This window comes from Kribbella endophytica, from assembly GCF_054781295.1.
In genome coordinates, this window is the sequence record NZ_BAAGUR010000003.1 from 226,177 (window position 1) to 282,191 (window position 56,015).

The 56,015-nt window shown below is 69.4% G+C and carries 52 protein-coding genes and 2 tRNA genes (2 of these 54 only partly in view); 19 read left to right on the top strand and 35 right to left on the bottom strand.

The features are described from left to right. Positions 1 to 635, bottom strand: partial view of a class I SAM-dependent methyltransferase gene (locus ACYVIO_RS27345; protein WP_460653774.1) — the 5' portion only. 115 nt of this gene lie to the left of the window's left edge; the window shows 635 of its 750 coding nt (coding positions 1–635); its start codon is at positions 633 to 635; its stop codon lies off the left edge, out of view. A gap of 56 nt (positions 636 to 691) precedes the next feature. After that, positions 692 to 1,393 (bottom strand): helix-turn-helix transcriptional regulator, encoded by a 702-nt coding sequence (locus ACYVIO_RS27350; RefSeq protein ID WP_460653775.1) that lies wholly within the window; start codon positions 1,391 to 1,393, stop codon positions 692 to 694. A 49-nt stretch (positions 1,394 to 1,442) separates the two neighbouring features. Here ACYVIO_RS27350 and ACYVIO_RS27355 point away from each other — a divergent pair, with 49 nt between their 5' ends. Continuing rightward, positions 1,443 to 2,144 carry an alpha/beta fold hydrolase gene (locus ACYVIO_RS27355; RefSeq protein ID WP_460653776.1) on the top strand — a complete coding sequence of 234 codons (702 nt, stop codon included), beginning with the start codon at positions 1,443 to 1,445 and terminating at the stop codon, positions 2,142 to 2,144. Between the two features lie 161 nt (positions 2,145 to 2,305). Here ACYVIO_RS27355 and ACYVIO_RS27360 read toward each other — a convergent pair. Continuing rightward, positions 2,306 to 2,382: transfer RNA gene (locus ACYVIO_RS27360), tRNA-Met, on the bottom strand. Positions 2,383 to 2,529: 147 nt separating this feature from the next. Then, positions 2,530 to 2,606, bottom strand: a tRNA-Met gene (locus tag ACYVIO_RS27365). Positions 2,607 to 2,886: 280 nt separating this feature from the next. Between ACYVIO_RS27365 and ACYVIO_RS27370 the strand changes: the two genes are divergently transcribed. Beyond that, on the top strand, positions 2,887 to 3,951 hold the full coding sequence (locus tag ACYVIO_RS27370) for a hypothetical protein (protein ID WP_460653777.1): 1,065 nt from the start codon (positions 2,887 to 2,889) through the stop codon (positions 3,949 to 3,951). A 3-nt stretch (positions 3,952 to 3,954) separates the two neighbouring features. Here ACYVIO_RS27370 and ACYVIO_RS27375 read toward each other — a convergent pair whose 3' ends face one another. From ACYVIO_RS27375 to ACYVIO_RS27400, 6 genes are all read right to left on the bottom strand, one after another. Further along, the gene (locus tag ACYVIO_RS27375) at positions 3,955 to 4,404 is read right to left on the bottom strand and encodes a hypothetical protein (RefSeq protein WP_460653778.1); all 450 of its coding nucleotides are present in this window, start codon (positions 4,402 to 4,404) and stop codon (positions 3,955 to 3,957) included. A 108-nt stretch (positions 4,405 to 4,512) separates the two neighbouring features. Beyond that, positions 4,513 to 7,497: a UPF0182 family membrane protein gene (locus tag ACYVIO_RS27380; RefSeq protein WP_460653779.1), complete on the bottom strand. Its 2,985-nt coding sequence runs from the start codon at positions 7,495 to 7,497 to the stop codon at positions 4,513 to 4,515. A 2-nt stretch (positions 7,498 to 7,499) separates the two neighbouring features. Next, positions 7,500 to 8,066 (bottom strand): PPA1309 family protein, encoded by a 567-nt coding sequence (locus ACYVIO_RS27385; protein ID WP_460653780.1) that lies wholly within the window; start codon positions 8,064 to 8,066, stop codon positions 7,500 to 7,502. Beyond that, positions 8,054 to 9,091 carry a YlbL family protein gene (locus ACYVIO_RS27390; protein WP_460653781.1) on the bottom strand — a complete coding sequence of 346 codons (1,038 nt, stop codon included), beginning with the start codon at positions 9,089 to 9,091 and terminating at the stop codon, positions 8,054 to 8,056. Before ACYVIO_RS27390 ends, ACYVIO_RS27385 begins: the two co-directional genes overlap by 13 nt. Beyond that, positions 9,088 to 9,327 carry a hypothetical protein gene (locus ACYVIO_RS27395; RefSeq protein WP_460653782.1) on the bottom strand — a complete coding sequence of 80 codons (240 nt, stop codon included), beginning with the start codon at positions 9,325 to 9,327 and terminating at the stop codon, positions 9,088 to 9,090. Before ACYVIO_RS27395 ends, ACYVIO_RS27390 begins: the two co-directional genes overlap by 4 nt. A gap of 37 nt (positions 9,328 to 9,364) precedes the next feature. Continuing rightward, a complete protein-coding gene (locus tag ACYVIO_RS27400; RefSeq protein WP_460653783.1) occupies positions 9,365 to 9,790 on the bottom strand; it encodes a molybdenum cofactor biosynthesis protein MoaE in 426 nt (141 codons plus the stop codon). Between the two features lie 150 nt (positions 9,791 to 9,940). Between ACYVIO_RS27400 and ACYVIO_RS27405 the strand changes: the two genes are divergently transcribed. Together ACYVIO_RS27405 and ACYVIO_RS27410 are read left to right on the top strand one after the other, a co-directional pair. Then, on the top strand, positions 9,941 to 11,242 hold the full coding sequence (locus ACYVIO_RS27405) for a zinc-dependent metalloprotease (protein ID WP_460653784.1): 1,302 nt from the start codon (positions 9,941 to 9,943) through the stop codon (positions 11,240 to 11,242). Next, a complete protein-coding gene (locus tag ACYVIO_RS27410; protein WP_460653785.1) occupies positions 11,239 to 11,766 on the top strand; it encodes an NUDIX hydrolase in 528 nt (175 codons plus the stop codon). The genes ACYVIO_RS27405 and ACYVIO_RS27410 overlap by 4 nt, the downstream gene beginning before the upstream one ends. A 211-nt stretch (positions 11,767 to 11,977) precedes the next feature. Here the strand turns inward: ACYVIO_RS27410 and ACYVIO_RS27415 are convergent, their stop codons facing one another. The 5 genes from ACYVIO_RS27415 to ACYVIO_RS27435 all read right to left on the bottom strand — a co-directional run bounded on the left by ACYVIO_RS27415 (position 11,978) and on the right by ACYVIO_RS27435 (position 18,626). Beyond that, the gene (locus tag ACYVIO_RS27415) at positions 11,978 to 12,580 is read right to left on the bottom strand and encodes a DUF2064 domain-containing protein (RefSeq protein WP_460653786.1); all 603 of its coding nucleotides are present in this window, start codon (positions 12,578 to 12,580) and stop codon (positions 11,978 to 11,980) included. A 9-nt stretch (positions 12,581 to 12,589) separates the two neighbouring features. Continuing rightward, the gene (locus ACYVIO_RS27420; protein WP_460653787.1) at positions 12,590 to 14,248 is read right to left on the bottom strand and encodes a helix-turn-helix domain-containing protein; all 1,659 of its coding nucleotides are present in this window, start codon (positions 14,246 to 14,248) and stop codon (positions 12,590 to 12,592) included. 13 nt (positions 14,249 to 14,261) lie between these two features. Continuing rightward, positions 14,262 to 15,566 (bottom strand): MFS transporter, encoded by a 1,305-nt coding sequence (locus ACYVIO_RS27425; RefSeq protein ID WP_460653788.1) that lies wholly within the window; start codon positions 15,564 to 15,566, stop codon positions 14,262 to 14,264. Positions 15,567 to 15,575: 9 nt separating this feature from the next. Continuing rightward, positions 15,576 to 16,313, bottom strand: a complete 738-nt coding sequence (locus ACYVIO_RS27430; protein WP_460653789.1) for an SDR family NAD(P)-dependent oxidoreductase — start codon at positions 16,311 to 16,313, stop codon at positions 15,576 to 15,578. 75 nt (positions 16,314 to 16,388) lie between these two features. Continuing rightward, entirely contained in the window at positions 16,389 to 18,626 is a 2,238-nt protein-coding gene (locus ACYVIO_RS27435; RefSeq protein WP_460653790.1) for a rhamnogalacturonan lyase, read from the bottom strand. Positions 18,627 to 18,794: 168 nt separating this feature from the next. On the opposite strand from ACYVIO_RS27435, the gene ACYVIO_RS27440 reads away from it, so the two are divergent. Continuing rightward, positions 18,795 to 21,056: an FdhF/YdeP family oxidoreductase gene (locus ACYVIO_RS27440; protein WP_460653791.1), complete on the top strand. Its 2,262-nt coding sequence runs from the start codon at positions 18,795 to 18,797 to the stop codon at positions 21,054 to 21,056. 10 nt (positions 21,057 to 21,066) lie between these two features. Here the strand turns inward: ACYVIO_RS27440 and ACYVIO_RS27445 are convergent, their stop codons facing one another. Next, complete coding sequence (locus tag ACYVIO_RS27445) at positions 21,067 to 22,335, bottom strand: MFS transporter (RefSeq protein ID WP_460653792.1); 1,269 nt, start codon at positions 22,333 to 22,335, stop codon at positions 21,067 to 21,069. A gap of 25 nt (positions 22,336 to 22,360) precedes the next feature. On the opposite strand from ACYVIO_RS27445, the gene ACYVIO_RS27450 reads away from it, so the two are divergent. Next, positions 22,361 to 22,942, top strand: coding sequence for a CGNR zinc finger domain-containing protein (locus ACYVIO_RS27450; RefSeq protein ID WP_460653793.1), 582 nt, complete (start codon positions 22,361 to 22,363; stop codon positions 22,940 to 22,942). Positions 22,943 to 23,053: 111 nt separating this feature from the next. Here the strand turns inward: ACYVIO_RS27450 and ACYVIO_RS27455 are convergent, their stop codons facing one another. Together ACYVIO_RS27455 and ACYVIO_RS27460 are read right to left on the bottom strand one after the other, a co-directional pair. Beyond that, entirely contained in the window at positions 23,054 to 25,273 is a 2,220-nt protein-coding gene (locus ACYVIO_RS27455; RefSeq protein ID WP_460653794.1) for an MMPL family transporter, read from the bottom strand. 213 nt (positions 25,274 to 25,486) lie between these two features. Continuing rightward, positions 25,487 to 26,023, bottom strand: a complete 537-nt coding sequence (locus ACYVIO_RS27460; RefSeq protein WP_460653795.1) for a M48 family metallopeptidase — start codon at positions 26,021 to 26,023, stop codon at positions 25,487 to 25,489. Positions 26,024 to 26,536: 513 nt separating this feature from the next. On the opposite strand from ACYVIO_RS27460, the gene ACYVIO_RS27465 reads away from it, so the two are divergent. Beyond that, entirely contained in the window at positions 26,537 to 26,695 is a 159-nt protein-coding gene (locus tag ACYVIO_RS27465) for a DUF5679 domain-containing protein (protein ID WP_012922897.1), read from the top strand. 132 nt (positions 26,696 to 26,827) lie between these two features. Continuing rightward, positions 26,828 to 28,141, top strand: coding sequence for an ABC1 kinase family protein (locus ACYVIO_RS27470; protein ID WP_460653796.1), 1,314 nt, complete (start codon positions 26,828 to 26,830; stop codon positions 28,139 to 28,141). A 3-nt stretch (positions 28,142 to 28,144) separates the two neighbouring features. Here the strand turns inward: ACYVIO_RS27470 and ACYVIO_RS27475 are convergent, their stop codons facing one another. From ACYVIO_RS27475 to ACYVIO_RS27485, 3 genes are read right to left on the bottom strand one after another with little or no spacing between them, the layout of a single operon-like run. Beyond that, positions 28,145 to 28,315, bottom strand: a complete 171-nt coding sequence (locus ACYVIO_RS27475) for a hypothetical protein (protein WP_460653797.1) — start codon at positions 28,313 to 28,315, stop codon at positions 28,145 to 28,147. Positions 28,316 to 28,367: 52 nt separating this feature from the next. Continuing rightward, positions 28,368 to 29,384 (bottom strand): alcohol dehydrogenase catalytic domain-containing protein, encoded by a 1,017-nt coding sequence (locus ACYVIO_RS27480; protein ID WP_460653798.1) that lies wholly within the window; start codon positions 29,382 to 29,384, stop codon positions 28,368 to 28,370. 12 nt (positions 29,385 to 29,396) lie between these two features. Continuing rightward, positions 29,397 to 30,140 carry an SDR family oxidoreductase gene (locus ACYVIO_RS27485; RefSeq protein WP_460653799.1) on the bottom strand — a complete coding sequence of 248 codons (744 nt, stop codon included), beginning with the start codon at positions 30,138 to 30,140 and terminating at the stop codon, positions 29,397 to 29,399. A 115-nt stretch (positions 30,141 to 30,255) separates the two neighbouring features. Between ACYVIO_RS27485 and ACYVIO_RS27490 the strand changes: the two genes are divergently transcribed. Next, complete coding sequence (locus tag ACYVIO_RS27490; protein ID WP_460653800.1) at positions 30,256 to 31,188, top strand: LysR family transcriptional regulator; 933 nt, start codon at positions 30,256 to 30,258, stop codon at positions 31,186 to 31,188. 279 nt (positions 31,189 to 31,467) lie between these two features. Here the strand turns inward: ACYVIO_RS27490 and ACYVIO_RS27495 are convergent, their stop codons facing one another. From ACYVIO_RS27495 to ACYVIO_RS27510, 4 genes are all read right to left on the bottom strand, one after another. Further along, positions 31,468 to 31,686 (bottom strand): hypothetical protein, encoded by a 219-nt coding sequence (locus tag ACYVIO_RS27495; RefSeq protein ID WP_460653801.1) that lies wholly within the window; start codon positions 31,684 to 31,686, stop codon positions 31,468 to 31,470. A gap of 28 nt (positions 31,687 to 31,714) precedes the next feature. Next, complete coding sequence (locus ACYVIO_RS27500) at positions 31,715 to 32,002, bottom strand: WhiB family transcriptional regulator (protein WP_184797050.1); 288 nt, start codon at positions 32,000 to 32,002, stop codon at positions 31,715 to 31,717. 152 nt (positions 32,003 to 32,154) lie between these two features. Then, a complete protein-coding gene (locus tag ACYVIO_RS27505) occupies positions 32,155 to 32,352 on the bottom strand; it encodes a hypothetical protein (RefSeq protein WP_460653802.1) in 198 nt (65 codons plus the stop codon). Positions 32,353 to 32,685: 333 nt separating this feature from the next. Then, complete coding sequence (locus ACYVIO_RS27510) at positions 32,686 to 34,809, bottom strand: ATP-dependent DNA helicase UvrD2 (protein ID WP_460653803.1); 2,124 nt, start codon at positions 34,807 to 34,809, stop codon at positions 32,686 to 32,688. A gap of 102 nt (positions 34,810 to 34,911) precedes the next feature. Here ACYVIO_RS27510 and ACYVIO_RS27515 point away from each other — a divergent pair, with 102 nt between their 5' ends. Next, positions 34,912 to 35,151: a mycoredoxin gene (locus tag ACYVIO_RS27515; RefSeq protein ID WP_460653804.1), complete on the top strand. Its 240-nt coding sequence runs from the start codon at positions 34,912 to 34,914 to the stop codon at positions 35,149 to 35,151. Position 35,152: 1 nt separating this feature from the next. Here the strand turns inward: ACYVIO_RS27515 and nudC are convergent, their stop codons facing one another. Continuing rightward, entirely contained in the window at positions 35,153 to 36,076 is a 924-nt protein-coding gene (gene nudC / locus ACYVIO_RS27520; protein WP_460653805.1) for an NAD(+) diphosphatase, read from the bottom strand. 43 nt (positions 36,077 to 36,119) lie between these two features. Between nudC and deoD the strand changes: the two genes are divergently transcribed. Next, positions 36,120 to 36,833, top strand: a complete 714-nt coding sequence (deoD, locus tag ACYVIO_RS27525; RefSeq protein WP_184797060.1) for a purine-nucleoside phosphorylase — start codon at positions 36,120 to 36,122, stop codon at positions 36,831 to 36,833. Positions 36,834 to 36,853: 20 nt separating this feature from the next. Further along, on the top strand, positions 36,854 to 37,363 hold the full coding sequence (locus tag ACYVIO_RS27530; protein ID WP_460653806.1) for a hypothetical protein: 510 nt from the start codon (positions 36,854 to 36,856) through the stop codon (positions 37,361 to 37,363). 38 nt (positions 37,364 to 37,401) lie between these two features. On the opposite strand, the gene ACYVIO_RS27535 is transcribed toward ACYVIO_RS27530, so the two are convergent. After that, the gene (locus ACYVIO_RS27535; protein ID WP_460653807.1) at positions 37,402 to 38,085 is read right to left on the bottom strand and encodes a GOLPH3/VPS74 family protein; all 684 of its coding nucleotides are present in this window, start codon (positions 38,083 to 38,085) and stop codon (positions 37,402 to 37,404) included. A gap of 293 nt (positions 38,086 to 38,378) precedes the next feature. On the opposite strand from ACYVIO_RS27535, the gene ACYVIO_RS27540 reads away from it, so the two are divergent. Next, positions 38,379 to 38,840: a Uma2 family endonuclease gene (locus ACYVIO_RS27540; protein WP_460653808.1), complete on the top strand. Its 462-nt coding sequence runs from the start codon at positions 38,379 to 38,381 to the stop codon at positions 38,838 to 38,840. Here the strand turns inward: ACYVIO_RS27540 and ACYVIO_RS27545 are convergent. The 3 genes from ACYVIO_RS27545 to ACYVIO_RS27555 all read right to left on the bottom strand — a co-directional run bounded on the left by ACYVIO_RS27545 (position 38,837) and on the right by ACYVIO_RS27555 (position 46,020). Then, positions 38,837 to 42,079: a UvrD-helicase domain-containing protein gene (locus tag ACYVIO_RS27545; protein WP_460653809.1), complete on the bottom strand. Its 3,243-nt coding sequence runs from the start codon at positions 42,077 to 42,079 to the stop codon at positions 38,837 to 38,839. The two genes, ACYVIO_RS27540 and ACYVIO_RS27545, sit on opposite strands and share 4 nt — an antisense overlap. Further along, entirely contained in the window at positions 42,079 to 45,270 is a 3,192-nt protein-coding gene (locus tag ACYVIO_RS27550; RefSeq protein ID WP_460653810.1) for an ATP-dependent helicase, read from the bottom strand. Before ACYVIO_RS27550 ends, ACYVIO_RS27545 begins: the two co-directional genes overlap by 1 nt. Before the next feature lie 114 nt (positions 45,271 to 45,384). After that, positions 45,385 to 46,020 carry a TetR/AcrR family transcriptional regulator gene (locus ACYVIO_RS27555; protein ID WP_460653811.1) on the bottom strand — a complete coding sequence of 212 codons (636 nt, stop codon included), beginning with the start codon at positions 46,018 to 46,020 and terminating at the stop codon, positions 45,385 to 45,387. Positions 46,021 to 46,076: 56 nt separating this feature from the next. Between ACYVIO_RS27555 and ACYVIO_RS27560 the strand changes: the two genes are divergently transcribed. Continuing rightward, a complete protein-coding gene (locus ACYVIO_RS27560; protein ID WP_460653812.1) occupies positions 46,077 to 46,601 on the top strand; it encodes an ester cyclase in 525 nt (174 codons plus the stop codon). Here ACYVIO_RS27560 and ACYVIO_RS27565 read toward each other — a convergent pair. From ACYVIO_RS27565 to ACYVIO_RS27575, 3 genes are all read right to left on the bottom strand, one after another. Continuing rightward, complete coding sequence (locus tag ACYVIO_RS27565) at positions 46,598 to 46,894, bottom strand: MGMT family protein (RefSeq protein ID WP_460653813.1); 297 nt, start codon at positions 46,892 to 46,894, stop codon at positions 46,598 to 46,600. The two genes, ACYVIO_RS27560 and ACYVIO_RS27565, sit on opposite strands and share 4 nt — an antisense overlap. A gap of 33 nt (positions 46,895 to 46,927) precedes the next feature. Further along, on the bottom strand, positions 46,928 to 47,767 hold the full coding sequence (locus tag ACYVIO_RS27570; RefSeq protein WP_460653814.1) for a TIGR03560 family F420-dependent LLM class oxidoreductase: 840 nt from the start codon (positions 47,765 to 47,767) through the stop codon (positions 46,928 to 46,930). A gap of 69 nt (positions 47,768 to 47,836) precedes the next feature. Next, complete coding sequence (locus ACYVIO_RS27575; protein ID WP_184797091.1) at positions 47,837 to 48,103, bottom strand: DUF2277 domain-containing protein; 267 nt, start codon at positions 48,101 to 48,103, stop codon at positions 47,837 to 47,839. Between the two features lie 57 nt (positions 48,104 to 48,160). Between ACYVIO_RS27575 and ACYVIO_RS27580 the strand changes: the two genes are divergently transcribed. Genes ACYVIO_RS27580 through ACYVIO_RS27600 form a run of 5 tightly spaced genes read left to right on the top strand, consistent with a single transcriptional unit; the run spans position 48,161 to position 52,206 of the window. Then, complete coding sequence (locus ACYVIO_RS27580) at positions 48,161 to 48,856, top strand: hypothetical protein (protein ID WP_460653815.1); 696 nt, start codon at positions 48,161 to 48,163, stop codon at positions 48,854 to 48,856. Positions 48,857 to 48,882: 26 nt separating this feature from the next. Beyond that, on the top strand, positions 48,883 to 49,770 hold the full coding sequence (locus ACYVIO_RS27585; RefSeq protein WP_460653816.1) for a GNAT family N-acetyltransferase: 888 nt from the start codon (positions 48,883 to 48,885) through the stop codon (positions 49,768 to 49,770). Between the two features lie 25 nt (positions 49,771 to 49,795). Continuing rightward, positions 49,796 to 50,731 carry a GNAT family N-acetyltransferase gene (locus ACYVIO_RS27590; RefSeq protein WP_460653817.1) on the top strand — a complete coding sequence of 312 codons (936 nt, stop codon included), beginning with the start codon at positions 49,796 to 49,798 and terminating at the stop codon, positions 50,729 to 50,731. Positions 50,732 to 50,762: 31 nt separating this feature from the next. Next, on the top strand, positions 50,763 to 51,401 hold the full coding sequence (locus ACYVIO_RS27595; RefSeq protein WP_460653818.1) for a TetR/AcrR family transcriptional regulator: 639 nt from the start codon (positions 50,763 to 50,765) through the stop codon (positions 51,399 to 51,401). 4 nt (positions 51,402 to 51,405) lie between these two features. Next, entirely contained in the window at positions 51,406 to 52,206 is an 801-nt protein-coding gene (locus ACYVIO_RS27600; RefSeq protein ID WP_460653819.1) for a maleylpyruvate isomerase family mycothiol-dependent enzyme, read from the top strand. 51 nt (positions 52,207 to 52,257) lie between these two features. On the opposite strand, the gene moeZ is transcribed toward ACYVIO_RS27600, so the two are convergent. Continuing rightward, entirely contained in the window at positions 52,258 to 53,448 is a 1,191-nt protein-coding gene (gene moeZ, locus ACYVIO_RS27605) for an adenylyltransferase/sulfurtransferase MoeZ (protein ID WP_460653820.1), read from the bottom strand. A 161-nt stretch (positions 53,449 to 53,609) separates the two neighbouring features. After that, a protein-coding gene (locus ACYVIO_RS27610; RefSeq protein ID WP_460653821.1) for a Calx-beta domain-containing protein crosses the window boundary here: on the bottom strand, positions 53,610 to 56,015 show its 3' portion. It continues 267 nt past the right edge of the window; only the last 2,406 of its 2,673 coding nucleotides appear in the window; the start codon falls outside the window, past its right edge — the gene reads right to left on this strand; the stop codon is at positions 53,610 to 53,612.

Consider the following 56,015-nt stretch of genomic DNA (forward strand, 5'->3'; position numbering starts at 1 on the left):
GAGGCCTGGGTTTGCCAGTGGATGATCCAGTCGCGGTCCGCGGATTCGACGGCGCCGTCTGGGGTGTGGCGCTCGTAGCGGACTGTTGTGGTGCGGGTTCGGAGGGACTGGTCGTAGGTCTCCGACAAGGGTGTGTAGACGAGGGTGGCGCCTTGGTCGTCTGTTGCTTTGCGCTGGACGCCCAGGTCGGATGACGGCGTGGGCTCGGGGATCCAGAGTGGGATCAGCGCTTGGCCGTCGGGAGTCAGGTGGTTGCGGATGGCTTGGAGGGCTCGGGCGGCGGTCTCGTCGTCGGCGAGGAGGGTGAAGGTGGGGCCGGCGAGGTAGATCGAGCGGTAGCGGCGTGGGAGGGACAGGTCTTCCATGCGCTGGTGGTGGAGGGTGACGTCGAGGCCGAGAGTGGCTGCGTTGGCGCGGCAGCGGTCGAGCATGTCGGCGGACGAGTCGACGCCTTCGACATCGAGTCCGGTCTGGCGCAACGAGAGCATCGGTTCGCCGTCTCCGCAGCCGAGCTCGAGGGCCGGTTCGCCTGCTGTGGTGACGAAGGCGGCGTACGGCGCTGGATCGAAACTTGACGACTTCAGTCGGGTGTAGGCGTCGACAACGATTCCTGTGTAGAACTCTGCGGCATCCATTTGGTCCGGAGCCTAGGGCGGATCGGGAGCCGTCGGCCAGCCGATTTCCGCTCGGGTCAGAGTGCGGTGCGGACGGAGGCTGCTGTGGTGGGTGGAGTTCCGAGATCTTCGACGGGTAGGTCGGCGGCGGGCTGGGCGGTGAGGGTTGCGCGTTCGATGCGGTCGAAGCGGAACCAGCGGATGGCTTCGCGTTGCCTGCAGTACGCGACCAGGAACCAGTAGCCGTCCCGGAAGGCGAGCAGTTGGGGATCCACTCGGCGCCTGGTCAGTTCAGCGTTGCGGTCCAGGTAGTGCAGGGAGAGGACTTTGCGCTGCTGGAGGGCTTGTTCGATGGCCTTGCGATGGCGTGGTGCGGCCGGCTCGGCTGTGGTGTGGTTGATCCAGATGCGCTCGGTCAGGGCGTCCGTCTGCTGCCGGGCGTGGGGGTCCATTACTCCGAGCACCTTCGCCAAGGCGGCGCGGGCTTGTTGGTCGAAGGGCTGGCCGCGGTGCGCGGCGATTGCTGCCGTGAGCGCGGAGGCCTCTGCTGCAGTGAAGTTGACCGGCGGGAGGGTGGCAGCCGGGTCGACGACGTACCCGCCGATCCGGCCGGTGCGGGCCCAGATCGGGAAGCCGGCCTGTTGCAGGGCGGAGATGTCGCGCTTGACGGTGCGCACGCTGATCTCGAACGCGGTCGCGAGCTGTTCGGCGGTCCGGCCTCGTGGGCCGGCGCGGCGGAGGTCCTCGCGGATCGCGTAGAGCCGGTCGGTGCGATTCATGGGTAAACGGTGCCATAAGGGTGACATCTGGTGGTTGGAGAATCGAAGCATGAGACAGGCGCAAGAACCCCTTCTGTTGTTGAGCGGCGCGGGACTTCCCAGCTGGATCTGGGACGACGTACGCAAGGAGCTTGCCGCGGCGCACCCGACCGTGGTTGCCGAGCGACCGCAGCATGACGGCGCTTCGCTCAGGGAGTACGCCGCTGCGGCGCTGGCCTCGGCTCCGTGGGAACAGTTTGCTGTCGTTGCGCACTCCAGCGGTGGTGCCGTGGCGGCCGAGTTGGTTGCTATTGCACCTGAGCGTGTGACTGCGGTGCTGGCGGTGTCGGCGGTCGTTCCGAAGCTGGGGCGGAGCTTCTTGACCTCGATGCCGTTTCCGCAGCGGGTCGTGCTGAATGTGGCGATGCAACTTGCCGGCACTCGACCGCCGGACGCTGCTATCCGGCGGGGCGTGGCTGGAGGGCTTGATCGGGAGACAGCTGACCGGATCGTGGCGGACTTCAGGCCTGAGTCGGTGCGGCTGTATCGCGACAAGCCGACAGGTGGCTTCCCCGAGCACCGGGGCTACCTCACCACCACTCAGGATGCCGAGCTGTCGGCCGGGCTCCAGGGCCGGTTTGCGGGCAACCTCGCGCCGAGCTGGATCGGGTCCGTCGATACCGGTCACCTTCCGATGCTCGAGGCACCGGAAGCTCTGGCCCGAGGCATCGAGAACTTTCTCGCCAACAGACCGGCTACCCGGGAAGCCTGACAGGACAGGCTGATCCAGCAGAAGGACTACTTGGGCCGGGACGCGGGAGCGGCGGAGCGCGGGGAGCTCGCCAGCGACTCCGAGGTCGGCTCCGCACACAGACGCCGAGATCGGCTCCCAGACAAAGGCGAAGGCCCGGACCTGTTGGTCCGGGCCTTCTGTGGTAGCGGGGGCAGGATTTGAACCTGCGACCTCTGGGTTATGAGCCCAGCGAGCTACCGAGCTGCTCCACCCCGCGCCGCTTGCTTACGTTTTGAGTCTAGATCATGACCGCTGAGCGTCCAAATCGGGTCCCAATGAGGCGATTCCTGGACCGTGGACAACCTCGTCCAGCGCGCATGACGAAGGCCCTCGATCGAGGCTGTGCCTGATCGAGGGCCTTCTGTGGTAGCGGGGATAGGATTTGAACCTATGACCTCTGGGTTATGAGCCCAGCGAGCTACCGAGCTGCTCCACCCCGCGCCGTTGTGATGTCCCTAGTTTAGGGGGTGGACGGGGGTAGAACCAAATCGGGTGTGAGGGCTTTCGTGGGAGGTCATGTGCCGGCGGGGAAGAGTCGGTCGACGATTCGGAGTGCGCGACGTTTGTTGCCGAGGTCAACGGTCGGATGGGCGGATCGACAACCGTGGGGACCAGTCAAACAAACGCTCTGTGTAGTTGCGGAACTACGATGAGCTATTGCCGTGGTCCACAGCGCGTGTTTGCATCGGCTGGGTAATCGGTTCTCAGAGGGGGGATCGCGATGCTCAGACTGTCTTTGCCTGCGCGGATCGTGGGCTGCTTGTTGATGCTGGCGACGTTCCTGGTGGTGGTCAGGCCCGCCGCGGCCGCCGTCCCGGACCGGAAGGGGTGGGTGCTGTGGAACCAGACCAGTGGAACGACGACGGCGTACGGGACCTGGCCGGCGCCGACGACCGTGACGGTAGTTGGGGTCGGTCGGTACCAGGTGAAGTTCCCTGGCCAGGGTGCTCCTAACGGGGTCGTGCACGTGACTGCGGTGAACAACGCGCCGCACTGGTGCCAGGCGGAGAACTGGTTCCAGTCGGGCGCTGACGAGATCGTCAACATCCGCTGCTACCGGGTCGGTGGGGCGCTGGATCCGAGTGGGTTCAGTGCCTTCTTCGTGCGGGCTTCGGGTGGGCCGGCGCCAGGGCCGTACGGGTACGTCGATTCGGCGGCCTCTGGGGCGTTGGTGAGTCAGTACAACTCGGTGGGTGCGCCGAACACGTCGACGCCGACCGGGGTCGGTCAGTGGTTGGTGAAGTTCCCGGGCCTGGTCACCGGTGGGCCGCTGGACGGGAGTGTCCAGGCGACCGCGGTGAATGCGGCGACGGGTGCTCGGTGCAAGGTCTCCGCGTGGTTGTCGACCGCTGGTGGGCAGGAGGTCAAGGTGCTCTGCTTCAACTCGGCCGGGGCCTTGCTGAACACGCGGTTCACGCTGACCTACCAGCACAAGGTCTCGCTGTACGGCGCGGCGGTGCCGCCGAAGTACTACGGGTACTTCCTGTTCCAGCCCGGGGTCGGGCCGGCGACCACCAACCTGAACTCGGTCCTCGGGCTCGGGGCGAACACGGTGATGTCGGCGGGACCCGGGTTGTTCCTGGTGACGTTCCCGCGGATCGCGTTCCCGCAGAACACGGTGCAGGTGACGGCGTACGGCGCCAACCCCAACTTCTGCGGGCTCAACACCGGCTGGACGAACAGCTCGTCCGGGCCTGACCTGTTCGTGCGGGACGTCAACTGCTTCACGAACGCGGGAGCGCCGGTCACCGCCGGGTTCACGGTCAGCGCCAACTCGATCCTCTGACGGCTACTCCGGATGGAAGCCCTCCGCAGTCGCCAGGAGGGCTTCCTGGGGAAACCGCGAGCGGTCGATGGTGAGCTCGGCGGCCAGGCCCGGTTCGACGAAGTAGAAGGCTTGGCCGTCGGTGACGTAGCCGCCGTAGCTTCCCAAGCGGGTCGGGGTCAGCTCCCAGGTCGCAGGATCTTTCTCGTGGTACTCGGTGAGAAACTCGCGTAAGGACTCCACGTCGGCGATGCGGTCGCCGCGGACGGTCTTGAGGCTGAGGTCGACCGCGGTCGCGTCGCCGGTGGTGGTTTCCCAGACCCGGCTGTGGAAGGTGACCTCCTCCCACTCGTACTCGAAGTCGGACGCGGTGCCGACGCCCGCGGGGACCTGGGTGATGGTGAAGCCGTCCAAGGTGCACACCTCCGGTTGGGGGAACAAGGCGAACAAGGCGATCAGCACGAGAGGGATCATGCCTAGAAGATGCCGGGAAAGTACCCACCCGAGAGAACGAGAAAAACAGCTGTGGACAAAGGAGAACGGCGGCCTCCCCCGAAGGGAAGACCGCCGTTCCACAGAGACTCAGCCAGTCGGTGACGTCGGTGGACTGGTCGGCGCCGGCGGTGTCGTAGGTGTCGCCGTCGGGTTGGGCGTCGGTGTCGTCGTCGGGTTCGGCAACTGCGCACCGGCCGCGATCGCTCGCGCCACCGCCGCCTGCGCCTTCTTGACGTTCGCCTGGTATCCGCTCAGGTCACCACGTTTCAGCGCCGCCTCGGCGTCGGCGAACGACTTGTCCGCGTCGGCCAGCGCCTGCTTGATCGTCTGGTTCGCCGGCGGCTGCTGTGGCGTGTTCGGGTCCTCGGGCGTCGGATCGTCAGGCGTGTTCACCGAGGTGTTGAACACCTTGGTCAGTGCCTCCGACAGCGTCGATCCGAAGGCGACCCGGTCGCCGAACGAGACCAGCACGTACCGCAGAACCGGATAACTACCCGGACCGGACGTCCGCACCGAGTACACCGGCTGCACGTAGAGCAGACCACCACCCAGTGGCAACGTCAGCAGGTTCCCGAACTGGGCCCGCGCGCCGCTGCTCGGCTGGTTGATCGGCAGCAGCGCCGTTCTGATCCCGTCGTCGGTCTGGAACTTGTTGTAGACCTGCCCAGGACCTGGGATCTGCAGGTTGCCCGGTAGTCGCAGGATCCTGAACTGTCCGTAGTCCGGTGACGACGCCTCCGCGTCGACGGCCATGAAGGCGGTCAGGTTCTCCCGTTCCGCGTTCGGCACGTAGACCGAGGTGAGCGAGAACTTCGGCGAGTCCTGACCGGGCATCCGCAGCGACAGGTAGAACGGCGGCTGGTTCTGCACCGGGGAGTCGGCCGTACCGGTACCGGTCGGGTCGGCCGGGACGCGCCACAGGTCGCTGTTCTGGTACCAGGTGCCGGCGTCGACGACGTGGTACTTGGCCAGCAGGTCACGCTGCACCTTGAAGATGTCCTCGGGGTAGCGCAGGTGCGACATCAGCGCCGGCGAGATCTCCGAGCGCGGCTTGACGGTGTCCGGGAACGCCTTCATCCAGGTCTTGAGGACCGGGTCCTTCTCGTCCCAGGCGTACAGCTCGACCGAACCGTCGTACGCGTTCACGACGGCCTTGACCGAGTTGCGGATGTAGTTGATCTCCTCGCTCGGCTGCGACGCGATCGCCCCGCGCCCGGTGGTGGTGTCCCGGGTGCTGTCGTCGAGCGCGACCTTCTGCGAGTACGGGTAGTTCGCCGAGGTGGTGTAGCCGTCGACGATCCAGACCACCTGGCCGTCCACGACGGCCGGGTACGGGTCGCCGTCCGGGGTCAGCCACGGCGCGGCCTTCTCGACCCGCTCGCGCGGGTTGCGGTCGTACAGGATCTTCGACTGGTCGTTGACCCGCTGCGACAGCAGCAGGTTCGCGTCGCGGAACTTGGTGGCGTAGAGCAACCGGTTGAAGAACGACCCGATCTGGACGCCGCCCTTGCCCTCGTAGGTGTTCAGCGTCGGGTCGCCGCCGCTCTTGCCCTCGGGGGTGTCGAGCTCGACCGCCGCGGCACCCTTGGGCGCACCGACGACCGAGTAGTCCGGGGACTGCTCGCCGAAGTAGATCCGCGGCTCGTACTCGCCCAGATCACCGGTCGGCGGCAGGTCCTTCGACGAGAACACCGGCGTACCGTCGGCGGCCCGCTGGTTGCCGTTCGCGGCGACGACACCGTAGCCGTGGGTGTAGACGGTGTGGTCGTTGTTCCAGTTGCGCTGGCCGGCCGGGAGCCGGTCGACCTGGACCTCACGGACCGCGATCACGGTGTCGCGGACCTCGTTGCCGACCTTGTACCGGTCGACGTCCAGGTCGGTCGGGAACGAGTAGAAGCCACGGACCTGCTGCAGCTGCTCGAACGTCGGACCGACCACGCTCGGGTCGATCAGCCGGATGCCGGGCAGGACTCCGGCGTCGGCCTGCAGTTCCGTCGACGAGGCCGTCGTCTTGGCGGCGTAGTTGTCGACCTTGGTGTTCTCCAGGCCGTACGCCTGCCGGGTGGCCTCGATGTTCTTGGTGATGTACGGCGCCTCGCGGACCGGCTCGCTCGGGCGGACCCGGAGCTGCTGCAGCGCCGCCGGCCACAGTGCACCGAGCAGTACCGCGGACAGGATCAGTACGACGGTCCCGACGCCCGGCAGCAGCCAGGTACGCCGTACGACGTTCGCGAAGAACAACCCGGCGCACAGCAGCGCTATGACCGCCAGGATCTCCTTGCTGGGCAGGACGGCGTTGTCACCGGTGTAGGAGATACCGGTGAACAGGCGGCTGTCCGAAGTCGTCAGGCCGTACCGGTCGAGCCAGTAGCTGAACGCCTTGAGCAGGACCAGCAGACCGAGCAGCACCGAGAACTGCACCTGCGCCGCACCGGAGGCCTTCTGCCCCTTCGCGGACGGGCGGAAGCCGCCGTACAGGTAGTGGGTGATGATCGCGGCGACCAGCGACAGCAGGACGATCGAGTAGCCGAAGCCGAGCAGGACGCGCAGCCACGGGTAGTCGAAGACGAAGAACGCGATGTCCTTGTTGAAGTGCTTGTCGGTCACCCCGAACGGCGTCCGGTTGCGCCAGGCCAGGAAGACCTTCCACTCCCCCGACGCGGCGGAGCCGCCGAAGATCAGCATCAGCGTGCCGAGCACCCCGACCGCGATCTTGCCGCGCGACTGCAGGAGTTCGCCGTACCGCTCGAAGCCCGGGCTGGGCGACGGCGCGAGGGCGACCCGCGGCCTGGTGCGGTACGCGACGATGACGTTGGCCACCACGGCGGCGGCCATCAGCAGGCCGACCACCACGAACAAGAGCACGCGGGTGCCGAGCACGGTGCTGAAGACCGAGCCCAGGTCGACCGAGCGGTACCACAGCCGCTGCGTCCAGACGTCGGTGAAGACGCTGAAAAGAATGAGCAGCACGATCAGCGTGGCGATCGTTGGCAGCAACGCCTTGGGGCGTTGGCCGGGAGTCCGCCGCGACCGGCGCGGCTCCTCCGGCATGTCGTAGACGCCGTCGCTCATGCTTACTTCTCCTCGACGCTGGAAGGCTCGAATGTCAGTGACAGTACTTGGCAGAGGGTAGGAACCAAGTCGCTGCCGGTCAGGACGGCACTGTCTTCGTCGTGCGAACGCAGCCGTACCGCGCCGAACTGCTGCCCTTCACGCAGTACGGCGGCCACCATGCGCACCTCGTGCCGCCGCGGGTCGCTGCCTGCCATCCGGGCCAGCTCGGCATCGGACTCGGCGTCGGACAGGCCCGACTCGACCGACGCCGGCAGTACAACGCGCTCGAGCGCCAGCGCGCAGCCGGACACTCCTTCAGGCCACTCGATCTGACCCAGTACGTCGGCCAGGTTGCTGTCGTCGACCCCGCCGGGCAGCTCGCCCTGGGCCACCGGCGTCAGCGGCTGGGCCGCGTCGTCGGCACCGAGCTCGGCCGCCAGCTGCGGCTCGGCGGCCAGCAGCTCCTTGGTGGGCACCAGCGCGAACAGCTGCGCGGGCTGGTCCCAGCCCGCGCTGCTGACGTGCTTCTCGATCTCCACCACCACACGGCTCAGCGCGTCGGCGGGCAGGTTGTCTATCGCGTGCATGCGGGGACGTCTCCAGTTCCAGCGGACAGTGCCTTCAGGGCGCCGATGGCGTCGGTCAGGGTGCTGATCTTCACCAGCTGGATGCCGTCGACGCCGGCGTGCAGGGCGGCTTCGCAGTTCGGTGCGGGGACCAGGAAGACGGTGGCGCCGTCGTTCTTGGCGCCGGCGATCTTCTGCTGGATGCCGCCGATCGCGCCGACCTGGCCGAGCGCGTCGATGGTGCCGGTGCCGGCCACGTGCTTGCCGGCCAGCAGCGGGCCGGGCGTCAGCTTGTCGTAGATGGCCAGCGCGAACGCCGTACCGGCACTCGGGCCGCCGATGTCCTGGCCGAGGTTGACGCTCACCTTGACCGGCGAGTCGACGCCGATCGTGATGCCGACCATCGGCCGGGTCTCCTCGCCGGGCGTCGCGGCGGCCTTGACCACGACGGTCTGCTCGACGCTGCCGCGGCGGATCAGGAAGCTGACGTTCTCGCCGACCTTGTTCTTGCGGACCAGGTCGCCGACCTGCGGGATCTGGGTGGCGGCCACGCCGTCGACCTTCAGCACCACGTCACCGGGCTTGAGCTTGCCGTCGGCCGGGCTGTCCTTGGCCACCGATGCGACCTTCGGGTGGTACGGCGCCTTGGCGGCCTGCAGGGCGGCGGCGACCGCGCTGTCCTGGGAACCGGTCATCTCGGCCGTGTTCTGCTCCTCCACCTGGTCCGCGCTCTGCTCGGGCGGGTAGATGATGTCGCGCGGGAACAGGTCGTGGTGCGGGTCCAGCCAGTTGCGCATCGCCTGCGGCAGCGTCAGGTCGCGGTCCGGCGAGGTGACCGAGACCGTGGTCAGGTCCAGCTGGCCGCTGGTCGGGAAGGTCTCGGCGCCGGTGACGTCGATCACCGCTTTGCCGTTGGCCGTGCCCAACGTGTCCTTCACCGGGCCCGGGCTGAACGACACGAACGGCACCGGGAAGACGGTGACCAGTCCGAGCGAGAAGACGAGCACGATGATGGCGGTGACCAGCGTGGCGGTACGACGTGTCACGAACCCTGCCTAGCGATCTTTGACTTGTGGACGAGACCCCGCAGCCCTGAGCGCCGCGCGGGGGTGGCGCGCGGACCGGGAGCGGCGAGCGCGTCGGTGAAGCGGCGGAAGTCCTCGACCGAGGCGAAGGCTCCACCGGTACGACGGGGGCCGCGGGTCCGGCCGCGCCAAGCGGCCCAGCACATGGCCAGGACGGTCGCGGCCAGCGGGAACGCCAGCCAGGCCAGGACCCTCATCCGGTCACCTTCGCAGTCATACGCCCCAGCGTACGGGTCAGCAGGCGCCGACCCACTCGCTCGCACCATCGGTGAAGTGCTGGTGTTTCCAAATCGGGACCTCCGCCTTGAGGTCGTCGATCAACCGGCGGCAGGCCACGAAGGCGACGTCGCGGTGCGCGGCCGCCACGGCGACGATCACAGCGGCGTCGCCGATCACCAGCGGGCCGGTCCGGTGCACCGCGGCGAGGGCGGTCACGTCGGGGTCCTCGCAGATCCGCTCGGCCACCTTGCGCAGGTGCTCGAGCGCCTCCGGGTGGGCCTCGTAGGTCAGCTGGTCGACCGGCCGCGCGTCGTCGTGGTTGCGCACCGTCCCGATGAACAGGGCCGTCCCGCCGGCGGACGGGTCCGTGACGGCGGCCAGGACCTCGTCGCTCGACAGCGCGGTGTCGCGGATGTCCAGCAGCCTGATCGCGTCGCTCATGACCTTCCTCGTCTCCTACCGTGGTCGCACACAATATCCCAGCGTGTCTGCGGACGGCGTACGGCCGAAACCGTTCGCCCCTGGAGGAACGGTAGCCCGCCCCCGGTACGTTGGAGTTGTACGCCCCACCTGCACAGGAAGGCCACCGAGATGAGCGACGAACCGGACAACCCGTTCAAGGGAACTCCGTTCGAGGCCATGTTCCAGCAGTTCTCCGGTGCGGCCGGTCCGGGCGGCACCCCTGACCTGAACGCGATCTTCGCGCAGGTCCAGCAACTGCTGAGCGGCCAGACCGACGGCAAGCCCGTGAACTGGGACCTGGCCAAGGACATCGCCCGCAAGACCGTCGCCGCCAACGGCGACCGGTCCGTCACGGCGAACGACAACGACCGCGTCGCCGACGCCGTGCGGCTGGCCGAGCACTGGCTCGACCAGGCGACGACGTTGCCCGAGGCCTCGACCACGTCCGCGGCCTGGAGCCGTGCGGAGTGGGTGGAGAACACGCTGCCCACCTGGCAGACCGTGGTCGACCCGGTGGCCGAGCACGTCGCCGGAGCGATGGGTACGGCGCTGCCGGCCGAGGCGCAGCAGCTGGCCGGGCCGATGGCGGGCATGCTCCGCCAGCTCGGCGGGTCGGTCTTCGGCGCGCAGGTCGGCCAGGCACTGGGTGAGCTGGCCGGCGAGGTCGTCAGCTCGTCCGACATCGGGCTGCCGCTCGGACCGGCCGGGCAGGCGATCCTGCTGCCGGACAACGTGGCCAAGTTCTCCGAGGGCCTCGGCGTGACCGACGAAGACGTCCGGCTCTACCTGGCGCTGCGCGAGTGCGCGCACCAGCGGCTGTTCGCCGGTGCGCCGTGGCTGCGGCAGCACCTGTTCTCGCACGTCGCCGACTACGCGGCCGGGATCCAGGTGGACACCGGCAAGATCGAGTCCGCGATGTCCGAGGTCGACATGCAGAACCCGGAGGCCCTGCAGTCCGCGCTGGCCGGTGGACTGTTCGAGCCCGAGGACTCCGAGCAGCAGAAGGCGGCGCTGATCCGGCTGGAGACCGCGCTCGCGCTGGTCGAGGGCTGGGTCGACGACGTCGTACGGGAAGCCACCAAGGACCGGATGCCTGCAGCGGTGCAGTTGGCAGAGACCGTACGGCGGCGCCGCGCGGCCGGTGGTCCGGCTGAGCAGACGTTCGCCACGCTGGTCGGTCTGCAGCTGCGGCCGCGCCGGCTGCGGGACGCGGCGAACCTGTGGGCCGCCGTACGGGATGCGCGGGGAGCGGACGGTCGCGACGAGCTGTGGTCGCACCCGGACCTGCTGCCGACCACGGCGGACCTGGACGACCCGATCGGGTTCGCCCAGCAGACCAGTGGCTCCGAGCTGTCCGACTCGGTCATCTCCGACTTCCTGGACCAGGCCGACAAGGACAAGAAGGACGACGAAGGCACCAAGGACCAGTGACGCTGCACGACGACGCCACTGCTGTACTGACCCGCTGGACTCCCCCGGACGCGGAACAGGCCACGCTCCGGGAGCACTACCTGCGCTATCTGGCCGAGCACGAGGACGGCATGTGGCGCAGCAGCCGGCCGGAGCACCTGACCGCGTCCGCCCTGGTGGTCGACGCGAGTCAGGGTCGGGTGCTGCTCACTCTGCACCGCCTGGTCGGTAGGTGGCTGCAGCTGGGCGGTCACTGCGAGCCTGGTGACACCACACTGGCCGGTGCCGCGCTGCGCGAGGCGACCGAGGAGTCCGGGCTGTCCGAGCTGAAGATCAGCGCCGAGCCGCTGCAGTTGTCACGGCATCTGCTGGAGGCCGGTGGCTGTAGCGGTGCGTACCACTTGGACGTGCAGTACCTGGTGACCGCGACGGCCGGCACGGACTACGTGGTCAGCGAGGAGTCGCACGACCTCGCGTGGTTCGCCGTCGACGCGCTGCCGGCCGACCTCGACCACTCCGTCGCGGAGCTGGTCGGAAGACTCTGAGGGGTGTGCGGGCCGGTCCCTGTGTGATCCGGCCCGCACACGTCTGTCCGGGATTCGTCGCTCCCCCCTTCGCCGGGCCCCGCCGGTATCACCGCCCCTGAACGGCACCGACGGGCTGGCCCCGGTTGCGGCGAACAGCCCTGGTGGACACCCCCATGTCCCCGCTGTCAGGTGAAACGAGCCAAACCCTGGAAGGTGACGGATCAGGTAGTTACTTTCCTCGGAGAAGCGCGCGGGTGGCGTCCCAGCCTTCGAGGCCGGGGTCGAGGCGGGCCAGATCCGCGCCCGAGCGGAGGCGGTGCCAGCCGGGGCCGAGGGCTACCGCGTGGCGGCGCGGCTTGAGGTGTTCGAGCGTGCCGAGCGGGGTGTCGAACGTCGGGTCGGCTGTGGCGACCCAGGGCGCGACGGGCCGCCGTACGCCGATCGCGCAGAGCGAGCCGTCCTCGGCCGGCGTCACCGCGATGTCCGCCGAGGACAGGGCTCGGAAGAGCTTGCCGATCAAAAGGCCGGGCAGATCCGGTACGTCGTGGCTGACGGCCACGGTCGCTGCGGTCGGGCCGGCCTTCTCGATTGCGTCCAGCACCGACTCCGCGGCGTACACCGGAGTACCGGGCCAGGTGAGCGCGGCGATCTCAGCTAGACCAGCCTCGTCTCCCCCGACGACGGCAACAGCCACCTCGACCAGGTCGAGCGCGGCCAGCACCTCGTACGTGTCCTCGGCCAGGGCCAGTCGCCAGGCCTCCGGCTCGCGGCCGGGCGGGGCCCACGTGCCGACCGCCGGTACTACCAGCACTACTACCCGTCGGTCGATCACCGGCTGAGCCTAGCCGTGCAACGTCCGCAGCAAGCGCAGTGCCACCTGTACGTCGAGCGCGCGCTCCGGCTCCTGCCAGCCGTCGCCGAGCAGCGCGGTGATCCGGTCCAGGCGTTGCTGGACCGTGTTGGGGTGAATGTGCAGAGCGGTGGCGGCTCGAGTCGGGCTCTGCCCGGCGGCGAAGTAGGCCTCGAGCGTGCCGACCAGATCGGTGCCTCGCTGGGAGTCGTAGGCGGTCACCGGTCCGAGCACGTGGGCGACGTGCGCCTTGACGTCGACAGTGGCGGCTCCGACCAGACCGGCGACGCCCAGGTCGTCCGGTGTGGCTGCCTGGCCGGACTTGCCGAGGCGGGACATGGTCGAAGCCAGGCGGGTCGCCTGCTGGTAGGTGTCGACGAGCGGCTGGCCCCAGCGCGCCGGTCCGGTGACGGCGATTGTCAGTCCGCAGCGACGGGCGACCTCGTTCAAGGCTCGCGCCGTCGCGACAGTGTCCGGCTCGGCGAGCAGCAGGACGAGGTCACCGGCGTACGGGCCGGACAGTACGAGGTGCAGCGAAGCCGGGAGGCGAGCCAGTACGCCGGTGTGGTCGCCACGGCAGACGGCGACGACCAGCTGCGTCGGCAGACGCCGGGTCGGGTCGAGCAGCCGGAGCCGGTCGGCCAGCGCGCGCGAATCCGCCGTACCGCTGACGGCGTCAGCCAGCAGGTCTGCCTGCGCTCGCTGGGACTGCTCAGCGGCTTGCCGCCGGAACAGCAGCACGAGCGCCGTGACGACGGCGGCCCGCTCGACGATCCGCTGGTCCGCGGCGGACAGGTCGTCCACTCCCCCGACCACCAGTGCGCCGAGCCGTTCACCCTTGGCAGCAGCCGCGACCACCCAGCAGTCGCCGGTGCGGACCAGGCGACCGCCCACCGAAGCCACTGCTGCCGTGGCGAGGTCCAAGGAGACAGGACCGGCCGCCGCGAGCTCGTTGCCCAGCGCATCGAACAGCACGACCCAGACATCCAGCAGCTCGGCCAGCGCCGCAGCGATCGCGTCCACGTCCCCACCGGACAGCACGATGTCCGCGAACCGGTCGTGCGCCGCAGCGGCGTGCTCCACCCCGGCATGAGCCTCCGACACCTGCTCCAGCGCCGCAGCCGTTTCCGCAGCCGCCCGGACCTGGACGATGGTCACCGCAGCCAGTGCGGCCAGCGAGCCGAGCAGCGACACCTCGTCGCGGCTGAAGGGCCGAGCGGTCCGGTTGGAGGCGAACAGCACGCCGACGAACGCGCCGTCCACGATCAGCGGCGTACCGAGAATGGCCACGAGGCCTTCCTCGCCGACGGCGGAGTCGATCGGGCCGGTGTGCCGGAAGCGGTGGTCGCTCGGGTAGTCCGCGGTCCAGTACGGCTTGTGGGCCTCGGCTACCAGTCCCCCGAGCCCGGCGCCGAGCGGGACGCGCAGCTGCTGGAAGGCCGCCGAGACCGAGCCGTCCGTCGCGCGCATGTAGGTGTCGCCGCGGGCGGCGTCGTACAAGGTCAGGTACGCAACGTCGGTGCCGATCAGTGTGCGGGCGCGGTGCACGATCGTGTTCAGCACCCGGCCGGGGTCGCGGGCGGACGCCAGCTCGAGAGCGATGTCCACCAGAGCGGTGAGCTCGGCTTCACGCTTCCGGCCGGCGTCCATGGCCCGTCCCTTCTCAGACAGTCGACAGATCCCGCTTGCTGGTCTCGCCGTAACTCGTCACCGCGACCAGCGAGATCACCGAACACACTGCCACGTAGATCGAGATCGCGTAGCCCGAGTCGTACGCCTTCAGCAGCGCGACCGCGATGAACGGCGCCAGCCCGCCGGCGATGATCGAAGCCAACTGGTAGCCGACCGAGACTCCGGAGTACCGGACCCGCGTCCCGAACAGCTCGGTGAAGAACGACGCCTGCGGCCCGTACATCGCACCGTGCAGCACCAGCCCGACCGTCACGGCCAAGGTCGCCAGCGCGAAGTTCTTCGTGTCCACGAAGGCGATGAAGACGAACCCCCAGATCCCGACGCCCGCCGCGCCGAACAGGTACACCGGCTTGCGGCCGATCCGGTCCGACAGCGCGCCCCACAGCGGGATCGCGCAGAAGTGGATCGCCGCCGCGATCAGTACGGCGTTCAGCGCGAACGACTTGCCCAGCCCGAGGTGGTCCTTCGCGTACGTCGCGATCACGATCGTGAAGATGTAGTAGCTGACGTTCTCGGCCATCCGGGCGCCCATCGCGGTCAGGATCTCGCGCGGGTACTTGGTGATCACCTCGACGAACGGGATCTTCTCGCTCGGCGCCTGCTTCGCGCGGGCCTGCTTGAACAGCGGCGACTCCTCGATCCGCAGCCGCACCCACAGCCCGACCAGGACCAGTACGGCGGACAGCAGGAACGGGATCCGCCACCCCCACGAGTTGAAGGCGGCATCACTCTGGAAGGCCGCGAGCCCTGCCAGTACGCCGTTCGCGATCAGCTGCCCGGCAGGAGCACCCGCCTGCGGCCACGACGCCCAGAAGCCACGCCGGGCCGGGTCGCCGTGCTCGGACACGATCAGTACGGCGCCACCCCACTCGCCGCCGAGCGCGAAGCCCTGGATGAGTCGCAGCACGGTCAGCAGGATCGGGGCCAGCGCACCGACCTGCGCGTACGTCGGCAGCAGGCCGATCGCGAACGTGGCCAGGCCCATCATCAGCAGCGACAGCACCAGCAGGTTCTTGCGGCCGATCCGGTCGCCGAAGTGGCCGAACACGACCCCGCCGATCGGCCGGGCGAAGAACCCGACCGCGAAGGTGGCGAAGCTGAGCAGGGTGCCGGTGAGCTCCTCGCCCTTGGGGAAGAACAGGTCGCCGAAGACCACGGACGCGGCGACGCCGTACAGGAAGAAGTCGTACCACTCGACGGTGGTGCCGACCAGGCTGGCGCCGACCACGCGGGCGATCGGGGTCCGCTCGCGGACCGGTTCTGTGGACGTGGACATGCTTGCTCCTTAGTGGGCGGTCCAGCCGCCGTCGAGGACGAACGAGCTCCCCGTGAGTGAGGCCGACGACGGGCCGCAGAGCAGCGCGACCACCTCGGCGACCTCGGCCGGCTCGATCAGCCGCTTCACGGCGACCGGTTCGAGCAGGATCTTGTCCAGCACCTCCGCCTCGGTCAGGCCGTGGACAGCGGCCTGGTCGGCGAGCTGGGCAGTGACCAGCGGCGTCCTCACGTACGCCGGGTTCACGCAGTTGCTGGTGACGCCGTGCGCGGCACCCTCCAGCGCGACCACCTTGCTGAGGCCTTCCAGCCCGTGCTTGGCCGCGACGTACGCCGCCTTGAACGGACTGGCTCGCAGGCCGTGCACCGAGCTGATGTTGACCACACGGCCCCAGCCGGCGCCGTACATGTGCGGCAGGCTCTGCCGGATCAGGCGGAACGGCGACTCGAGCATGAGCCGCAGGATGTAGCCGAACCGCTCCGGCGGGAACTGCTCCACCGGAGCGACCAGCTGGACGCCCGCGTTGTTCACCAGCACGTCCACGTCGGTCGGCAGGTCCGCCAGCCGGTCCAGGTCGGACAAGTCGGCCTGTACGGCGTCGATGCCGTCAGCGGCCACCGCCTGCAGCCCGTCGGCGTCGTAGTCGACCGCCACGACGTGCAGGCCCTCGGCAGCGAGCCGGCGGGCGCAGGCCGCGCCGATCCCGGACGCGGCGCCGGTGACTAGGGCACGACGTGGTGTGGTCATGCGGAGACTTTAGGAAGCCAGATGCCCGGCAACCATGGGCTGGCGGCACACAACGATGCCGCCAGCCATGTGGTGTCACCTCACCAGCGGCACCTTGGCCCAGTCGAGGTCGGAGCCCAGGTAGAAGCCCGTGTACGACGGCTGGTTGTACGTCGTCTGCTGCCGTGCCACCTCGACCCGGTACTGCGGGTCGTGCATCAGCGTGTACAGCTTCCGGTCGGTCCGTTCGGTGCTCAGGTAGATCCGGATGGCGCTGCTGTCCGCCGTACGGACCAGCAGCTCCTCCCGCCAGTCGCCGAAGATGTCGGCGACCAGCGACGGGTTGCCCTTGGTGCCGTTGTTGGTCAGCGTGCCGGTGGCCGTGAGCAGAGTGCCGCGCCGCCAGTCCTTGATGGTCGGCGTGACATCGCCGGCGCCGTCCACGATCTGTGTGGTCATGTCAGCGGTCCAGCGGATGCTCTGGTTGGTGCCGGGCATCGCGGTGCCGAGCGCATCTCCGTCGGCCGTGCGGAGCCGCATCGCCCACGTCTCCAGCCCCGGCTCCTCCGGCACGATGTCGCCGACCATTCCCCGGCCGGTGTCGCGACCGGAGTACTCGCCGTAGATCACCTCACCGGTCCGGGCGTCCCGCAGGGCGTACCCGTACGGCGCGGAGGTGGCGCCCTCGTGGACGGTGAAGATCTCCTTGCCGGGTCGCTGCGGGTCGATGTCGGTCACGTGCATCGCGTCGCCGTGCCCGAGCCGGGCCAGCTCACCAGGTGCCGCACTGCCCGGCGGGAGCACGTCCTTCGAGCTGTAGAGCACGCTGCCGTCGTCGTCGATGGTTGCGGAGCCGTAGACGATCTCCTGCCGCCCGTCGTCGTCCACGTCCGCGGCGCTGAGCGAGTGGAACCCCTGCGTGGTGATCGACCCGTACGTCGGGTCGGTGCCGTCCCGGCCGTGCGGACTGTCGTTGAAGGGGTTGGTCATCGGGGTCCAGCCGCTGTCGATCGCCCAGCCCTTGGTGATCCGGTGACCGTTCCAGCCGTAGGTCGCTAGCGTCGTACGGGTGTAGTAGCCGCGGGCGAACACAGCTGACGGCTTCTTGCCGTCCAGGTAGGCCACACCGGCCAGGAAGCGGTCGACGCGGTTGCCGGGCTCGATGCGGGCCATCGCGTAGTCGCCCCAGCGGAGTCCGTCGTCGGTCCGGCCGGGCTCGTAGCGGATGGTCTGGAGCTCCTTGCCGTCGGAGCCGCGGAAGACGCTCAGGTACTCGGGTCCGCTGAGGATGAAGCCCTCGAAGGCGCGCAACTGGTTCCTGGTGCTGCGGGCCGGGGCGTAGACGTCCATGAAGTAGTCGACGAGGGCCTGGGCGTCCGTGCGGCTCAGCGGATAGCTGTACTTGTCCGGTACGCCGAAGGCCGCCTCCAGCGTGACGGGCCACTGCCCGCTCTTCACCTCCGGCTGCTGCTTCCACTGGAGGAACAGGTCGACCAGGTGGTCGTAGTAGTCGGCCTTGCTGACCCGGTAGTCGTCCTGGTTGCTGTAGCCCGCCCGGCGATCTGCTGCCGGCATGGTGATGTAGCGCTGGGACTTGACCCGGCCGGAGCGGTCGTACGTCGTCAGCTTGGTACCGGGCGCGGTCTTGAGCATCGTCTCCGAGCGGCCGTCGCCGTCGAAGTCGTAGACCAGCACCTGGGTGTAGTGCGCACCGGCCCGGATGTTCACGCCCAGGTCGAGCCGGTGCAGGAGGGTGCCGTCGGTCTCGTACGTGTCGACGTACACGTTGCCGGTGTAGCCGACCTGCGACACGTCCTTGGCGTTCGAGGGGTTCCAGACCACGACGTACTCGTACTGGCCGTCGCCGTCCACGTCGCCGACGCTCATGTCATTGGCGGCGTACGTGTAGGTCTCGCCGACCGGGGTGACGCCGTCGGCGGGCTTGCGCAGCGGCAGGTCGGTGTAGCCGTTGGCCCACGGGGTGACGGTCGTGCTGCGGTCCCGTTCCCGGCCGTTGACCAGCGAGACGACTCGGTAGCGGGAGGTCTGGGTACCGGTGGGGTCGACGTAGTTGGTGCTGTCGGTGACCTTGGCGATCCGGTGGCCGTCGCGGTAGACGGCGAAGTCCGTACCGGTCAGGCCATGGTCGGAGTGGCCGGTCGCCTCGGGGCCGAGCAGGCGCCAGCTCAGGAAGACGCCTTCGCTGGTGGCAGCGGCGACCAGGCCGCGGTCGAGGTGTTCCAGCTGAGGCTTGGAGTGAGATGCAGCACTGGCCTGGGTCGGTGAAAGCACGAGTGCGAGTGAGGTGAGCAGGACGGCGGCTTTGGAAAGCATGAGCGGATCCCTCGGGCGGAGTGGCGGCGGCAAACGCTTTCCTCCGCACGGTAGGGCGGCGCCGTGAAGCTGTCGAGGCTTCTGTCCGCTATCGGCCGTCACCTGACCGCAACCACAGCGACGCCTATCAACAAGGCCCGTCCTCATAGAAAGATTTACAGTTGAACCATGGTCGACATCGAACAGCCGAAGAAGAAGGCGGCCGGCGTTCCGGCCGTGCTCTCGTCGTTCAAGTTCGGGTTCCGCGAGATGGGCCCGGCGCGGACCGGCAAGGTGTTCCTGAAGATGAACCAGGATGGCGGCTTCGACTGCCCGTCCTGCGCCTGGCCGGATCCTGACCACAAGCGCAAGCACGCGGCCGAGTTCTGCGAGAACGGCGCCAAGGCCGTGGCTTGGGAAGCAACTCGCAAGAAGATCCCGCGGGCCTTCTTCGCCGAGCACACGATCGACGACCTGAACCGGATCTCCGAGTTCGAGCTGGGCAAGCTCGGCCGGATCACCGAGCCGATGCTGCTGCGGGCCGGCGCCGACCACTACGAGCCGGTCGGCTGGGACGAGGCGCTGCACGTCGTCGCCCGCCACCTGCGCGCACTGGACGACCCGGACGACGCCGTCTTCTACACGTCGGGCCGGACCAGCAACGAGGCCGCGTTCCTCTACCAGTTGCTCGTCCGCGCGTACGGGACGAACAACCTGCCCGACTGCTCGAACATGTGCCACGAGTCCTCCGGTACGGCGCTCACCCGCGTGATCGGCAGCGGCAAGGGCGCGGTCACGCTGGAGATGCTCGAGGAGGCCGAGCTGATCGTCGTGGTCGGCCAGAACCCGGGCACCAACGCGCCCCGGATGCTGAGCCACCTCGAGATCGCCAAGAAGCACGGCGCCGACATCGTCTCGGTGAACCCGCTGCCCGAGCCGGGCCTGATGAACTTCAAGAACCCGCAGCGCCCGTCGGGCTGGGTCGGCAAGGGCACGACGCTCGCCGACCAGCACCTGCAGATCCGGATCGGTGGCGACCAGGCGCTGTTCCTTGCCGTCGGCCACTTGTTGCTCGAGGCCGAGGCGGCCGCGCCGGGAACCGTGCTGGACAAGGCGTTCATCGAGTCGCACACCAGCGGGTACGAGCTGTACTCCAAGCACAACGCCGAGCTCGACTGGCCGGCCGTCGAGCAGGCGACCGGCCTGACCCGGGCCGAGATCGAGGAGTTCACTTCTCGGTTCCTGAAGTCGAAGGCCACGGTGATCTGCTGGGCGATGGGTCTGACCCAGCACCGCGAGGCGGTCGCGACGATCACCGAGATCGTCAACGTGCTGCTCCTGCAGGGCAACATCGGCAAGCCCGGCGCCGGGCCGTGCCCGGTCCGCGGGCACTCCAACGTCCAGGGCGATCGCAGCATGGGCATCTGGGAGCAGATGCCGGCCAAGTTCCACGACAAGCTGGACGCCGAGTTCGCATTCACCTCGCCGCGCGAGCACGGGATCGACGCGGCGCAGACCGTGCAGCGGCTGCGCGCGAACGACGTACGGGTGTTCTTCGCGATGGGCGGCAACTTCGCGATGGCCACGCCGGACACCGACGTCGTGCACCAGGGCCTGCGCGAGTGCGACCTGACCGTGCACGTGTCGACCAAGCTGAACCGGTCCCACACGGTCACCGGCAAGGAGGCGCTGATCCTGCCGACGCTGGGCCGGACCGACCACGACCAGACCGTGCTCGGTCCGCAGTCGGTGACGGTCGAGGACTCCCAGGGCGCCGTCCACCTGTCGACCGGGAACCTGCACCCGCCGAGCCCCGACCTGCTGTCCGAGGTCGGCATCGTCTGCGCGCTCGGCGAGCTGCTGGTGCCGGACGTCGGCGAGATCCCGTGGGCCGACTTCGCCAAGGACTACAGCCTGGTCCGGCAGCGGATCGGGCGGGTCTGCGACGGCTACGAGAACTTCGAGGACCGGCTGCGGGCGAACGAAGGCGGCTTCCTGCTCGCGCATGCCGCGCGGGACAAGCGTGAGTTCCACACCTCAGACGCGAAGGCGCAGTTCAGCGCGAACGACCTGACCTGGTTGCCGACCGAGCCAGGGCGGCTGCTGCTGCAGACGATGCGCAGCCACGACCAGTTCAACACGACGATCTACGGACTCGAGGATCGCTACCGCGGGGTGCACGGGACTCGTGAGGTGGTCTTCGTGAATCCGTCCGACCTGGCTGATCTCGGGCTCGAGGAGGGTCAGTACGTCGACATCGTGAGCGAGTTCGCCGGGGTGGAGCGCCGGGCTTCGGGCTTCCGGCTGGTCTCGTACCCGACTGCTCGGGGGTGCGTCGCGGCGTACTACCCGGAGACCAACGTGCTGATGTCGGCCGACGATGTCGCCAAGGGCAGCAACACCCCGGTGGCCAAGGGGCTCACTGTTCGGCTGGAGTCAGCTGCTTCCTGACCTCACGACGTCAGCTGCTTCCTCGCGGTGCAGCTGGGGCCAGCTGCTTCCTGAACCACGGTTGCAGGCTCGCCAGTACGACGGCTGTCGCGGCGCTGGTGAGCCAGAGGCCTTCGGAGCCGGCGGCCTTCAGGAGCTGGGTTGCGGTCAGTGGTGCGATGGTCGTCGCGATGCCCCAGCTCAGGCCGAAGACGGCCAGGTAGCGGCCTCTTGCATGGTCGGGGGCTAGGCCTGAGGCCTGCGTGAGGTAGCGGGTCAGCAGGAACAGGTCGCCGAGGCTCCAGAGCACTGTGGCGAGCAGGAAGACCGTGAGGCTGTGCGCGAAGGCTGTGACGACCAGGCCTGCAGCGAGTAGCCCGTAGCCGATGGCGATCGAGCGGAAGTCGTCCAGGCGCTGCACGCGGAGCAGGCGCTGCGCGAGGATCAGTGTGACCGCGGAAACGGCCAGGATGAAGCCGGTGCCCGATTCGGGCAGTCCCTGGTCCAGCAGGGTGAGCGGGATGCCGATGACCAGCTGCATGTAGATGGTGGCGAAGACTGTGCCGCTCGCGAGCAGCAGAAGCAGACGGCGATCGCGCCACACTGCTGCTCTTGTTGGCTGGATGCGATCTCGCCGTACATCTGCAGGCAGAGCCAGCGCGACCAGTACCGCGCAGGCCAGGCAGGTGATTGCGTCGGCTACGAACAGCCAGCGCAGGTCGAAGTGGCTGACTGCTGCCGCGAGCAGACCAGCCAGGACACCGGCAGCAGCCATGGCCGCGCCCAGCAGCCCGTACGCCGTGGGCCGGTCGGCGGGCTCGGTGACGTCGGCGATGGTCGCCTGGCTGGGTGGTTCGTAGATCTCGAAGGCCAGACCGAGCAGGACGGTCGCCAGTACGGCGGACCAGAGCTGGTCGCTCAAAGCGATCCAGAGCTGGGCGACCGCGCAGCCGGTCAGGCCGAGCACGATCGTGCGCCGGCGACCGAGGCGGTCCGCGAGTTGGCCGCCGAGCAGGCGGGACGGGATGGTCGCGGCGCCGAAGACGGCGAGGATCAGCCCGGTCTGCGCCAGCGAGGCGCCGAACTCGACGGTGAGCACGACCCCGAGGAACGGGAGCGTGAAGGCGCCGATCTTGTTCACCGCGCGGGCGAGGACCAGGACCCAGACCGTCGGCGAAAGACCTCGCCAGGAGTTCCCCGTGGTGGACGCGACGGCGGCGCCGGTGCCGTTCGGCGCCGAGCGTGAGGTGGGCGCGGGGCTCTCATCGCCATGACTGTCTAAAGCGGTATCGTCGGTCACGCCATCGACCATACGAAGGAGTAGCGTGACTGGTCAAGTGTCTTTTGATGGTCATACGCGGAACGTGCTGGCGGCGTCGGTCGAGTACGTGAACCGGCTGACGCCCGGCTGGTCCGGTGGCGTGGCTTTCGACGGGCCGGCTGACGAAGCGCAGGCTGTCGCCGACTCGCTGGTGGCGATCGGTTATCCGCAGCCGTCGGTCAAAGCGGACGATGCGCGGCGGCTCGCCGTACTGGCTGGGCGGATGCGAGTCGTGTTCGAGGCGGCGCAGACCGGGGATCTCGATCGGGCGGCTGACGAGATCAACGCGTTGCTGCTCGACACGAACGCGCGGCCGCAGTTGGATCGGCGGGAGCGCGGGTGGAGCCTGCACTTCCACGGGCCAGACGACGGGCTGGTGAACGGCTGGGCCGCAGGATGTGCCGCGGGGTTGGCGTTGGCCGTCGGTAGTGATCTCGCCGGGCGGCTCGGGGTTTGTGCGGCGCCGCAGTGTGATCGGGTTTTCGTGGATGTCTCGCGCAACGGGCAGCGGCGGTTCTGTTCGCCGCAGTGCCAGAGCCGAGTGAAGGCAGCAGCCCACCGAGCCCGCCAGTCCCCCACGGACTGAAACCGGGACCCCGGACACCATGCCGGGACCTCGGACACGTTATTTGCTGTCCGAGGCCCCGATTAGGTGTTCAAGGTCCCAGCCTCGCAGCCGAGATCCCGTCGCCGGCTGTCAGCCGACCGGAGTGAGCTCGCGCTCCTCCTCGGGCGCCTGGGTCACCGCGTGCTTCGGCGGCGTGCGGCGGAGCCACTTCGGGGCCCACCAGTTCGCCTCGCCGAGCAGCGTCATGATGCTCGGCAGGACGACCGCCCGGATGATCGTCGCGTCGATCAGGATCGCGACCGCCAGGCCGACACCCAACTGCTTCATGTCCAGCGTGCTCAGCGTCGCGAAGACCGCGAACACCCCGATCATCACCGCCGCCGCGCTGGTCACCACGCCGGCCGAACCGGTGATGCCCTCGGCAACGGCCTGCTTGGTCGGCACCCCGCGCAGCACCGCTTCGCGGATCCGGCTGACCACGAACACGTGGTAGTCCATCGACAGCCCGAACAGCACCACGAAGAGGAACAGCGGGAGCCAGGACACGACCGCGCCGTTCGACCGGAAGTCCAGCAGCCCTTCGGCCCAGGTGTTCTGGAAGACCGCCGTGACCACGCCGTACGCCGCACCGGCGCTGAGCAGGTTCAGCCCGATCGCGGTCACCGCGACCACGACCGACCGGAACGTCACCATCATCACGATCATCGTCAGCAGCAGCACGAACCCGATCACCAGCGGCAGCTTCGACCGCGTGTGCGCCGCGTAGTCCACATCCGCGGCCACGAACCCACCGACGGCGTACTCCGCGCCCGGCACCTTGCCGACCGTCTGCGGGATCAACTCGTTGCGCAGCTTGGCCAGCGAGTCCCGCGCCTGATCACTGCCACCCTCGTACGGCGTGGCAACCTCGGCCACGGTCACCCGGCCATCGGCCGATACCCGCGGCTTCTCCAACCCGTCCTGGGCATAGAGCGAGTCACCCTCGGTCCGCTTGGCCAGCTCGGTCAGTGCAGCCTGTACGGCGACCTGCTGGTCGGCCGGTGCCTTGATCGCGACCTCGTGGCTCGTCCCCGTGCTGGGGAAGGCCGCGGTCAGCCGGTCGTAGGCCTGCATCACCGCGGTGTCGCGCGGCAGGTCCTCGGTACCGGGGAACTTCAGCGTCATCCCGAGCGCCGGCGAAGCGACGGCGAGCAGCGCGACGACCGAGACGGTCAGCGTGGCGACCGGGTGCTTCAGCGCCGGCTTCAGGACGGCGGGCCAGAACCGCGGCTCCGACGTACGGGCCGTGAGGCGCCACAGCAACGGGATGCGCGGGCGGTCCACCCAGCGACCGAGCTTCGCCAGAATCGCCGGCAGCACGGTCAGCGAACCGGCGACGGCCACCGCGACAACCAGGATCGAGCCGACCGCGAAGGACGAGAACACCGCGTCGCGGGCCAGGAACGGGCCGGCCATCGAGATGATGACCGCCGTACCGGAGACCACGACCGCGTGTCCGGAGGTCGCCGCGGCGATCTCGACCGCGTCGACGTGACCGCGGCCCTTGGCGCGCTCCTCGCGTTCGCGGCGCAGGTAGAACAGGGAGTAGTCGACGCCGACCGCCATACCGATCAGCAGGATCACGCTGTTCACCGCGTCGACCGCGGGGACGAACTGGGAGGCGGCCGCGGCGAGCCCGATCGCGGCGGCGACCGCGGACAGCGCGAGCAGCAACGGCACGGTCGCGGCGATCAGCGCCCCGAAGGCGACCAGCAGGATCGCCAGCGTCACCGGCAGGCTGAACATCTCGGCCCGTTTGAAGTCCTCGCCGAGCGTCTCGCTCAGCGCCTTGTCGATCGACTCACCGCCGACCTGCTCGACCCTGAGCCCCGGGTGCTCCTGCTGGACCTTGGCGGTCGCGTCGAGCAGCGGCTGGACCCGGTTGTCGTCGTCGCCGTCCTTCAGCTCGACCCGGACGATCAGGGCGTTCTTGTTCGGCGCGAGGATCGGCTGGGCCACGTCCGCGACCCCACCGAGGGCGCGCATCCGTTCCGTCACGACCTTCGCGACCTGGTTGGCGTCGGCCTGGTTCAACGACCCCGAGGTCGGCGTGATCAGCACGCTCTCCACGTCCGGGTCGTCGAAGTTGCCGGACTTCACGATGTCGTCGGCCCGGGTCACCTCGCCGATGTCGCCCTCGTTGGTCGACTCCTTCGTCCCGGTCATGCTGCCGAGCGCGAAGCACGCCACCACGACGGCGAGCCAGAGCGCGATCGCCCGCCACGGGTGGGTGGCGCTCCATCGTGCCGCCCGGACCGTCAGCGGTCCCCTCGACCGGCGCTCGGCCCGGCTGTTCAACTGGCCACTCATCTGGCTTCCCTGCCCCTCTGCGCTACGACGCGCACCCTGGCAGCGGAGCCCCTCCGCCACGCTGCCGATGCCCATCAGCCTCGCGTCTGGGAGGGGGTCGCCGCCATGCAGGTATCCCCCGTCTTCCCCTGGGGCAGGCCCCACCCTGACCCTGGGGAAATCCACACCCCACCCCGGCTCCGGGGCCACTCGTACGGCGTACGGAAAAGCCGGTCAGAACTCCTCGAGGTCGAGGCTGGCGGCGGCCGAGACGCCCTCCAGGTACCCCTCGGCGCGCTCGGCCTTCGGGAAGCGGTGGACCAGGTCCCAGAAGGCCGCGTTGTGCGACGGCTCGACCAGGTGGACCAGCTCGTGCACCAGGACGTAGTCGACGACCCAGGCGGGCATCGACTGCAGACGGGTCGACAAACGGATCGATTTGTCGGCCGGCGTGCAGGAGCCCCACCGTCTGTTTTGGTTCGAAACCCAGCGGACCGACGCAGGTTCGGGCACTTCGGGGAGGTGGCGACACGCGAGTTCGTGTGCTCTGGCCAACAATTTTTCGTCCGACACGCGGGATTTGCTGCGCTGCCGATCGAGGCGCTGGAGCATGGTCTCGACCCAGCGCGCCTCCTCGGTCGCGGACAGCCGGTCGGGCATCAGCACGACCACCCGCTCGCCGTCGCGGTACGCGCTCACGGTCCGCTTGCGCCGCTTGCTGCGCCGGATGTCGACGTACGGCGGGATCGGGCGCGGTGGGGAGTCGGCCATGAGGGAAACGGTATCGCCCGAATCCGACGACTTTCTTGCGTCCACATCCTGTGCACAGACGTTTTCGCAGGTCAGACGGGTAATCGGGGGACGGCGGAATCCGTTTGTTCACACCCTGTTCCCCCGCTCGTCCACAGCGCCGCCCGGCGCGCCCCACAGCTTGCCCACAGAGTTATCCACAGGGGTGGACAACGCGGGCTTGTCAGCGCGGCGGCGGCCTTCTAGCGTCAGGTCCAACAGGCTCCCGGACCGCCTCCGGGGCTGCTCGGAGGGGAAGCCGAGCGGTTCCGCAGGCGGACTCCCGGGAGCCTGTTCCGTGCCGGGACGGATCTCGGAAAGGGGTTTCCACGCGGCGCGCGGGCACTGGGGTGCGCTTGAGCCACGCTCAAGCTGCCGTAGGGTGAATCTCGACTGGGCCGAACGGCCTACGGCAGGACGGTCTGCCGTTAGCATCCACGACGGCCAGGGGCCTGCAAGCCCCGGCTGGTATTCAGAGCAAGGAGAGAGGCCCTCATGGCAGAGACCTGGAGCGGCGAGTTCTACTGCGTCAAGTGCAAGGCCAAGCGCACCGCCGACGGCGAGGTCAAGGTCAACGACAAGGGCACGCGCATGGCCAAGGCCAAGTGCCCCGAGTGCGGTACGAACCTGAACCGGATCCTCGGCAAGGCCTGACGCACCAGCACCACGTCGTAGGGGCGGTGGTCCGGCTTCGGCCGGGCCTCCGCCCCTCGTCGTTACCCACCCGGTACGACGCGCCGGTGACCCCGGCGGGAGCGGGCTTGGGTGAGGCGACAGAATGGGGATGTGTCCGACCTCCCCCGCAAGGCGCTCAGCCGTACGGCGAAGCTGGCGAGCCTGCCACTCGGTGCCGCCGGGCGCGCGACCGTCGGGCTCGGCAAGCGGATCGGCGGTGCGCCGGCCGAGGCGGTGATGGCCGAGTTCCAGCGCCGGACCGCCGACCAGTTGTTCTCCGTCCTGGGTGAGCTCAAGGGCGGCGCGATGAAGTTCGGGCAGATGCTCAGCCTGATGGAGTCGGCGATGCCCGAGGAGCTCGCGGCGCCGTACCGGGCGACGCTGACCAAGCTCCAGGACTCCGCTCCGCCGATGCCGGCCGCGACGGTCGACAAGATCCTGTCCGAGGAGCTGGGCAAGCGCTGGCGCAGCCGCTTCTCGGAGTTCGACGACAAGCCGGCCGCGGCCGCGTCGATCGGGCAGGTGCACCGCGGGGTGCTCAAGGACGGCCGCGAGGTCGCCATCAAGCTGCAGTACCCGGGCGCCGCCGAGGCGCTGCGGGCAGACCTGAAGCAGCTCGGCCGGTTCGCCAGGACCTTCGGCACGCTCGTCCCCGGCCTCGACATGAAGCCGCTGATCACCGAGCTCCAGGACCGGATCGGCGAGGAGCTCGACTACGACCGCGAGGCGCAGGCCCAGCAGCAGTACGCCGACGCCTTCAAGGACCACCCGGAGTTCGTCGTCCCGCGGGTGGTGAAGCACTCCCCCACCGTGATCGTGTCGGAGTGGATCGAGGGCAAGCCGCTGTCGAGCTTCATCACCGACGGGACGAAGGCCGAGCGCGACGAGCTCGGGCTGAAGTACGTCCGGTTCATGTTCAGCGGGCCGCGACTGGCCGGGCTGCTGCACTCCGACCCGCACCCGGGGAACTTCCGCGTCCTGGCCGACGGGCGGCTCGGAGTGGTCGATTTCGGGCTCTGCGCTCGGCTCCCGGAAGGGCTGCCGCCGGCGATGGGGCGGCTGCTGCGGATCTCCCTGGAAGGCGCCGGCGACGAGGTCCTGGCCGGGCTCCGGGCCGAGGGGTTCGTCAAGCCGCGGATGGAGATCGACCCCGCGCAGCTGATGGACTACCTGGCGCCCTTCGCGGAGCCGGCCCGGACGGAGACGTTCCAGTTCAGCCGGGCGTGGATGCGCGAGCAGGCGAACCGGACCGGAGACTTCCGCTCCCCCAACGCGTCCCTGGCGCTGCGGCTGAATATGCCCCCGTCGTACCTGCTGATCCACCGGGTGTGGATCGGTGGCATCGCGGTGCTGTCGCAACTGGAGACGGAGGCACCGTTCAAGTCGGTGCTGGAGGAGTTCCTGCCCGGCTTCACGGACGAGTAGGGCCTACCACCAGGCGCTGTCGAGCTTGCCCTCGATGCTGCGGACGTTCTCACGCGTGCAGCGGTCGCAGTAGACGAGCTTGCGGCCGTTCTCGACCGAGGTGACCCAGGTCAGCGGCAGATCCTCGGTCGGCGCCGGCGTACCGCACAGCGCGCAACTGGGAGTGGTGGTCATAGGACCAATCTAGGCCCCCGGTGGCCGCTCGAGGCGGCCACCGGGTGAACCGTCAGGACTCCGGCTGGGTCCTCAGCACGATCCGGAGGTTCGCCTTCGGCTGGTGCTGCCAGGCTTCTTCGGCCTGCTCGAGCGGGAAGGTCTCGATGATCGGCCGGACGCCCTTCAGGACGGCGAAGTTCAGCGTGTCCTCGCTGTCCTGGGAGACGCCGCTGTACCAGCCCTTCAGGGCCCGCCGGCCGTCGGACAGATCGTGGCCGCTGACCTGGATCGGGTCCTCGCCCTCCAGCACGATCAGCTCACCGTTCGGGCGCAGACCCTTGAACAGGTCGGTCTGCAGCTCGGCACGCGACACGGTCGCCAGTACGACGGCCGCTCCGCCGAGCGCCGTCAGCGCCTCGCCCGCGTCGCCCTCGTTGCTGTCGATGTACTCGTCGGCGCCGAGCTCACGGGCCAGCTTCTCCTTGTCCCGGCCGCGGTTGATCGCGACGGTCCGGAAGCCCATCTTGGCGGCGAACTGGATCGCCAGGTGCCCGACCCCGCCGACGCCCTGGACGGCGACCAGGTCGCCGGGGCCGGCCGGTGCGTGCCGGAGCGCGTTGAAGGCGGTGATGCCGCCACACATCAGCGGCGCCGCCTCCTCGAACGACAACCCGTCAGGGATCCGGGCCACCGCGTCCTGCGGCGCCACCATGTACTCGGCGTAGCCGCCGTCGTACGACGTACCGACGATCGTGTGCTGGACGCAGTTGGTGAAGTCACCCCGGCGGCAGAACTCGCAGGTGAAGTCGACCCCGCCGGACCAGCCGACGCCGACCCGCTGGCCGACCTCGAAGACCGTGACGCCGTCGCCGACCGCGTCGACCACCCCGGCGATCTCGTGGCCGGGCACGCGAGGCAGCGTCGCCCCGAACAGGCCGTTGCGCGGAATCGCGTCACCGCCGCAGATCCCGCAGGCGTACACCTTGACCCGGATCTGCCCCGGCTTCGGCTCGGGGACGGGCAGGTCCGTCACTACGAAGGGGCCACCGGCCGTCTGGGCCTGGGCCGCACGCATCATTGTTGTCATCTGTCGGTCTCCTCAGTGCATTCCGCCGTCGGCGACCACTTGCTGGCCGGTGATCAGTCCCGCGTCGTCACTGGCCAGGAAGGCCGCGATGCCCGCGACGTCCTCGGTCGTGCCGAGCCGCCCGATCGGAACCATCGAGATCAGGCCCTTCTTGTACTCGTCGTTCGCCGGATCGGTGAAGATGCCGGCGCCGTCGATCGGACCGGGAACGATGGTGTTCACCGTGACCCCGCGCGGGCCGAGCTCGAGCGCGAGCACCCGGACCAGGTAGCCGGTCGCGACCTTGCTGGTGCCGTACAGGCCGACCCCGACCTGCGGAACCGTGGTGGTGTTCGACGAGATCGTGATGATCCGGCCGTTGTCGGCGATCCGCCGGGCCGCCTCGCGCAGCACGAAGTACGGGCCCTTGGTGTTGACCCGGAACAGCAGGTCGAAGTCCTCCTCGGTCACGTCGGTGACCGGGATGTTCACCTTCTCCATACCGGCGTTGGCGACCACGATGTCGATCTGGTCGAACGCGGCGACCGCTGCATCGAACACCTTCTCGATGCCGTCCACTGTGGACACGTCGGCGGCGACGGTGATCGCCTGCACGCCGAGCTCCTCGGCCGCGGCCTGGACCTCGCTCGCGGCGGCCTCGTCGCGCGAGTAGTTCACGACGACGTTCGCACCCTGCCCGGCCAGCCTCAGCAGGATCGCCCGTCCCAGCCCCTTGGACGAGCCGGTGACCAGCACCGTTTTGCCCTTCAGCGTCATGCTTTTCCTTCTCTCATCACGTGGACGTGCTCTGATCGTCCGGCGTGATCGGGCCGAACGGAAACAGGAACTCGTTGGCGCGATGACAACCGTTTGTTGTGGCACCATGGCAAGGGTGGACCTCAGCTTGCGGCTGCTGCAGGCCCTGGCAGCGGTGGCCCACGAGGGCAGCATGACCAGGGCCGGTGCGCGGCTCAACCTCACGCAGCAAGCGGTCAGCGGTCAGATCCGCCAGCTCGAACGGCTGGTCGGTACGCCGTTGGTCGAGCGGCTGTCGTCCGGGATCGAGCTGACCGCGGCGGGCGAGGTCGTGCTCAAGCAGGGCGAGACGCTGCTGTCGTCGGCCGAAGCGATGATGTCCGAAGCTCGCCAGGTCGCGGCCGGCCGGCCCAAGCCGCTACGGGTCGCCTTCAAGGCGCAGAGCACGGCGCACTTCATGCCCGCGGTCGAGGCGGCGCTCTGCCTGCAGGCACCGGACCTGGAGCTCCAGCCGGTCGCCGTCCACACCCTGCCGGACGAGCTCGCCGCCGTCCTCGAACGGCGAGTTGATGCCGCGTTCCTGTGGTTGCCGATCGGCAACGACCCCCGGTTCGCGATCCATCCGCTGGTGAAGGAAGAGCGCTGGGTGGCGCTTCCGCCCGGTCATCCGCTGTCCGACCGGACCTCGCTGACCATCGCGGACCTCGGCGACCTGCCGGTGATCGGCCCGCGGGACAACATGCCCGAGGCGGTCGTGGCGTTCTGGTTCATCGACCCCCGTCCGGACGGCAGCCGCGCGATCTTCGGTCCGCAGGCCCGTACGCCGGAGGAGTGCCTGCACCTGGTCGCCGCCGGGCACGGCTGCTGGATCGCGCCCGCGTCGACGGTGACCTACTTCGCGCATCCGCGCCTGGTCTGGCTGCCGCTGGTCGACGCCGTACCGAACGAGCTGGCGATCATCTGGCTGCGCGACAACACCAATCCGTACCTGACGCTGCTGCTGCAGGAGACCCGCCGGATCGCGGTGGCCGGTCGGCAGCGCGCGGGGACTTTGCCCGCGCACCCGTAGTACGCCGTACGGGCTGAGCCTTCCGCCGCGCCTCGCGAGTCCTTCCGCCGTACGCCGGTCTCACCGCCGAACGCGCCGAGGGGCGGCATCCGGGTGGATGCCGCCCCTCGGGCCGCAGCTTCGCTGGTCCCGGCCCCTGCTCCGAGGACCTGCGGACGGCTGCTGAGTCGGGCTGCACGCGGCGTGCTGGAGATCTGCTCCGGCCGCGTCAGCCGGTTGTACTAGGGCGCCGGCCGGCCGGACCTGGTGGTCCGGCCGGTGGATCGGCGTCCGGATGGATCAGACCAGACGGGCGAGGGTGAGGCGCGCTTTTGCGCTGGCCCTCTCCGCGCGCCGCGTGGCCCGCTCGGCCTGCTTCTGCGCCCGCGCGACCTGCGTCGCGAGGCGGAAGCGCCGGTTCTGCTCGGCGTCGTTCAGTAAAGATCGACAGTGAGCTCGTGCGAGGTCTTCCTGAAGTAAGTTCATCTGAATGCTCCTGTGAGTGCGGTTCGGGTTCATGGTTCGAGTCTCGTTTCGGATGGATGGATCAGGCAGCAGTGACGGTGTCGCTCTTGCGGGGACGTCCGCGGGGACGCTTGCGCGCCACCACCACTCCCTGGACGAACAGCTGGCCTCCCCACACACCCCACGGCTCGGAGCGCTCCAGCGCGCCGGCCAGGCACTCGGCCATCAAGGGACAGGTGGTGCAGAGAGACTTCGCGTACTCGACGTCCGACGGGGACTCTGCGAAGAAAAGCTCGGGCGCGTAGGACCGACAGGGCAGGTCCTCCGACGCGGCAACCTCGGTGAATTGATCGAGGAAGCTCACGCTCATAACCGGTCACCTCCTAGTGACTGTCGTACTGATTTCTTGTCGTCCGGACCGGCCACCGGTTGGTGGCCGGCAAACTGTGGGTTGACAAACAAAAAGGCCGCGGGACCCTTGGTGGGTTCCGCGGCCTTGGAGGTGCCGGCTGACTTCGAGAGTCAGACCGGTGGACTCCAAGATCGAGAACCCGAACCGCCACGCTTCACATCGCCGACAGCTCCGCCCTGGATCGGGGCGTAGGCCTTGGCCGTGAGAACAACGGTCTCGACGTGCAGACGCGAGACGGCACCCGGGATGAGGGCGCACGGCAGCACGTCGCCGGCGAACTTCGGCTTCATCGTCATGTTCGTCATCATTTCCCAGGCACCTCCTCTCGTTGTCGCGAACGGGCGGCAAGCTCGATCGCTGTAGTTTGAAGTTTTCGGCCACACCGGTGACCGCAGAAAGAACAGTACGCCGAGGCGCGCGAGCCCCGCAAACTATTTAACGGCAGTTTCTGACATTGGCCGGAAGTTGCCGCCGCGACGCCCGGAAGTCACTGCTCCGGCACCGCACCGGCACGCTCCGGCGCCCGTCCTGCACGCTGCGGAATCGTTGCCTCTGTCATCTAAGTGCCATCCCGTCTGCTGTCGGGAGAAGCCTCTTGACCATCGTGCGCCCCAGAAGGCCAACCCTGCAACAGAATTCAATTACCGACGAGTGCAGATCACGATCACGGGCTCGCCGTACTTGGTCAGCTTGGTGCGGCCGATGCCCGGGATGCGGAGCAGTTCGCGCTCGTCGGTGGGCCGGGCCTCGGCGATCGCGGTCAGCGTGGCGTCGGTGAAGATCACGAACGCCGGGACGCTCTCCTCGGCGGCCCGCTCGGCGCGCCAGGCCAGCAGCGCGTCGTACAGCTCCTGGTCCATCGTCGACGGGCAGTCCTCGCAGCGGCCGAGCTTGCGGGCGCCCGGGTCGAGCAGGCCGCGGCCGCAGACCCGGCACTTCGGGATCGGCTTGTCCGTCCGCTCCCGGCCGGTCCGGCCCGCCGGCTGCCACTCCTGCGCCGCCTGGCGCGACGATCCGCCGATGCCGATCGAGTCGAGGAACCGGGTCGGCCCGCGGGTGCCGCGGCCGCCCGGCGAGCGCGACGTCGACCAGCTGACGAACAGCTGCTGCTTGGCGCGCGTCACCCCGACGTAGAACAGCCGCCGTTCCTCCTCGACCTGGGTCGGGGTCTGGGCGTAGCTGATCGGCAGGGTCCCCTCGTGGGCCCCGACGATGAACACGCACTCCCACTCCAGGCCCTTGGCCGTGTGCAGCGTCGCCAGCGTGACGCCCTCGGCCAGCGGCGCGTGCTGGATCGTGGCCCGCCGGTCCAGCTCGCTCATCAGGTCGACCAGCCCGGCCTGCGGGTGCGACTTGGCGAAGTCGGCCGCCATCGTCACCAGCGCGCTCAGCGACTCCCAGCGGTCCCGGACCGCGCCCTTGCCGGCCGGCGGGTCCTGCGTCCAGCCGGCACCACCCAGTACGCCGCGGACGGTCTCCTGCAGGTCGTCGCCCGGGTCGCCGCCCTTGACCTGGCCGCGCAGCAGCATCGCCGCCTGCCGGATCTCAGGCCGCTCGAAGAACCGCTCGGCACCCTTCAGGACGGCGGGGATCTTGCGCTCGGCCAGCGCCTGCTCGAAGTTCTCCGACTGGGCGTTGGTCCGGAAGAGCACCGCGATGTCGCGCAGCGCGACGCCCTCCTCCTTCAGCCGCTGGACCGCGCGGGCGACGGCGTCCGCCTCGGCGACCTCGTCGGAGTACTCCCGGTACGTCGGCGCCGGGCCCGGCTCGAGCTGCGAGCGCAGCGTCACCCGGCCGGGCAGTCCGGCCGGACCGGCGGCGTCGAGGACCTTGTTCGCCACGTCGACGATCTGCGGGGTCGAGCGGTAGTCGCGGACCAGCTTGATCACGTTCGCGTTCGGGTGCCTGGAGGCGAAGCGGACCAGGTTCTCCGGGTCGGCGCCGGCCCACGAGTAGATGGTCTGCGCCGGGTCGCCGACCACGCAGACGTCCTCGCGGCCGCCGAGCCACAGGTTCAGCAGGCTCTGCTGGATCGGGCTGACGTCCTGGTACTCGTCGACGACGAAGGTCCGGTACTGCCGGCGGATCTCGGCCGCGACGCGCTCGTCCTCGGCCAGCAGCGCGACCGCGCAGAGCAGCACGTCCTCCAGATCGATCCGGCCACGCTCCAGCTTCACGTCCTCGTACGCCGCGAAGACGCGCGCGATCGTGGCCGGGTCGAAGGCGGCCAGCGCGCGCCCGGACTGCGGCGCGATCCGGGCGTAGTCGTCGGGGCGGACGTTGCTGACCTTCGACCACTCGACCTCACCGGCGAGGTCGCGCAGCGCCGGGGTGTCGACGCGGATCCGGCAGCGGCCGGCCGCCTCGGTGAGCAGCGGGAACTTGCGGTCCACGATCGGCGGCAGCTCCGAGCGGTACACCTTCGGCCAGAAGAAGCGGGCCTGCCGCAGCGCGGCCGAGTGGAACGTCCGCGCCTGGACGCCGTCCGCGCCGAGCTGGGCGAGCCGGCCGCGCATCTCGCCGGCGGCACGCTGGGTGAAGGTCACCGCGAGCACGCGGACCGGGTCGTAGGTGCCGGTCTTCACGCCGTACGCGATCCGGTGGGTGATCGCGCGGGTCTTGCCCGTGCCCGCTCCGGCCATCACGACGACCGGTCCGTGCAGGGCGGTGGCGACGGCACGCTGCTCGGGGTCGAGCGCTTCGAGCAGTTCGTCGGCCGAGCGGCTCGCAACGGCACGTGTGATGTCGCTCACGGGGTGAGACATGCGGGAACAGGACCCCTGACGCTGTGGTTCTCCGGTAGGACGGGGTCAACCCTAGACGGGCCGACGGACAAGTCGCCCACGACAGAGACGGAGCGAGCCACGATGGCGGCTTTTACGATGTACTCGACGCCTTGGTGCGGTTACTGCGCGCGCCTGAAGGGCCAGCTGAAGCGAGCGGGCATCGAGTTCACCGAGGTCGACATCGAGCAGACCCCGGGCGCGGCCGAGCTGGTCGAGAAGATCAACAACGGCAACCAGACCGTCCCGACGGTGGTGTTCCCCGACGGGACCGCGATGACCAACCCGAGCCTCGCGCAGGTCGCCGAGAAGCTCGTCGCCTGACTTACCAGCTGCCCGGCAGCTCCTCGCCGTACCAGCCTTCGATGAGGCGGCGGGAGATGGAGATGTTGCCGGGCAGCGCCAGCGTCTCGTCCGCGATCTGCGCCGCGAGGTCCTCGCGGCTGAACCAGCGCGCGTCGACGATCTCGTCGTCGTCGACCTCGATCGCGAACCCGGTCGCCTTGGCGTAGTAGCCGAGCATCAGGCTCTGCGGCATCGGCCACGGCTGCGAACCGGCGTACTCGACGTCCTCGCCGATCACGACGCCGGTCTCCTCCAGCACCTCACGCCGTACGGCGGCCTCCAGCGACTCGCCCGGCTCGACGAACCCGGCCAGCGTGGAGTAGCGGCCCTCGGGCCAGTTCTCGTTGCGGCCGAGCAGCGCGCGGTCCTGGTCGTCGGTGACCAGCACGATGATGGCCGGGTCGCTGCGGGGGAAGTGGTGCATGCCGCAGTCGGGGCAGTCGCGGACGTGCCCGGCGTCGACGACGACGGTGTGGGCGCCGCAGTTCGAGCAGTGCGTGTTGATCGCGTGCCAGTTGGCCAGGCCGACCAGGTTGACGGCGATCCCGGCCTCGCGGTCGTTCAGTACGGCGCCGAGCTCGCGCAGGCCAGCGTACGACTCGTCGGGCTCGCCAGGGATCAGTACGCCGAAGACGGCGCGGCCCTCCGCCGTACGGCCTGCTCCGGCCTCGCGGTCGAGGCCGAGGAAGATCCGCTGGCCCTCCGGCGCTCCGGCCGGCGGCACGAAGCGCAGCGCCGTACGGGAGTCGTCGACGGCCAGCTTCTCGCCCGTCAGCAGCGCCACCTGCGTCTCCGGCGCGGCCCAGGCCTTGGCCAGCCACTCCTGGTCACGTCTGCGGTCGGCAGCCCGGTCGAGCACGGAACGGGACAGCGCTAGAGAACCTGGAACGATCGAATAAGCCACGTCCTCAAACTATCCCGGCCACCAACCGTGAGAGCATCCCGGCATGAGTATTCACATCGCCGCCGAGAAGGGACAGATCGCTCCGCGGGTGCTGTTCCCCGGTGACCCGCTGCGGGCGCAGTGGATCGCCGAGACCTATCTGTCGGACGTGATCAAGTACAACGAGGTCCGGAACATGTTCGGCTTCACCGGCACCTACAAGGGCGAGCGTGTCTCCGTCCAGGGGTCCGGGATGGGTCAGGCGTCGGCCTCGATCTACGCCAACGAGCTGTTCGCCGAGTACGACGTCCAGACCCTGATCCGGGTCGGCACCTGCGGGGCGCTGACCGAAAAGGTGAAGATCCGCGACGTGATCGTCGCGATGTCGGCCAGCACCGACTCGCAGATGAACCGGCTGCGCTTCCACGGCATCGACTACGCGCCGACCGCCGACTACCAGCTGCTGCGCGCCGCGGCCGACGCCGCCGAGGCGGCCGGGCTGAACGTGCACGTCGGCCAGGTGTTCTCCGGCGACCTGTTCTACAACGACCGGCCCGACCTGGTCTCGCGGACCGCCGAGTACGGCGTACTGGGCATCGAGATGGAGGCCTCGGCGCTCTACACGCTGGCCGCCAAGTTCGGCCGCCGCGCGCTCGGCATCATGACCGTGTCGGACCACCTGATCACCAAGGAGGAGACGTCGGCCGAGGAGCGGCAGACCACCTTCTCCGAGATGATCACCATCGCGCTCGACGCCGCCGTCGAGGTGCCGGTCTGAACCGGTACGCCGTCACCTTGGTGAGCACTGCCCTGCTCATCGGTACCACGGCCTGCTCCAGTGACGACAAGACGTCCGGTGAGGCTCCGGCTGCTGCCACTACCAACGCAGCAGCTTCGTCGGCTCCGGCCGACATCCCCGCGTCCCAGGTCGTCGCCGGCCTGACCAGCGCGGGTTACAAGTGCGGCAAGGACGGCGACTACGCCATCTGTACGACGGGCCCGGTGGCGGTGTGGGTGCTGACCGGGGACCACAAGCGTCCGCCGGTGGTCTCCCTGCACTCGCTCGGCACGGCTTCCACGGCGGTGAGCGAGATTGCCAAGGTGCTGCCGCAGGCGCTGGAGATCGCGCACGTCGTACCGGCTCAGAAGATCACCGAGTGGTTCGGTCAGCAGGCGGGCAAGACCACCGCGCAGCAGACCGAGGGTGACTGGCAGGTGGAGCTGTCAGTCGAGACGGACACCGAGGAGCCGGGTGCTCACCTGTCCTTGATGGACCGGCTCTGCAAGGCCGACTGCACGGCTGAGTAGTTCTGTGGGGTGCCGCCTGGTGGCGGCACCCCCTCCACTCAGGAGCTGCCGGACGAGGCGGCGCTGGTCGACGCCACGACGATGCTGGCGGTGATGGCCGCCTGCATGTCCTGCACAGCACGCCGTACGGCGGCCGCGGCCCAGTCCGACTCGGCGATCTCCTTCGCCCGGCGCTTCAGGGCCTTCCGGTCGACCGCGTCGGTCACGACCTTGGGTACGACGTCCAGCGCGCTCAGCAGGGCGATCAGCGCACCGGTCCGCTCGTCCGGCTGGGTACCAAGCTTCAGCACGTTCTCCAGCGACGCCCGGACCTGCCCCTCGTGCTGCGCGTCCTTGGCCGGCCAGCGAGTGACCGGGAACAGGCCCAGCACCTTGTTCTCCTCCGCCTGGAGGATGCCGCGCTCGGCGAGCCGCTGCAGGAGCGGGTCGCGCAGCTTCTTGGACAGCTTGCCCATCACGTCCTTGGGCTTCTTGCCGGCCTTGTCGACCACCATGGCCAGCCGCTCGTCCAGCAGCGGGTCACCGGTCGGCGACGGGTCCAGCGCCTTCAGCCGCCCCGGCTTGCCGTCGTCGCCCTCGGTGGTGATATCCACCTTGCCCAGCAGCGTCAACTCGACCACGACAGCCCCGGCCAGCCCGTAGTCCAGGCCCGGGTTGCCGGTGAGCGGCTTGCCGGTCTCGTCGTCGTACAGGAGCAGGAGCAGGTCCTCTGCGATCAACATGTCTCTCAACGTAGAACGTGCCAGGCTCACCCGACATCAGCCGCGCGGCGTACCTACCAGATCCGCCTTCAGTAGTGCCCGCGTGACACAGACCTGTGGATAACTCCCCCACCGACCTCCTCCACTGACCGGGGCATCCCGGGGCAGATGGGGATCTGGCCTGCTCGGGGTGGGGGTTGGCGGGCGAGCGTTGGGTTATGAGCGACGGGTGTGTGGGTGGGTGGGTTCCTGCGGGTGCGGGGTTCTCGGTAGCTGAACTGGGGAAGTTGCCGGGGCGTTTGGTGTGCGAGTTGGTGGATGGGGTTCTGGTGGCTGCGCCGCATGGTGGGGCGGCGCAGCAGGCGGTTGTGCTGGAACTGGGATTTCTGCTGCGTCGGAACAGTCCGGCGCAGTTTCAGGTGATGGTGGGTCCGGTGGAGTACCAGCTGGGTGAGCGGACTCTGCTGCAGCCGGATGTTCTGGTGTGCCACGGCGGACGGCTGCCGCGGGGACCGGTGAGAGGTCCGCTGCAATTGGTGGTCGAGGTGGTGTCGGAGGTGACGCGCACGATCGACCATCTGTTGAAGAGGAGCTTGTACGAGCGCGCGGGGATACCGGCGTACTGGCTGTTCGATCCGGAGGCTCAGGAGTTGACCGTGCTGGAACTTGCCGACGGCAAGTACGTGGAGAAGGCGGTGGTGCAGGGTGAAGACACCTTCACGCCCACCATCCCGTTCTCCCTCAGCATGACCCCGGCGCAGCTGATTCCGCGCTAGTTGTTGAGGAGGGCGATCAGAGCCTCTCGTGAGGGCAGGTTGTCCGGGCGGACCACGTCGCCGGTGCGGACGTAGTAGAAGGCCGCGCCGACCTGGTGGAGAGGCAGGCCGACCAGTTCGGCCCAGGCGACTCGGTAGATGGCCAGCTGGAGCGGGTCGGCGGTTTCGGAGCGGCTGGTTTTCCAGTCGATGACGTCGTAGCCGCGGGAGCCGTCGGGGCGGACGGACTGGTAGACGGCGTCGATGCGGCCGCGGACGACGCGGCCGCCGATGGACAGCGCGAAGGGAGCCTCGATCTCGTACGGCGCGCGTTCGCCGAACGGGCCGACGCGGAAGGCGTCCATCAGTTCGGTGAGGTCGGTGTCGTCGACGATGCCCTCGTCGGCGGCACCGGGGAGATCGTCGGGGTCGATCAGGAACTGCTGACCGAAGTAGCTCTCGACCCAGGCGTGGAAGCGGGTGCCGAAACGGGCGGCGCGGTTGGGCTTGCGCGGCATCGGGCGAGCCAGCTCGGAGGCCAGTCCGTCGGGATCCTTGGCCAACCGCATGACCTGAGTCGCCGACAGCGTGCGCGGGAGCTCCACGTCGTACGCCTTGCGGCTGCGGCTCTCGCGGGCCTCGGTCAGCAGGCGCTCGATCTCGGAGTCCCACCGGGCGACGGTCGCCTGCTCGTCCAGGAACAGCGACTCCTCGGCGTCGAGCGAAGGACCCTCGGCACGCGACAGCTGAACCAACGCAGCGCCTTCGAGCCGACGCTCGTACGCCGGCAGGTCGTACGGCGCAGGCCACGCGGCCTGGGTCTGCTCGGCGAGCTCCGGGTTCTCCTCGCTGAGCTCCGGCTGCGAGGCCCACGCGACCACCCGCTCCCCCGCGTGCTTCTTCAGCACCTCCAGGTACGCCGAAGGGCCGCGCGGGCGCTTCTGCGTCGGGCCCCACCAGTGCCCGGTCGCGATCAGCACATCCTTCGCCCGCGTGAACGCCACGTACCCGAGCCGCCGCTCCTCCAGCGCGTTGACCTGCTTGCACTCGTCGGCGAACGCTTTCAGCCCCGCGTTCGACAGGTCATGGAAGTTGGGCAGCGTGTCCGCGTCACCGCGCAGCGGCCACGGCAGCACCTTCGCGTTGGTGGTCCACTTGTCCCGCCCACGGTCGGACGGGAACACCTTGTTCACCAGCGTCGGCACGAACACGACCGGCCACTCCAGCCCCTTCGACCGGTGCGTGGTCAACAGCTTCACCGAGTCCGCCTCACTCGGTACGGCGAGGTCGAGGCCCGCGGCGTACTCCTCCTCGGCGGCCAGGTACGCCAGCAACCCATCCAGCGAACCGTCCGACTCGGTCGACACGAAGTTGCCCACGGCATCCAAGAACGCGGCGAGGTGGTCGCGCCGGCCGGAGTCCACGTGGTCCGGAGTCGCGGTCAGTTCGACGTCGAGCCCGATCGTGCTGATCACCCGGCGTACGAGGTCAAGCAACGGCTCGCCCGCGTGCGCGCGCAGCTCCCGCAGCTCGGTCGACAGCTCGACGAACCGCTCGAGAGCCTCGGCCGAGTACCCCCAGGCGATCGGGCCCGGGTCGTCGACGGCCTCGGCGAGCGAGATCACCTCGGTCGAGTCCATCCCGGCGACGGCCGCGTCGAGCGCGGCGACCAGGTCGTCGGCGGCCGGGCGATCGCCGCCGTCGGCGAGCATGCGCGATCGATTCGCCAGCAGCGCCAGGTCCCGGTGCCCGATGCGGAAGCGCGGCCCGGTCAGGATCCGCAGCATCGCGGCGTTCGCGGTCAGGTCGTTGACGGCCTGCAGCGTGGCGACGACATCGACCACCTCGGGGAGCGCGAGCAGCCCGCCCAGACCGACGACCTCGACCGGCACCTTGCGCGCGATCAGCGCCTCGTGCACGGCGGACAGGTCGACGTTGGTCCGCATCAGGATGCCGATGTCCTTCCACTTCCGGTGCGGCAGCTTGTGCGCGGCGACGATCGAGTCGGCGATCCACTCGATCTCCTGCGAGCGGGTCTCGAACAGCCCGACGGTGATCGCGCCCTCGGGTGCACCTTCCGGTGCCTCCAGCGGGATGACGCCCGGGTGCTGCTCGTACAGCTCGGTGGCGTGCTCGTTGGCCGCGGCGAGGATGCGGCTGCCGCAGCGACGGTTCACGCTCAGCACGTACCGCCGGGCGGGCGAGCCGTCCGCCTGCCGGAAGTGCTCGGGGAACTCGTCCAGGTTCGCGACCGACGCACCACGCCAGCCGTAGATCGCCTGGCAGGGGTCGCCGACCGCGGTCACCGGGTGCCCACGACCCGTAGAAGGATCAGCACCGGCAAACAAGGCAGTCAGCATCCGCCGCTGCGAGACCGAGGTGTCCTGGTACTCGTCGAGCAGCACGACCTTGTAGCGCCCGCGCTCGATCGCCGGCACCTCCGGGCACTCCTCCGCGAGCCGCGCGCCGAGCGCCATCTGGTCCGCGAAGTCGACGACGCCGCGCTCGACCTTGTACGCCTGGTACTCCTCGACCAGTTGCAGGATCTCGCCGCGCTTCAACGCGGTCTCGCCGAGCTTCTTTACGTCGACGGTCTGCTTGCGCGCGGCCGCGACCTCCTGCCGGACCGCCTCGTCGTGGTCGCGGATCTGGTCGGCGCTCAGCAGGTGGTCGGCGAGCTCGCCGTCGAGCGAGAGCAGGCTGTTCACCAGGGTCGGTACGTGGTGCGACGCGTGTCGGATCGGACCGGCCGAACGCCGTACGACGCGCCCTGCGAGCTGGAAGCGCGTCGCATCAGCCAGCACCCGTACGTCGGGTTCGAGGCCGAGGCGCAGTCCGTGCTCGGAGATCAGCGTGCCGGCGAAGGCGTGGTACGTCGAGACGACCGGTTCGCCGGGCTCCTCGGGCTCCCAGTTCGGCACGTTCTTGCGCAGGTGCGCGGCGAGCACCGGGTGCTGATCGCGCGGCAGCGTCGAACCGAGCACGCCGGCTTTGGTCAGGTCCTCGCGGATCCGGACGTCGAGCTCGTTGGCCGCCTTCTTGGTGAAGGTCAGCCCGAGCACCTCCTCCGGCTTCACCTGTCCGGTGCAGATCAGCCAGACCACGCGCGCCGCCATGGCGGTCGTCTTGCCGGACCCTGCCCCGGCGACGATCACGCCCGGAGCCAGCGGCGCGGTGATCGCCTCCAGCTGCTGATCGCTGAAGGGGATCCCCAACAGGTCGACCAGGTCAGCCGTGGTTTCCAGCTTGGCCGCAGACATCAGACGATCTCCCTCCCCTCAGGCTGAATCGGACACAGACCCCGTACGTCGCACCGCGTGCACCCGTCGTTCCGCTTGGCGGTGAACTCCTCCGAGCGCACCATCGCCTCGGCGTTCTCGACCGCGTCGTCCAGCCAGGTGCGGCCGTCGTCGTCCGGCTCCAGCGGCGCCTGCCCCTGGACCTTCGGCAGCCCGATGTCGTCGTGCCGCAGCTGCACCAGCTCGGCACCGCCGCTCTCCGCGTCCTCCCCCAGCAGCTTCAGCTGCCGGGAGGCGATCGCGCGCTGGTAGATCGCCAGCTGCACGTGCCGCTCCAGCGCCGGCTTGGTCGGAACCGTCCGCCCGGTCTTCAGGTCGATGACGCGGATCTTGCCGTCGCCGTCCTGCTCGATCCGGTCCATCCGGCCCTTCACCTGAACGCCGGGCTTCTCCTCGTCCGGCAGCATCACACTGAAGTCGACCTCGGAACCGACCAACCGACGATCCGGCCGCCCCTGGTGCCACGCGACGAATCGCCGCAGCGCCTGCTCGGCCTCGACGCGTTCGCGGTCCGAGATCCACGACGACTCGAACTCCAGCTGCGTCCAGACCTTGTCGAGCCACCCGTTCAGCTCGTCGGCATCCGGCGGCAGCGTCCCGGTCGCGACCGCGTCGGCCAGCGTGTGCAGCACCATGCCGAACCCGATCGCCGACGTACTCGGTGTCTCGCCACCGGCCTTCCGCTGCAGGAACCAGCGCAGCGGGCAGTCCACGATCGTCGTCAGCGCACTGCCGGACAGCGGCACCGGCTCGTCCTCGACCGCGATCGGCACCTCCGACCGAGTCCGCTCGCGCACACCCCACCAACGCTCCGGCTCGGCCGTCGGGACCAGCGAGTACCCCCGCTCGTCCACAGCATCAGCCAAGGCAGCCAGCCGATCCGCCGCCACCCGCTTCAGGTCAGGCGACGACGCCGGATCCGCCAGCACGCACCGCAGATCCGCCACCAGCCCCGGCAACGACAGCGGTCGCCGCGGCCGACCAGCGACCAGCTTCAAAGGAATGTCCAGCTCGGCCAGCAACCGCGACGGCTGATCTCCGTCGGCCTCCGGCGCCTGCACCGCCGTCACGATCAGCCGCTCGCGCGCCCGCGTGATCGCGACGTAGAACAGCCGTCTCTCCTCGGCCAGAATCGCGCCGGCCGACAGCGGCTCGACCAACCCGTCCGGACCGAGCCGGTCCGGCTCGAGCAGCGATCCCCGCCGCCGCAGGTCGGGCCACTGCCCTTCCTGCACGCTCGCGACGACAACGAGCCGCCACTGCAGCCCCTTCGACCGGTGGGCGGTCATCAGCTGCACGCCCGTTTCGCGGTACGTCGCGTCGTACCGGTTGTCGCCCGCGATGTCCAGGTTCTCCAGCTCGTTCAGGAACGCCGAGACGCCCTTGAACCCGATCTGCTCCTCGGCTCGCCCGGCCGCGTCGAACAACGCGCACAACGAGTCGAGGTCCCGGTTCGCCGAGCGGGCGACCTCGCCGCCGCTGTTCGCCTGGCCGCGCAACCGGCGCAGCCACGGCGACTCCGACCACAGCGACCACATCACCTCGTCCGGCGCGGCACCGGCGTTCACGATGTTCCTTGCCTTGAGCAACCTTTCGCCGAGCGCCACGAACCGCGCCTCGGCGGGCGACGCCTGCTCGTCCAGCAGCAACGGGTCGAGCATCGCCTCGCGCAGCAGCTCGTCCGACGACCGCGGCAGCCGCTGACCGTCGGCGAGCTCACGGTCCCGCTTCCGCAGTACGCGCGCGAGCCGCCGCAACTGCCCGGCGTCCATCGCCCCCAACGGCGACAACGCCAACGCCCGTACGACGTCGACCGTCAACGTCCCCGGATCCGCGACGGCCCGCAGCGCCAGCAGCATCGGCCGTACGGCGGGCTCACGCGACAACGGCAACTCGTCACCGCCCACGTCAACAGGGATCCCCGCAGCTGCCAGCGCACGCCGCAGCGGCGGGATCGAGATGCTGCCGGACCGCACCAGCACAGCCATCTCGTGCCAGCCGACGCCGTCCTGCACATGCGCCCGCCGCAGCAGGTCCGCGATGTGCTCCAGCTCGGCACCGGTGGTCGAGTACAGGTTGGCCTCGACCTTGCCCGGCCCGAAGACGCAGCCGCTCGCGTCGGGGTTGCGGAACCGGTCGAACGTGTCGCGGTCCAAAGTCCCCGGAACACCCAGCCGGTTCACCACGTTGCGCGAGACGCGCAGCAGCGTCGTACCGAAGCGGCGCGTCGTCGCCAGCGCGATCTGCGCCGCGGGCTCGCCGGTCACCGTCGGGAACTCCTCGGTGAACCGGAGCAACCCGCGAACGTCGGCGCCGCGGAACGTGTAGATCGACTGATCCGGATCGCCGACCGCCACCAGGTCGCGACCGTCGCCGGCGATCGCCTGCAACAGCTTGGTCTGGCCGGGATCGGTGTCCTGGTACTCGTCGACGAAGACGACCTTGAACTCCTCGCGCAGCTTCGCCTGGACCTGCGGCTGCTGGGCCAGGATCACCGCGCGGTGGATCAGCTCGGAGTAGTCCAGGACCTGCTCGTGGTCGAGGATCTGCAGGTACTCCTCGAAGAAGTCGCCGACCGCCACCCACTCCGGCCGGCTGGCCGACTGGCCGATCGCGGACAGGTCCTCGGGGTCGAGCCCGAGCTGCCGCGCCTTGCCGATCACGGCCTGCACCTCGTCGGTGAAGCCGCGCGTTTTCAGCGCCGGATGCAAGCTCGAAGGCCAGTGCACGACGCCGACCTCACGACTCCCGCCGAGCACCTCGCTCAAGCGCAACGACTGCTCCGGACCCGACGGCAGTCGCAGCGGCACGTCGAACGCGTCCGCCGGAGTGAACCGTCGCAGCAACGCGTAGCAGAACGAGTGGAACGTCATCGACGGCATCACGCGCGTCGTCTTGCCCAGCCGCCCGGTGATCCGGTCGCGCAGCTCGGTCGCGGCCTTGCGCCCGAACGTCAGCACCAGCACCTGGTCGGGGCTCAGTCCGCGGTTCGCGACCCGATCGACCACGGCCTCGACGAGCGTCGTCGTCTTGCCCGTGCCCGGTCCGGCCAGCACGAGCAGCGGGCCACCCGGGTGATCGACGACCGACTGCTGGTCAGCGTCCAGAACCGGCGCAGGGGAAGGCCCTTCCGCTCGCCCTGCCGGCTTCACCAGCCGATACCGGGACCCTGTTCTGCTGACCACTCCCCCATCCCATCAGACGCCACCGACAAAGCCCGAGACACACCCCGCCGTACGACGAAGCGAGCCGCATTGCGGACAACCTCACAGCAGCGCTGACACGAGGGTCCGGGCGAGCCAGGCCGTGTAGCGGTCGAGGGGCCAGTCGCGATCGAGGACGAGCAGCTCGTAGACCTCGACGGAGATGTAGGTCCACAGCAGGTCACGGACCTCGTCGACGTCGAGCCCGGCGCGCAGTTGGCCGGTCCCGTGCAGGTGGGTGGCGAGCATGGTCATGCCCGTCAGGCGTTCGGCGAGCAGGTTCTGCCAGACCTCTTCGAGGGTCTCGTCGACGTGCCGGCCGTCCCGGATCAGGATCTGTACGCCGGCCGACCGGACCTGCCGCTCGGCCGCTCCCCCGGCGTACAGGGCGAGCTTCTTGCGTACGTCGGGTTCGGCCGCGATCGCCTGCGCCTCGGCGCGTTGCACCACCGGGACCGGCTCGTCGTCGCCCGCGATCACCCGGTCGAAGACCGCCTTGGCCAGCGCCGCCTTGGTGCCGAACCCCTTGTAGACCGACTCGGCCGAGACGCCCGCGTTCCGGGCGACCGCGGCGATCGTCGTGGCCCGGAACCCGTCGCGCGCGAACAGCTCCTGGGCCGCGACGACCACCGCCCGCCGCCGGGCCTCGGCCTGCTCGCGCCGGCCGGACGCGTCGTACGACCTCTTGACTTCGGGCATCGGGTGGTTCCATCCTGATTTGGGGACAGTCAGACTGTATCTAATTTGGAGGGGACATGACCAGCACCGTGTCGAGCGAGTCCCGGGCCCTCGCGGTCCGGAGCATCCTGATGATGGCCGACGGCGACCGCGCGACCTTCGACCAGGTGGTGCACCCGGCCGCGGTCAACCGGGAGGACAACGTCGAGCCGCCGGCCGCGCGGACGCCCGGACCGGAGGGGTTCTGGGCGACCGCGGCCTGGCTGCGGTCCGCGTTCGCGGACCTGAGCTACGAGGTGCACGAAGTGGTTGCCGAGGGCAACTTGGTGGCAATCCGGACGACGATGAGCGGGCGGCACGTCGCGCCGTTCGTGGTGCACGCCGAGGACGGGTCGGTGGACACGGTGTTCCCGCCGACCGGGCGGACGTTCGCGATCACGCAGTCGCACTGGCTGCGGATCGAGGACGGGCTGGTGATCGAGCACTGGGCCAATCGCGACGACCTCGGCCAGGCGCAGCAGCTCGCGTGGGTGCCGCCGACGCCGCTCTACCTGTTCAAGATGGCCCGCGCGAAGTCGAAGGCGCGCAAAGCCGCGGCCTAGTTCTCCGGGTCCCAGCGGACCTGCCGGAGGTCGACCTTGCCGTTGGTGACGCGCACGCCGTCGCCGCGCAGCAGCTCGATCTGGTTGTCGACGACCTCGTCGGCCGGTACGCCGCTGGCCCGGATGACCCGCCACCACGGCACGCCCCCGCCGTACTCGCGCATGATCGCGCCGACCTGCCGCGGGCCGCCCTGGCCGACGTACACAGCGATGTCGCCGTACGTCGCCACGCGCCCCGGCGGGATCGACTCGACCGCTTGCAGCACCGCCTCGACGTACTCCTCCCGATCCACGGGCGACACGTTATCGCCCGGGACCGACAGGTTTCAGGCCAGCGGCGCGAGCGCCTTGGCCAGCGGCTCGAGGACCGACGGCGGCGCGTCGACCGGGAGGTTCATCACGACCAGGTCGACGCCGACCTCGCCGTACGCCGCGGCCAGGGCAACGGCGTCGTCGAGCGGCTTGTCCGGGTCGATGCGGACGTTGACCGAGCAGGTGATCTCGCTGACGTCGCGGCCAAGCTTGTCGCAGTGGTCGACCAGCACCTGCTTGAGCGGCGTCCACTCCTCCGGGCTCGGCACGATCACGTTCCACTGCTGGGCCCAGCGGGCGACCGCGCGCAGCGTCCGCTTCGGGCCCTTGCCGCCGATGGTGATCGGCGGGTGCGGGGTCTGGACGGCCTTCGGCTCGCAGTACGCGTCGGTGAGCTTGACGTACTGGCCGTCGTAGTTGGCGACCTTCTCGGTGAGCAGCGCGATCATCGCCTCGACGCCTTCGTCGAACCGGTCGAAGCGCTCCTTCAACGGCGGCAGGTCGATCCCGTACGCCGCGGTCTCCATCTCGTTCCACCCCGCGCCGACGCCCAGCTCGAGGCGGCCGCCGGAGATGATGTCCGTGGTCGCGGCCATGTTCGCCAGTACGGCGGGGTGCCGGTAGATCATGCCGGTGACCTGGCAACCGACGCGGATCCTGCTGGTCGCCTGGGCCAGCGCGGCCAGCGTCGTCCAGCCCTCCAGGTTGGGGCCGGCCATATCCCCGGTCAGCGGGTAGAAGTGGTCCCAGTGCCAGGCCGACTCGAAGATCTCGAACTGGTCCGCGGCCACCCAGACGTCCCGCATCTGCTGCCACGTGGTGTGTTCGGGCCGGGTCTTGATCGCAAACCGCATCGCACGCCTCCACAGGGGTAAGGGCTTACCCCAGCAACCTACCGGACCCCCACCGCGCCGGGTCCAGGCTCAGTCCAGCCCGAGGCGCGCGCGGACTTCCGGGCGGCGCAGGGGCGGGACGGTCTGTGGCGGCACGCGGCGGGCGGGCATCTCCTCGAGCAGGGCCTCGGTGATGCGGGCGACCTCGGCGGCGGCGCGCTCGATCGGTTCGCGGGTGGTCGCGCTGAGCGAACCGACGCCGGTCACCTTACGGACGTACTGGAGGGCCGCCGCGTAGATCTCCTCGGAGGTCGCGGACGGCTCCAGGCCTCTCAGGACAGTGATGTTTCGGCACATGCTCCGACGGTACGCGGAGCCGGGGACAACCGGCGGTGTCGCGGCTACAGTTTTGTGATGGAGCTGGTGCTGTTCGTCCTGGGCGGCGGCGGGGTCGCCGCGGCGGGGCGGTACGCCTGGGCCCGACGGATGGCCAGGCGTCGGCAGGCCGCCGAGCTGGCCGACGTACGGCGGATCGCCGACGAGGACGTCACCCAGTACGGCGAACAGCTGGCCCGTCTCGGCGACGTACTGGCCGACCGCGAGCTGGACGCGGCGACGCGTGCGGACTACCAGACCTCCCTCGACCTGTACGAGCAGGCGAAGCGTGCGGTCCCTCGTCTGGACGACATCGACGCAGTTGGCAGCGTGACCGCCGCGCTGGCGGACGGGCGGTACGCGATCGCCTGCGTCCAGGCGAGGGTCACCGGCCGCCCGCTGCCCGAGCGTCGCGTCCCCTGCTACTTCAACGCCCAGCACGGCCCGTCGACCAGCGACGTGGTGTGGACCCCCTCGAACGGCGGCACCCGCAAAGTCGCCGCCTGCGCCCAGGACGCCGCCCGGATCGCCGCGGGCGACGAGCCCGACAAGCACTACCCCAAGGGCGGCGATCACCAGCTCGCTTTCTGGGAGCCCAACGACCCGGACCAGCCGTTCAGGTTCGGCTTCTGGGACATCGCCGGCGCCCGCGCCATGAAGATCCACCTCCGGCTGGAACCGATCGCGATGACCGGCCGCGGCCGCAGGGACCCCACGATCGACCGGAAGCGCTGACCCTGGCGCGGCCGCAGACTGACCCGATGGGACTCCCCGACGGGCTCATCGCGCGTGCCCCGCGGCTGACCGACGCCACCGCGATCTTCGACCTGCTCGCGGCGTACAACACCCGCCTGACCGGCTCCGCCGACGCGACGCTCGCCGGTGTCGCCGCAGGACTCACCGCACCCGGCTTCGAGCGCGAGACCGACGGCTGGCTGGTCGTCGACGACACCGGCCGCGCGGTGAACTTCGGCGCGGTCGTCCTCGGTCAGCACGCCGACCTGATGATCTGCAGCCCCGACTCCCCTGCCGCGGACTGGCTGCTCGACACGGCGATCGCGCGGGTCGGTCGGGGCACCAAGCTGGAGATCGCCGTACTGCGCCAGAACGAGCCGCTGCGCGAGCTGATCACCTCCCGTGGCTTCGTCCGCGGCACCAGCTACTTCCAGATGCGCATCGACCACACCGCGCCGGTCGCCGTACCGGAACTGCCGACCGGAGTCGAGCTCACCACCGGCCTGTACGACGAGGAGACGCGCCGCGCGGCGTACGCCGTACTGGCTGACGGGTTCGCCGATCAGGCGGCGGACGCGATGCCGCCGTACGACGAGTGGGCCGACGACTCGTCCCAGGTCACGCTGGCCACCCTCGACAGCCGCCCGGTCGCGGCGATCGTCACCGAGGACACGTACGCCGAGACCGACCAGTGCGGCTACGTAGCCCGCCTGTCCGTCCTCCCCGAAGCCCGCGGCCGGGGACTGGGCCGCTTCCTCCTCCAGCACACCTTCGCCACCGACACCGCAGCCGGCCTGACCGGCACGATGCTCGACGTCGACAGCAACAACCCGACCCCGGCCCTCGGCCTCTACGAGTCGGTCGGCCTCCGCACCACCCGCGTCTCCGACGACTGGAGCCTCACCATCGGGTGAGCCGTCTCGAGGCGAAGATGACGTGGTGAACCTGCCCGCCGGATACACCGTTCGCCCGCCCACCGTCGCCGATGCGCCGACCATCTACGGCCTGATCGCGGCGCACAACACCACGGTCGTCGGCTCGCCGAACACCACGGTCGACAACGTCACCCAGGGCCTCACGGATCCGGCGTTCCATCCGGAGACCGACGGCTGGCTGGTCCTCGACGCCGACGGCCAGGCGATCACCTACGGTCGCGTGCTGCACAGGACCGGTAGCGGGGTCGTCGGGCTCAGCGTCTACGTGCCGGACAGCCCGGTGTCCGACTGGCTGTTCCGGACCGCGCTGGAGCGGGCGCGGCAGATCGGAGCCGAGCAGGGCCTGGCGGAGGTGAAGCTGGAGAGCATCGCGAACCGCGACGACCAGGCGGCGCGCTCGCTCCTGCAGGGCAACGGGTACGGGCTCTACACGACGTACTACCGGATGCGCGTCGACCACACCGGCCCACTCGAGCCCGCGCCGGCCCTGAGGCGCGGACCGGTCGACGAGGCCGACCGCAAAGCGGCGTACGAGGTGATGGTGCGGGCGTTCGCGGAGCAGGAAGGCAGCGCGATGCGCCCGTACGACGAGTGGGTGGACTCCCACGAGCGGTCCACGCTGTTCGACTGGTCCCACCTGCTGATCGTCGAGCTGGACGACCAGGTGGTCGCGGCCTGCGACACCGACAACAGGTTCGTGGAGACCGACGGCTGCGGGTTCATCGCGCGCCTCGCCGTCCTGCCCGAGTACCGCGGGCGGGGCCTGGCCAAGCGGCTGCTGCGCTCCAGCTTCGCCATCGATGTGGAGGCGGGGCGCACCGGGACGATCCTGTTCGTCGACACGAACAACCCGACGCCGGCGCTCGGTCTCTACGAGTCGGTCGGGATGCGTCCGGTCGAGGTCGTCGACGTCCTGCACCGGAGTCTGCCGATCTCTTGACAACCTAATACCGTTAGGTTTTCCTCAAGGCATGAGTACCGCAGCTTCCTTCGACCGTCGGGCTCGTCGGCGGGAGCAGACGATCGACGAGCTCCTGGCCGCGGCCCTGCGGCTGATGGAGGCCGAGGGTGTCGCCGGGCTGAGCCTGTCGGCGGTGGCTCGTGAGGTCGGGATGCGGCCGCCGTCGGTGTACCAGTACTTCCCGTCGAAGATGGCGATCTACGACGCGCTCTTCCGGCGCGGCGCCGAGGCCTTCCGCGACGTCCGCGGGGACGCGATCCGGACCGCGACGACCACGAATCCGCTGGAGCTCGAACGGGTCTGCACGATCGCGTTCGGCCGCTGGTGCATGGCGAACCCGATCTACTCGCAGCTGCTGTTCTGGCGGACGGTGCCCGGCTTCGTACCGAGTCCGGAGGCCTACGCACCGGCGCAGGAAACGCTCGAAGAGGTTCGCGGTGGTCTCCAGGCCGCCGTTGCCGCGGGGCTGCTGCATCCCGACGCCGCTTCGGACGACGGCATCGCGCTCTACACGTCCGTCACCTCGGGCGTCCTGTCCCAGCAGCTGGCCAACGAACCGGACGCGTCGTTCGACGACGGCCGCTTCACCCGGTTGCTTCCCGCCGTACTGGACATGTTCCAGCAGCGGTACGCACCACCCAGGGGGTAACACGATGATCGCAGTACAGGCTGAGGGGATCACGCGGTCGGACCGGCAACACTGCCGGCTGCACCGCGACAGCGAGCTCGAGATCTGGCGGGAGTTCCTGGCCACGCTCGACGGCGACGACTGGCACCGGCCGACCGTCTGCGACGCGTGGGACGTCGCCGATGTCGTCGGGCACCTGTGCGGCCAGGCGGAAGACGTGATCCGACCGTGGTCGTTCCCGGTCCGCTACCGCAAGGCCAAGCGGGCCTACCCCGGCGTCGTCCGGCTCGACGCCCACATGATGGTCCAGGCCGACGCCCACCGCGATACGCCGCCCGACGTTCTGCGCGAACGCTTCGACCGGCTGTGGGCCAAAGCGACTCGGATGATCAGCCGCAGCCCGGCCCTCATCCGCCGGATCTCGATCCCGGTCGAGGGCATGCCGGGCTTCGAGTCGATCCGCCTCGGCTATGTCTGGGACACCCTGCTCGCGCGGGACCTGTGGATGCACCGCGACGACGTCTGCCAGGCCCTCGGCCGGCCGTTCGACGCAGGCCCGTACGGCGGGGAGCTGATCGCCCAGGTCGTGCTCGACCTGGTCCAGAACCCGTTCTGGCGCGACCGGCCGACGGTCGTCCTGGAGCTCACCGGGCCGGGTGGTGGCGTCTACCAGCTGGGCGCCGGAGAGCCGGTGGCCACGGTACGCACCGATGCGGTCGGCTACATGCGCACGGTGTCCGGCCGGGACGACCACCCGGTGGTCGAGCTGGTCGACGGCGACCCGGCCGGCGCGGAGGCCGTGGCGACCTGCCGGATGCCGTTCTAGTCAGCGAAGCCCCCGCCGTACCGGAGTACGACGGGGGCTAGCTGGATCAGCTCAGTACGACGGCTGCGACGGGTCGATCTGGTCGACCCACGCGACCACACCGCCGCCGACGTGCACGGCGTCGGAGAAGCCGGCGCCCTTGGCGATCGCCAGGACCTCGGCCGAGCGCACGCCGGACTTGCAGTGGAAGACCAGCTGCTTGTCCTGCGGGAGCTTCTCCAGCGCGACACCGGTCAGGAACTGGTCCTTCGGGATCAGCACCGAGCCGGGGATCTTATTGATCTCGTACTCGTTCGGCTCCCGGACGTCGACCAGGACGAAGTCCTTCTCGCCGTTCTCCTTGAGCTTGATCCACTCGCTCAGCTGCTTGACCGAGATGGTCGCGCCGGCGGCGGCGTCGGCCGCCTCCTCGGTGATCGCTCCGCAGAAGTTCTCGTAGTCGATCAGCCCGGTGACGGTCGGGTTCTCGCCGCAGATCGCGCAGTTCGGGTCCTTGCGGACCTTCAGGGCGCGCCAGTTCAGGTCGAGCGCCTCGTAGATGTTCAGCCGGCCCAGCGACGGGTCGCCGATGCCGGTGAGCAGCTTGATCGCCTCGGTCACCTGGGCGGCACCGACCGACGCGCAGAGCACGCCGAGCACGCCACCCTCGGCGCAGGACGGGACCATGCCCGGCGGCGGCGGCTCGGGGTAGAGGCAGCGGTAGCAGGGACCGTTCTCGGCCCAGAACACGCTGACCTGACCGTCGAAGCGGTAGATCGAGCCCCACACGTACGGCTTGCCGAGCAGGACCGCGGCGTCGTTGACCAGGTACCGGGTGGCGAAGTTGTCGGTACCGTCGACGATCAGGTCGTACTGCTCGAAGATCTCGAACACGTTGTCGTTGTCCAGCCGGGTCTCGTGCAGGACGACGTTCGTGTACGGGTTGGCCTCGAGGATCGAGTCCTTGGCCGACTGGGCCTTGGACCTGCCGACGTCGGACTGGCCGTGGATGATCTGGCGCTGCAGGTTGGACTCGTCGACGGTGTCGAACTCGACGATGCCGAGCGTGCCGACCCCGGCCGCGGCCAGGTACAGCAGCGCGGGGCTGCCGAGCCCGCCGGCGCCGATGACGAGCACCTTGGAGTTCTTCAGCCGCTTCTGACCGGCCATCCCGACCTCGGGGATGATCAGGTGCCGCGAGTACCGGCGGACCTCGTCGATGGTCAGCTCGTCGGCCGGTTCGACCAGCGGTGGCAGTGACACGGGCGCTCCTCGTCAGCGGGAATATCGGGGGGATTCCGGGTTCAACCGTCCTTCCCTCCCCCATGTTCCCGCACCGGCCCAAGCCACCGGTCAGGAGTCCGCATTCCGGTACGTCCGTCTCACCGTGGGCGGCGCCGCGGTCAGCAGCGCCGCCCCGGGGATCAGTCGTTGTCGGTGATCGTCCCGGTCACGCTGACCGGCACCTTCAGGTCCGCACCCATCACCTCGGTGACGGACGCGCTGAACGTCTCAGCCGGCTCCTTCACCTTGTCGTCGACCAGCCGGACCTGGATCACGCCCTTGGTCTGGCCGGGCTCGACGTACCCGTAGAACGAGCGCGACGGCGGCTCCTCGTCGAGGGTCTTGAAGTCCTTGCCGAGGACGGCGGTGCCGTCCTTCAGCTCGCCCTCGACCGACACGTACTGGTCGCTCGCCGCCGACAGCGTGATCGGGAACTCCAGCACCTTGGCGTTCTCCTTCGCCGTCGCCGTACCGACCTTCAGCGTCGGCGTCGGGTCGTCGTCGATCACCAGACCGTGCCCGAACGGCTCGTCCAGCAGCCCGTCGTGCGGGGCCGACAGGACCAGGCTGAAGACCAGGTCGGCGCTGTCGCGGGTGTTCCCCGTGATCGGGACGGTGATCTTCTGCCGGGTCTGACCGGGCTTGAACACCAGTTTGCGGTTCACCTGGCCGACCGAGCTGCCGAGGTCGCCGTTCGTCTCGGCGTACACGCTGACCGGGCGGATGCTCGGCCGCGAGAGCGACACGAAGAAGTCGACGTTCTTGGTCCCGGTGTTGCCCTCCTGCACCTTGACGCTCGACGCGGACAGCTTCGGCAGCAGCACCGCCGGAGCCGACGTCCCGACACCGGGCCGCGAGAACGACAGGTCGCTCAGGAACACCGAGCCGCTCGCCACCCGGTCGGTCCGCAGCTCGACCGCCCGTACGTCGCTCAGGTCGATCCCCTTCAGCGAAGCGATCGGCACTCGCACGGTCCGGAGCAGGTTCTTCGGCAGCACCTCACCCGGGCCCGGCAGCCGCACCAGCGCGTCGCCGAGAGTGGAAGCCGGCACCGACGCCGCCCGACCGTGCCCGTCGACCACCCGGACGCTCAGGTCGGTCCGCGGCGCTCCGGCCGCGTCAGGTGCCGCCCGGAACGTCAGAGCGGCGTACTGACGGACGTCACGCTGCCCAGCTGCCACCGGGACTCGCAGTACGCCGTCCTTGCCGGTCCAGCTCAGCTTGGTGACGCTCAGCGTCGGGGTCTGCGCCGCGAACCACGCTGAGACCCAGTGCGGCGTCTGGCTCGGGTCCTCGGTCTGCACGCAGTCCGACGAGCAGACCGTCGCCTTGGCCTTCCCGGAGACCGCTCCGGCCGGCAGCGGCTGGTCCAGCTTGGACAGGTCGCGCCGGTCAGCCGCAGGAGCCTGGGCAACCACCCGTACGACGGCCTTGCCGGTCGAAGCGGCCTTGCCGTTGGAGCCGTCGAGCAGCGGCAGCAGCTGCTTCTCGTGGCCGAGCTGCAGCCGGAAGAAGCCCGCGACGTACGCCGTACCGACGGCCTGCTGCTGCTTGGCGGTCAGCCGGCCCGCGTACTTGGGCCCGCAGGGCGACTCGGCGCCCTCCTCGTACCAGTCGTCGCTGGAGGGGGCGACCGACTGGCCAGGGGTCCACTCGGTGTTGAAGAAGTTGTGGTTGGCGCCCAGCACCGTGACGGTCGAGCGCGGCGCGTTGTCGCCGGTGACCGAGTAGCGGGTGTCGTCGTAGAACTTCTGGCCCTGCAGGTCGGAGACGTCGCCGTCGCAGTACGGCAGGACGACGCTCATCGCGACACCGGGCACGGTCGCCCGCGCGAAGTCGGTCGGTGCGAGCGGGAGCACCGCGCGGATCCCGTACTTGCCCCCACGATCGGCGTTGAGTACGGCGGCTCGCGCCACACCCTCACCGCCGCGCGAGTGGCCCATCAGGCCGACGTTGCGCAGATCGACCTTGCCGACGAACCTGGTCCCGAACGGACCGCCGCCGATCGTGGACCACTTCTTCCACAGGTCGAGGTGGTCGAGCACCAGCTCGGCCCGGGCCTGCGCGCCCGCGTCGTACGCGTCGCTGTCCCAGGCGTTGATCGCGTTGGCGCTGATCGAGACGACCTGGTAGCCGTGGCTGGCCAGCGCTTCGGCCGGGCCGTCGTACCCGCGGTAGCTCGGGATCGACTTCCAGACACCGGTGCACGGCCAGGGCTTGTCCGGGTACGGGCCGTTCTCGTCGCCGCCGTAGCAGACCTGGTGGCGGCCGTGCAGGAAGACGACCAGCGGACGCGGGCCGGTCGCACCGCGCGGCGAGTAGACCTTCCCGCGCAGCTCCGACTTCTGCTTGAGGCCGGGCAGGTAGATCGCCTCGTCACCGAGGTTGTACTCCGCGGTGTCGACCGCGTACTTGCCCTTGGCCCCGGGATCGTCGGCCAGGGCCGGTCCCATCTTCGCCTTCAGCCAGTCCGCGTCGGTCGGACCGGCCGCGGCCTTGGACCGCTTGCCGTCCGGATCGCCGGACCAGGTCAGCTTCACGTCCCG

Bases quoted from the DNA above. Each gene is read 5' to 3' on its own strand.
- ACYVIO_RS27350 (WP_460653775.1), bottom strand. From the start codon at position 1,393: ATGAATCGCACCGACCGGCTCTACGCGATCCGCGAGGACCTCCGCCGC.
- ACYVIO_RS27355 (WP_460653776.1), top strand. From the start codon at position 1,443: ATGAGACAGGCGCAAGAACCCCTTCTGTTGTTGAGCGGCGCGGGACTT.
- ACYVIO_RS27370 (WP_460653777.1), top strand. From the start codon at position 2,887: ATGCTCAGACTGTCTTTGCCTGCGCGGATCGTGGGCTGCTTGTTGATG.
- ACYVIO_RS27375 (WP_460653778.1), bottom strand. From the start codon at position 4,404: ATGATCCCTCTCGTGCTGATCGCCTTGTTCGCCTTGTTCCCCCAACCG.
- ACYVIO_RS27380 (WP_460653779.1), bottom strand. From the start codon at position 7,497: ATGAGCGACGGCGTCTACGACATGCCGGAGGAGCCGCGCCGGTCGCGG.
- ACYVIO_RS27385 (WP_460653780.1), bottom strand. From the start codon at position 8,066: ATGCACGCGATAGACAACCTGCCCGCCGACGCGCTGAGCCGTGTGGTG.
- ACYVIO_RS27395 (WP_460653782.1), bottom strand. From the start codon at position 9,327: ATGAGGGTCCTGGCCTGGCTGGCGTTCCCGCTGGCCGCGACCGTCCTG.
- ACYVIO_RS27400 (WP_460653783.1), bottom strand. From the start codon at position 9,790: ATGAGCGACGCGATCAGGCTGCTGGACATCCGCGACACCGCGCTGTCG.
- ACYVIO_RS27405 (WP_460653784.1), top strand. From the start codon at position 9,941: ATGAGCGACGAACCGGACAACCCGTTCAAGGGAACTCCGTTCGAGGCC.
- ACYVIO_RS27420 (WP_460653787.1), bottom strand. From the start codon at position 14,248: ATGGACGCCGGCCGGAAGCGTGAAGCCGAGCTCACCGCTCTGGTGGAC.
- ACYVIO_RS27425 (WP_460653788.1), bottom strand. From the start codon at position 15,566: ATGTCCACGTCCACAGAACCGGTCCGCGAGCGGACCCCGATCGCCCGC.
- ACYVIO_RS27430 (WP_460653789.1), bottom strand. From the start codon at position 16,313: ATGACCACACCACGTCGTGCCCTAGTCACCGGCGCCGCGTCCGGGATC.
- ACYVIO_RS27435 (WP_460653790.1), bottom strand. From the start codon at position 18,626: ATGCTTTCCAAAGCCGCCGTCCTGCTCACCTCACTCGCACTCGTGCTT.
- ACYVIO_RS27440 (WP_460653791.1), top strand. From the start codon at position 18,795: ATGGTCGACATCGAACAGCCGAAGAAGAAGGCGGCCGGCGTTCCGGCC.
- ACYVIO_RS27455 (WP_460653794.1), bottom strand. From the start codon at position 25,273: ATGAGTGGCCAGTTGAACAGCCGGGCCGAGCGCCGGTCGAGGGGACCG.
- ACYVIO_RS27460 (WP_460653795.1), bottom strand. From the start codon at position 26,023: ATGGCCGACTCCCCACCGCGCCCGATCCCGCCGTACGTCGACATCCGG.
- ACYVIO_RS27465 (WP_012922897.1), top strand. From the start codon at position 26,537: ATGGCAGAGACCTGGAGCGGCGAGTTCTACTGCGTCAAGTGCAAGGCC.
- ACYVIO_RS27475 (WP_460653797.1), bottom strand. From the start codon at position 28,315: ATGACCACCACTCCCAGTTGCGCGCTGTGCGGTACGCCGGCGCCGACC.
- ACYVIO_RS27480 (WP_460653798.1), bottom strand. From the start codon at position 29,384: ATGACAACAATGATGCGTGCGGCCCAGGCCCAGACGGCCGGTGGCCCC.
- ACYVIO_RS27485 (WP_460653799.1), bottom strand. From the start codon at position 30,140: ATGACGCTGAAGGGCAAAACGGTGCTGGTCACCGGCTCGTCCAAGGGG.
- ACYVIO_RS27495 (WP_460653801.1), bottom strand. From the start codon at position 31,686: ATGAACCCGAACCGCACTCACAGGAGCATTCAGATGAACTTACTTCAG.
- ACYVIO_RS27500 (WP_184797050.1), bottom strand. From the start codon at position 32,002: ATGAGCGTGAGCTTCCTCGATCAATTCACCGAGGTTGCCGCGTCGGAG.
- ACYVIO_RS27505 (WP_460653802.1), bottom strand. From the start codon at position 32,352: ATGATGACGAACATGACGATGAAGCCGAAGTTCGCCGGCGACGTGCTG.
- ACYVIO_RS27510 (WP_460653803.1), bottom strand. From the start codon at position 34,809: ATGTCTCACCCCGTGAGCGACATCACACGTGCCGTTGCGAGCCGCTCG.
- ACYVIO_RS27515 (WP_460653804.1), top strand. From the start codon at position 34,912: ATGGCGGCTTTTACGATGTACTCGACGCCTTGGTGCGGTTACTGCGCG.
- deoD (WP_184797060.1), top strand. From the start codon at position 36,120: ATGAGTATTCACATCGCCGCCGAGAAGGGACAGATCGCTCCGCGGGTG.
- ACYVIO_RS27535 (WP_460653807.1), bottom strand. From the start codon at position 38,085: ATGTTGATCGCAGAGGACCTGCTCCTGCTCCTGTACGACGACGAGACC.
- ACYVIO_RS27545 (WP_460653809.1), bottom strand. From the start codon at position 42,079: ATGTCTGCGGCCAAGCTGGAAACCACGGCTGACCTGGTCGACCTGTTG.
- ACYVIO_RS27555 (WP_460653811.1), bottom strand. From the start codon at position 46,020: ATGCCCGAAGTCAAGAGGTCGTACGACGCGTCCGGCCGGCGCGAGCAG.
- ACYVIO_RS27560 (WP_460653812.1), top strand. From the start codon at position 46,077: ATGACCAGCACCGTGTCGAGCGAGTCCCGGGCCCTCGCGGTCCGGAGC.
- ACYVIO_RS27570 (WP_460653814.1), bottom strand. From the start codon at position 47,767: ATGCGGTTTGCGATCAAGACCCGGCCCGAACACACCACGTGGCAGCAG.
- ACYVIO_RS27575 (WP_184797091.1), bottom strand. From the start codon at position 48,103: ATGTGCCGAAACATCACTGTCCTGAGAGGCCTGGAGCCGTCCGCGACC.
- ACYVIO_RS27580 (WP_460653815.1), top strand. From the start codon at position 48,161: ATGGAGCTGGTGCTGTTCGTCCTGGGCGGCGGCGGGGTCGCCGCGGCG.
- ACYVIO_RS27585 (WP_460653816.1), top strand. From the start codon at position 48,883: ATGGGACTCCCCGACGGGCTCATCGCGCGTGCCCCGCGGCTGACCGAC.
- ACYVIO_RS27595 (WP_460653818.1), top strand. From the start codon at position 50,763: ATGAGTACCGCAGCTTCCTTCGACCGTCGGGCTCGTCGGCGGGAGCAG.
- ACYVIO_RS27600 (WP_460653819.1), top strand. From the start codon at position 51,406: ATGATCGCAGTACAGGCTGAGGGGATCACGCGGTCGGACCGGCAACAC.